The following is a 56,039-nucleotide window of genomic DNA, read 5'->3' on the forward strand; positions in this document are numbered from 1 at the left end:
CGGTGCGGGGGTTCGCCCCGCACCGGGCCGGTTCCAGTTCGAGGAGTACATGAGATGGGACTGACCGCGAAGATCCGTACGCGGGACGGGTGGGCCGTGTCGCACGCGGTCGTCACGGTGACCGACACGGCGGGCCGCCAGGTGCTGCGCGCCGAGGCGGACGGGGAAGGAGCCGTACGGGACGCGACCGAGCTCGCCCCGGGGGCGTACACGGTCATCGTCACGGCCGTCGGATACGCGCCCGCGGCCGCCAGCGCAATCGTGACGGCGAGCAGGCGTGCCGAGGTGGGGGCCGTGACCCTGGCCCGGCAGGGCGGCACGGAACTGCCCCCGCCCGGGCCCTGGACCGTCGACCCGGCGCACTCCGCCGTCGGCGCGGTCGCCCAGCATCTGGGCATCTCCAGCGTGCGCGGGCGGTTCACGGAGTTCTCGGCATCGATCGAGGTCGCGCCGGACGACGTCGCCGAGTCCCGGGTGGAGGCGGTGATCCGGGCGGCCTCCATCGACACCGGCAACGCCATGCGCGACACCCACCTGCGGTCGGCGGACTTCCTGGACGTCGGGACGTACCCGGAGATCACCTACCGCTCCACCGGCCTGTCCCCGGCGGGACCGGACCGCTGGACCGTCCACGGCGACCTGTCCCTGCACGGTGTCGCCCGTCCCGTCGACCTGGACCTCGCCTACCTGGGCACCGGCTCCGACCCCTGGGGCGGCACCCGGGCCGCCTTCCGGGCCACGGCCGAGCTGCACCGCGAGGACTTCGCGATGAACTACAACCAGGTCGTCCAGGCGGGCATCGCGGCCATCGGCACGACCTTGAAGGTGGAGCTGGACGTCCAGGCGGTGCAGGGGGGCTCGCTGCCACAGGCGTAGGCACGGTCAGCCGGAACGGGCGCCGGTGCGCCTAGGCTGACTCCATGGCACCGAACATCGCGACGAACACCAAGGTCTCCCTGGACGAGTTGCTGGACTTCGTACGGCCCCGGCACCGCGCGATCCTGCTGACCCGGCGCGCCGACGGCAGCTCCCAGGCCTCGCCGCTGACCTGCGGGGTCGACGACTCCGGGCGGATCGTCGTCTCCACCTACCCCGAGCGGGCCAAGACGCGCAACGCCAAGCGGGACGAGCGGGTCGGCGTCCTCGTGCTGAGCGACGACTGGAACGGGCCGTGGGTCCAGATCGACGGCACGGCCGAGGTGATCGACTCGCCGGACTCCGTCGAGGCGCTCGTGGAGTACTACCGCAACATCGCCGGCGAACACCCCGACTGGGACGAGTACCGGCGGGCCATGCTCAAGCAGGGCAAGTCGATCATCCGGGTCACGCCGGAGCGCTGGGGACCGGTGGCGACCGGAGGCTTCCCGGCCCGACTGGTCACCGACCAGGAGTCCTGAGACCGCGGACCAGGAGTCCTGAGGCCGCGGACCAGGAGTCCTGAGACCCCGGACCGGCAGTCCTGAGACCAGGGACCAGCAGTCCGGAGGCTCAGCCGCGTTCCGCCATCGCCTCGATGCCCGCGATCAGCAGGTCCAGGGCGAAGGCGAAGTCCCGGCCCAACATCTCCGCGACCGTGTCGCCGCCGCGGGCCGCCATGAGGTTCTTCGACTCCTCGATGATCTCGGCGGTCTGCGGGGCCTCGGCGGTCGCGGTCATGGCCTGCCGGAAGTACTCGTCCGGGGTCAGGCCGGTGTCGGCGACCCGCGCGAAGAAGTGCCCCTCGATCGTGCCGTAGCCGTACACGAACTGGAAGACGGCCGAGATCGCGCCCGTGATGCCGTGCGCGGGCAGGCCGGTGCGGCGGACGACCCGCTGGATCGAGCGGGAGAAGACCACCGAGTTCGGGCCGATGTTGAGGTACTGGCCGGCGAGCGGTGACAGCCAGGGGTGACGGACCAGCAGCCCGCGGTACGCCGTGGCCAGCGCGCGCAGCTGCTCGCGCCAGTCGGCGTCCTCGTCCTCCGGATCGGGCAGCAGCCCCGCCAACTCGCCGAAGGCCGTGTCCAGGGCGAGCTCGAGCAGGTCGTCCTTGGTGTCGACGTACCAGTACACGGACATCGCCGTCACGTTCAGCTCGGCCGCCAGCCGCCGCATGGAGAACTTGGCGAGCCCCTCCGCGTCCAGAAGCCGCACGGTGACCTCGGTGATCCGCTCCCGGTCGAGCCCGGAAGGCTGCCCCCCACCACGGCCACGCCGACGTGCCTTGCCTTCCAGCCACACACTGTGGTGTGCGGCGCCCCTGGCGGTCTCGGCCATGGCAGGGCACCTTCCTTCCGGTATCTGGGAAAGATGCTAGGCCGCGGTCTGCCGAACCGGAGCGGGGGACCGCCCTGACATGCGGCTCCGCCCGGCGAGCGGGCACCTCGGACTCAGCCGACGTTCGGACTCGGCCGACGGTCCGGGCGTGCGTGTCAGGGGGTGGCCAGGGCCGGTTGCCTCTCCTTGCGGTTCGCTCGGCCCAGCAGGGTCGCGGCGACCATCCCGCCCAGCAGCACGGCCGACGCCCCCAGCAACAGACTGGTCTCCAACCCGGAGGAGAACGAGTCGATCAGCCGTGCCTTCTCCGACGCGGAGTTCGCCGCCGCCAGCGCCGCCGGCAGGGACACCGCCGCGAACCGCGCGTTCAGCACGGCGCCCAGGACGGCCACCCCGAGCCCGTTGCCGAACTCCCCCAGCGTCCCGTTGATCCCCGCGCCCACCCCCGCCTTCGCCGGCGGGATCGAGCTCATGATCGCGTGCGCCATCGCCGGACCTGCGACCGCCGTCCCCGCCCCGATGAGCAGCAACCCGAGCAGCGTCCCGGCGTAACCGCCGGAGGCGAGCGTGGCGATGGACGCCAGGCCCGTCGCCACCAGCACCATCCCCACCAGCACCGACACCGGCCCACCGAGCCTGGCCAGCACCTTCGCCGACAGTCCGGTGAAGTTGAGGGCCACCACCGTCAGCGCCAGCGGCGCGGTCCGCAGGCCCGCCTCCAGGGGGCCGTAGCCGAGGACGAACTGGAGGTGCTGGGTGAGCAGGAACAGCGCGCCGCCCATCCCGAAGGTGACCAGCACCGCACCGGCGACCGCCCCCGTGAACCGTCGGTCGCGGAAGAACGCCAGGTCGAGCATGGGGTACGGGATCCTGCTCTCCCAGTAGGCGAACAGGGCGAGGAACAAGACCGCCAGCACCGCGCCGACCAGCACCCGTGACGACGTCCAGCCGTGCGAGGGGCCGGAGATGATCGCGAGGACCAGCGAGGTCATGCCGACGGTCGAGAGGAACGCGCCGAGCAGGTCGGGACGGTCGCCCTGCGGGTTCTTCGTCTCGGGGACCAGGGTGATCACGGCCACCAGGCCCAGCGCCGCCACCGGCAGATTGATCAGGAAGATCGCGCCCCACCAGAAGTGGTTGAGCACGAGGCCGCCGATGAGCGGGCCGGCCGCGAAGCCGAGCGAGTTCACCGCGGCCCAGATGCCTATCGCCCTCGGCTGCTCCTCGGGCTCGAAGACCTGCATCACCACGGCGAGGGTGGTGGTGAACAGCAGCGCCCCGCCCACCCCCATGCCGGCCCGCGCCGCGATCAGTTGGGCGGTGGTCTGGGAGAAACCGGCCGCCAGGGAGCCGGTGCCGAACAGCGCCAGGCCCGCGACCAGCATTTTCTTACGGCCGTATCGGTCGGCGGCGCTGCCGGCGGTGAGCAGCAGTCCGGACTGCACCAGCGAGTACGCGTTGATCATCCACTGGATGTCGGCGGTGGCCGCGTCCAGCTCGCGGGTGAGCGAGGGGATCGCGACGTTCAGGACGGTGTTGTCGATCAGCACGGTGAGCTGCGCGAGGCAGATGACGCCGAGGATCAGCCAGCGTCGGGAGTGGGCCTGGGTGTGTGCCGGGGAGGGGGCCGGGGAGCTGCCCGGGAGGGACGGGGACGTGGTCATGTTCTACACCGTAGAACTGTTCCCATACGCTGTACAACGCAATAGTTCCGGCCCTCGTCCCGGTACGCGTCAAGGCCCTCGTCCCGGCCCTCATTCCGGTCCTCATTCCGGCACGCGCGTTCCAGGACCCGTTCCGCGACATGTACCGGGACGACGCGTACCAGGACATGAGGAAGGGCGGTGACCGCGGTCACCGCCCTTCCTCATGCGCGGTACCTCACGTGCGGTACCACCCGTGCGCTACTCAGCTGCTCGCCTTCTGCGTCAGGTCGTAGAAGGTGGCCGAACCGACCGTCACCTTCTTGAAGTTGGCCTCGACCCAGGAGCTGATCTGCGTAGACGTGCCACTGCTGCTGCCGCCCATGCCACCGCCGGAGCCACTGCTGATGAAGTAGTGGATCTTGCCGTCGGTCACGTACTGCTTGAACTGCGCCAGCGTCGGGGACGGGTCGGTGCCGTTGAAGCCGCCGATCGCCATCACCGCGTCACCCGTGGCGAGCTGGTAGCTCGCGGCGTTCTGCGCGCCGATCGCGGCCGCCGCCCAGGTGTACTTGCCGGAGTCGGCCTCCAGCAGCTTCTTGGCCGCGTCGGTCACGGAGGCGCCGTTGAGCAGACCGCCGACGCCGCCACCGCCGCCCATGCCGCCGCCGTCACCGGTCTGGCCGCCGGGACCACCCTGCTGGTTCTGCCCCTGGCCCTGCGTGCCGCCGTTGCCGTTCTGCGTGTTGCCGTTGCCGTTCTGCTGGTTCTGGCCGGGCATGCCCCCGCCGGGGAAGCCTCCCGTGCCGCCGCCCTGCTGGTTCTGGCCCTGACCCTGACCCTGGTTCTGCGTGTTGCCGTTTCCGTTGCCGTTCTGGGTCTGGCCGCCGGGCCCGCCGCCGAAGCCGCCTCGGCCACCGCCGCCCCCCATGCCGCCGCCCATCATGCTCGCGCCGGCCGGACCGGCGGTCACGATGGAACCGGTGTGGCCCTCCTGCACCGTGCTGATGGTGTACGCCGTCGGTCCGGCCAGCGCGGCCACCAGGCCCACGGAGGCCGCCGCGAGGGCGAGCTGACGGTTGATCCGGCCCGCGAAGGTCAGTCCGAGCGCTGCCGCCAGACCGCCGATCAGGATCAGCCACTTCAGCCAGGGCAGATAGTCGGAGGTGCGGTTGAGCAGGACGTAGCTCCAGGCCGCCGCCGCCACGACCGAGGCCGCGAGGGTGATCGAGGCCCAGATCTCGGACCGCTTCTCCCACAGGATCCCGGCGCCCATGCCGATCACGGCCGCCAGGTAGGGGGCGAGGGCCACCGTGTAGTACTGGTGGAAGATGCCCGCCATGTAGCTGAAGACGACCGTGGTGATCAGCAGCGAGCCGCCCCACACCAGGAACAGACCGCGGGTCGTCGACGTCCTCTTGAGTTTCCGGGTGGCGACCAGGCCGCCGACCAGCAGGATCAGCGCGGCCGGCAGCAGCCAGGAGATCTGACCGCCGATCTCGGAGTTGAACATCCGGTCCCAGCCGGTCTCGCCCCACTGGCCGGTGTTGCCACCGCCACCGCCTCCGCCGACACTGCCGGTCTCCTCGCCGTTCAGGCGGCCGAGACCGTTGTAGCCGAAGGTCAGCTCCAGGAAGGAGTTGTTCTGCGAGCCACCGATGTACGGGCGGGAGGAGGCCGGCCACAGCTCGACGATCGCCACCCACCAGCCGCCGGACACGATCAGCGCGCCGGTGGCGACGGCCAGCTGGCCGAACCGCTTCTTCAGGCCCACCGGGGCGCACACCGCGTAGACGATCGCCAGCGGCGGCAGGATCAGGAAGGCCTGCAGGGTCTTGGCGAGGAACGCGAAGCCGATCGCGACCCCGGCCCACACCAGCCACTTGGTCCGGCCGTCCTCCAGCGCGCGGGCCACCATGTAGCAGGCCACGGCCATCAGCAGGGCCAGCATCGCGTCCGGGTTGTTGAACCGGAACATCAGCGCGGCGACCGGCGTCAGCGCCAGCGCGGCGCCCGCGATCAGACCGGCCCCGGCACTGAACCGGCGGCGCACGGAGGCGTACACGACGGCGACCGAGCCGACGCCCATCAGCACCTCGGGGACGAGGATCGCCCACGTGTTCAGGCCGAAGATCCTGACCGACAGAGCCATCGGCCACAGCGAGGCCGGGGGCTTGTCGACGGTGATGGCGTTGCCGGCGTCCAGCGAGCCGAAGAACAAGGCCTTCCAGCTCTGGCTGCCGGCCTGGACGGCCGCGGAGTAGAAGGAGTTGGCGTAGCCGGAGGCACTCAGGTTGTACAGGTAGAGGAGGAGCGTGGCGGCGAGCAGGCCGAGGAAGGCCGGGCGCGCCCAGCGCGGATCCTCGGGGCGGCCGCGCCACAGTCTGCGGGGCAGCGGCTGCTTCGGCTCACCCGAACCGGGGGCCGGGACGGCCGTCTCGCGGGGGTCGGGGTTCGTGCCGCCCGGCGCCGCGGTCGGCGGCGGATCCCAGGTCGTCGTCTGATCGAGTTCGGTGGTCATCGGGCGTCCCCCGGGTCGGTGTCGTGGGGGCGGCGCACCGGCTGCAACTGCATGGTGGCGTCCCTCCAGGTGCCGTCCGCGGCTTCGCCGGCGCGGAACTGAGTGGTCGTGTCGGGGTCGTGCGGGTGCACGATGTGCCGCTGCGGCAAGGGCTGCGGCTGCGGCTGCGGCTGCGGCTGCGGCGCGGACGAGCCGCCGGCCTGCGGAGCACCGGCCGGGTACGTCGGCGAGGAGGCGTGGGGGATGTGCGGGCTCTGGGGGGTGCGCGGGGCGTGGGGGGCGCGGTGAGCCTGGAGGACCTGGGGGGCGTCGGCGTAGTCCGGCGCGCCGGCCGTCGGCTCCCCGCCCTCACGCCGGTCGGAGAACACCCACACGCGGAAGAGCAGGAAGCGCAGCACGGTCGCCGCGAGGTTGGCGGCGATGAGCACCGCCAGCTCGGTGGAGTGCGCGGGGCTGGACGTCGCCGTGTTCAGGGCGAAGAGCGAGCCGCTGGTCAGCGCCAGGCCGATGCCGAAGACGACCAGGCCCTGGGCCTGGTGCTTGACGGCCCCGCCGCTGCCGCGCACCCCGAAGGTGAGCCGGCGGTTGGCGGCGGTGTTGGCGACGGCCGAGACCAGCAGTGCGAGCGCGTTGGCGAGCTGGGATCCGCCGAACTGACGGAACACGCTGTAGAGCAGCAGGTAGAAGAGGGTGGAGAGGCCACCCACCACACAGAAGCCGACGAGCTGGCGGGCCAGGCCCTTGGGTACGTCCATGATGTCGCGGTCGCGGGGGTCGTCGCCGAACGGCCTGGTCAGCCGGTCCAGGGAGAGCGAACCGGTGGCCAGCGCCCGGCCCACGCGCCATACCCCCTTCAGGTCGTCGGTCGCCGTCTTCACGATGTGCACCGTGGAGTCCGGGTCGTCGACCCAGTCGACCGGAACCTCGTGGATACGGAGGCCGGCACGTTCGGCGAGCACCAGCATCTCAGTGTCGAAGAACCAGCCGGTGTCTTCCACCAGGGGGAGCAGGATCTGTGCGACATCACGCCGGATCGCCTTGAACCCGCACTGCGCGTCCGAGAAGCGGGCCTGGAGCGATCCACGCAGGATGAGGTTGTAGGCGCGGCTGATGAACTCCCGCTTCGGTCCGCGCACCACACGGGAGCTACGGGCCAGCCGGGAGCCGATCGCCAGGTCCGAGTGGCCGGAGATCAGCGGTGCCACCAGCGGCAGCAGCGCGTTGAGGTCGGTGGACAGGTCCACGTCCATGTACGCGAGGATCGGGGCGTCCGAGGCCGACCAGACGGTCCGCAGCGCACGGCCGCGGCCCTTCTGCTCGAGGCGGAAGTTCTCCACCTCCGGGATCCGCGCCGCCAGCCGCTGCGCCACCAGGGGAGTGGTGTCCGTCGACGCGTTGTCCGCGATCGTGATGCGGAAGGAGTACGGGAACGTACGCGTCAGATGGTCGTGCAGTCTCTGCACGCACGGCTGGAGGTCCTTCTCCTCGTTGTAGACGGGGATCACTACGTCCAGGACAGGCGTACCGGCTGTGGCGGCCGGGAGGTGCTCCCGCGCCGGCAGGGTGCCGGGAGAAGAATCGGTTCGCATGGCATCGACTTTCGTCAAGCGCCCTGTTGCACCCATGTGGTGGCACTGTGCTCGACCTGTGAGTCGAGTTGCCAGTTCGTTTCGGGGGCGGGCTGGGGCACGGCGGGGGCGAGGGCCGGAAGGTGCACCGTGAAGACGGTCCGGCCGGGCACGCTGTCCACCGTCACGGCGCCGCCGTGCGCGGTGGCCACGGCCTGCACGATGGCGAGGCCGAGTCCGGTCGAACCGGTGGTACGGGAGCGTGCCGAGTCGCCGCGCGCGAAGCGTTCGAACACATGCGGCAGCAGATCGGCCGGGATGCCCTGCCCGTTGTCCTGGACGTCCACGCACAGCCACGGCCCGCGTCGCTGCACGCGCGCGGTGACCGTGGTACCGGGCGCGGTGTGTGTGCGGGCGTTGGCGAGGAGGTTGACGAGGACCTGCTGAAGCCGTGCCGCGTCGGCGGAGACGAGCGCGGGCTCGTCGGGGAGTTCGAGGCGCCAGACGTGGTCACGCCCGGCGGCGCGGGCGTCGCTGATGGTGTCGATGACCAGGGGGACCAGGTCGGTCTGCTCGAACTGCAACGGGCGGCCCGCGTCGAGCCGGGCGAGCAGGAGCAGGTCCTCGACGAGGAAGGTCATCCGGCCCGCCTCGGACTCGATACGCCCGAGGGCGTGCCGGGTGTCGGGCCCGACCTCCTCCCGTCCGCGCCGGGTCAGCTCGGCATAGCCCCTGATGGAGGCAAGGGGCGTACGGAGCTCGTGACTGGCGTCCGCGACGAACTGGCGGACCCGCATCTCGCTCTCCTGGCGGGCGTGCAGGGCGCCGTGGACATGGTTCAGCATCCGGTTGAGCGCGGCCCCGACCTGCCCGACCTCGGTGTGCGGATCGGTCTCGGCCTCCGCGACGCGCTCGCTGAGGTTGACCTCGCCGGTGTGCAGGGGGAGTTCGGAGACCCGGGTGGCGGTGGCGGCGACCCTGCGGAGGGGGCGGGTGGCGACATTGACCATGACGGTGCCCGCGAGGGTGGCGGCGATGAGGCCGGCGACGGTGAGGCTGATCTCGACGAGGATCAGGGTGTTGATGGTGTTGTCGACCTCCGCCGTGGGGATGGCCACGTAGTAGCCGGCGGTGTCGTTGCTGGCGTACTTGACGCGGTAGTCGCCCAGACCGGGGATCTCCACGGTGTGCATCTTTCCGTCCTGGGAGACGGAGTTGAGCACCTTGATCTGGGCCTCGGAGAGCCCCTTGTTGCTCATCGAGAAGTCGTCCTGCGACTTCACGCCACGCTCGGCCTCGGTGATGGTGCCGTTCACGACCTTGGCCGCGATGGTGCTGTCCGACTGGGGGCCCTGGACCAGCTGCGCGAGGCCGGTCGCCTGCGCCTTGCCCTGCTGCTGGCCGGGCGTGCCGGTGCTGCCCTTCTGCTGGTTGGGCGGTCCTCCGAAGCCGTCGCGCGGCGCCGCACGCGCCGCGACCTCACCCAGTCGCCCGTTGAGCTGGCCGTACAGGTGGTCCCGCAGCACCAGGGTGGTCACGGTGCCGATCACCGCGCAGACCACGGCGATCAGGGTCACGGACACGACGACGAGCCGCGTCCGCAGGGTGCGCGGCTGTCCCGCTCGTCTCTTCTGCGCACGCGGCCGTCGTCGCCCGCTCATGACACAGCGGGCTTGATCAGGTATCCGGCGCCGCGCCGGGTGTGGATCATCGGTTCGCGTCCCGCGTCGATCTTCCGTCGCAGGTAGGAGATGTACAGCTCGACGACATTGGCCTGGCCGCCGAAGTCGTACGACCAGACGCGGTCGAGTATCTGCGCCTTGCTGAGCACGCGCCGCGGGTTGCGCATCAGGAAGCGCAGCAGCTCGAACTCGGTGGCGGTCAGATGGATGTTGTCCCCGGCCCGCGACACCTCGTGGCTGTCCTCGTCGAGGGTGAGATCCCCGACGACGAGCACGGAGTCGGAGCGCCGGTCGGCGGCACCGGAGCGCCGGATGAGCCCACGCAGCCGCGCCACGACCTCTTCGAGGCTGAACGGCTTCGTGACATAGTCGTCGCCGCCCGCGGTGAGGCCGGCGATACGGTCCTCGACCGCGTCCTTGGCCGTCAGGAACAGCACCGGAACGTCCGGCAGCTCACGCCGCAGCCGCCCCAGGACGGTCAAACCGTCCATGTCGGGAAGCATCATGTCCAGGACGACGGCATCGGGGCGGAACTCCCGCGCGGTCTGGATGGCACCCGTGCCGTCCCCCGCGCTCCGGATCTGCCATCCCTCGTAGCGCAGGGCCATGGACAGCAGTTCGGTGATCGACAGCTCGTCGTCCACCACAAGCACTCGGACGGGGCTCCCGTCCGGCCTCAGCAGTTCGGTGCGCCCCTGGGGCGAGGTCGTGGTCATGGTGAACACCTTGGCCGGGTCCCCTGAGAGCACTCTTTCACTAATCTGTGATTTCCCTGAGAAACGCACAGGCACCTCTCAGGCAACACCTTGGAACCCTTTGCTCCGTGTCTACTTCGGAGGACTTTTTGCCCGGTACGACATGCTGTGGGGCCCTCAGGACGCGCTCTCCGTGCGAGGCGCACGGGGCGTCCGCTCGAACCCGTGGCTGTGTTCCACCTTGGCGATGTGCAGGCTGTAACGCTCGTACCAGTGCGCCCGCCCGTACTCCTTGGCCGCCCGGTGCTCGGCGTGCGCCCGCCACCGCTCGATCCCGTCGAGATCGTGGAAGTACGCGACGGTGATCGCCAACCCGCCGGGGGTGCGGGCCGAGTCCTCCCCCAGGAACCCCGGGATGTCCGCCACCAGTTCGCCCAGCCGCTCGGCGGTCTCGCCGTACCCGGCGTCCTCCTCGGTGCGCAAAGACGTGAAGACCACGGCGTAGTAAGGGGGTTGATGTGCGGCAACAGGTGTCATGCGCTGTTCGCTCATGGCACCCACCATCCGCCGGGGAGCCGGCTCCGGTCCAGCCTCCTTGCCAAAAGGGATCCCGCAGGGATCCGACTCTTTACCCGGCCCGGCTCCTCAGTCCTCGCGCCGCCCGTCACGCGGCTCCCTCAGAACAACTCGTCCTGACGGTGCTCCTGCGCAACTTCGAAGTCCCGTACGGGAAAAGGGGGTCGGGAATCTGGCTCACCGCCCTCCACCGGAACCAGCTGCCACCCCTTCATCAACCGCGTGTCGAGCACGATCACCCCGTCCCCGGTGGCCAGATGCAGATCGGGCCCGGCGGCCGCCACGAGCTCCCCGCTCACCGCGCCCCCGGGGATGAGCTCCCGCACCTCCCCGACGGCGGCCGGCGCCCCGGCGAGCCCGAACGCCCGCACGTGATCCACGGATCGGAACGGCGCACGCTCCAACGACTCTGGCCAGCCGCCCAGTTCCACGGCCCGCCCGTACACCTCACTTATCTCACCGGCCCGTTCCTCCTCCACTCCCGGCAGCGCGGCCCGCACCGCCCGCTTCTCGGCGTACGGAATCCGGTCCGGCACGCGCAGAGCGGCCCGCAGCAGCTCCTCGGTGCGCCGCGCGGCCATCAGCGGCCCGCTGCCGAGCCAGCTGAAGCAGACGGCGCCCTGTTCGAGCAGTCTCACCGAGCCCCGCTCGACCGCCGTGATCCCGACCTTGACCAGACCGGGCCCGAACCACGCGAGGTACACCCGGTACGGCCGTGGATCGTCGGCGACCCGGTCCGCGGCGACGGAGTGCGCCCGGTCCAGCCGCCCGCACTCCTCGCACCGCCCGCCCGCGCTCCTGCCCGGCACGACCACCCGCCGGGGACACGCATGCCCCCGAGCCCCGGCACACTCCCGCACACCCCCCTCCACCACCCCGAAGGAGACCCGCTGCCCCCAGGACAGCGGGCTACGACGCCCCCCGTCCCACATCAGCTCGGGCCCCTCCGCCGACCACCTCAGCCCCGCGCACTTCCATGCCTGTGCCATCACCCACAACGGTAGGCCCGGCCACTGACAGCACGGGCACGACCTCGGGCGCACGCCCCGCGAGCCGGCACCCGACACATCCCGGATGCCCGCCCCTCGCCCACGGGTCCCGGACCCGCATCCCCCACTCCGCCCGGGGCCGCACCCCCGGCGGCTTGCCCCACCCGGCGAGATGCAGCCCCCAGGTGACCAGCGCACCCACCCCCACGATGACGAGCCCCCCGACCAGGAACACCCCGGAAACGGCACACACCCCGACCCCCACCACGGCGGTCCCGACGGTCGCGATGCCGACGCCCGTCCAGCCGGCGACCGTATGTCCCTCGTCGTACAGATGACCGGCCACGCTTCCCTCTCCCTCTAAGAAGTTGCCTTACTTAACCTCTTACAAGGTAAGAGAAACAGAAGTCGGATAACAAGGACCCAGCAGAAACAAGCCGCCTGCCTCAATCCCGCAGATCCGAGAACCCGCCCATCCGCGGACCCGCAGACCCGCAGACCCGCAGACCTCTGAGCAAGGAACAAGAGCCCGAGATGCCAGCCGAGCCGTCACTGCCGCGCAGCGATCCGCACAGCGGCCGCCCCGCCGCCACCCCCGCTCAAGCGCTCGCGGCGATGGACGACCTCATCGCGGCCAGCATGGTCGGCCAACAGGAGATGGCCCAGCGCCTGGGTCTGAACGTCACCGACCTGACCTGTTTCGCCTACGTCATCCAGGCCGGCGAGAACCTGCTCACCGCCGGCGACCTCGCGGCCCGCGTCCACGTCACGACAGGCGCCGTGACCGGCATCCTCAACCGCCTGGAACGCGCCGGCTACGTGACCCGCCGGCCCGACCTCGAGGACCGCCGCCGGGTCCGCGTCGCCGCGATCCCCTCCGCGGTCGCCCGCGCCCACACCCTCTACGAGCCGTACTACGCCCGCCTCAACGCCCTCTTCGCGGACTACTCCCCCCCGGAGATCGCCGTCCTGACGGACTGGTTCACCCGCGCCACGACCCTGGCCCACACCTACCGAGAGGAACTCCGCCTCCACGACACCGACCCCACACCTCCGAAGACCTGACTGCACCCGACGACACCGCTGTACGCCTGGCCCCCGCGCGAAAGGGCCAGGAGTGGGCGGACGCCTGGAACTCACGACTGAAAGCAGCCCGGCTGAACGGTGTCAGCTTTCGGTGGAAGAGGAGTCAGACGGCGAGCAGGAGCCGGACACCAAGGGGTGATCCGAGTTTCTGACCGCGTTGATGTCAGCCGCAGATGTCAGCCGCAGATGTCAAAGGCCCCGCCGGATGAACCGGCGGGGCCTTTGACGTGTGTGCACTCGGCAGGATTCGAACCTGCAACCTTCTGATCCGTAGCTCTACAGAGATCGGGCATCGACGGTCATACAGGCTGCCTGACGGGTGCTGATGGGCCATGCCGGGTGTAGGCGGTTGCTGTGGTTGCTGTGCTTCGCTGCTGTACGCACCAGCCGCTCGCCGGCAGCAACGGAGCGACTACCCGATCAGCGTCCGCACGAAGAGTGCGCCAACCGCGCTCCCCACCCCCGTGAGAAATCCGATCACGGCATGGCGGGCAACGAACACTTGGATCTGCTCACCGGTGATGCTGCGGTAGCGAACCGGCACGAGGCCGGCGAGCCTACTGACGTTAGTTCGCTTACCCTTACCAGACATACGGGTTCCCTTCATCGCTGGATGGACTCGTTGACGAGGGCTCCCCTCGACCACTTGCTGTAGGAGGCTTTGGTCGAGTTGGGAGCCTTCGACATGTCCGAGTCTAGGCAGCAGGAAGCGCCTGAACTGGTCCTCCAAAAGCGGAGATTGACGCTCCGAAATCCAAACGCTTCTGAGTGCGCGCGCCCGCACGGGCGCGCGCGCATACCACGAGAACAAGAGTGATGCGCATCACATCAACGTCGGCGCTTCTTGCTCACCCACGGCGCTACTTGAGCCTTCCATCCCGGTTCTTGGGTTACCGCCCGAACTCGTCGCATGCGTGATCGCTGGCGAGCGGACGTCTGCCCACGGCGCGCAACTCTCTGAAGAAAGCGCGTCTCCTCAAGCGCCTTGTGCCGCTGGACCGCCGTCAGCGACTTCTTCCACTTCCCTACAACGCTGCTGCTGTACCCGCTGGCAGACGCGATCTCCTCCACAGGCAACCCGGCGATCAGGGCCCGAACAGCCAATACCCGGGCCCGCTTCGTGAGCTCGTATTCCGCCGCCCTGAGCTCCCGGCGCTGCTTCTTGATACGAGACAACTCGTGCTGGATCACTTCGAGTTCATCGCCATCGTCCATGAGCTCATGCTGGCGCAAGAGCTACGTGGCGGGGACCTGCCTGATCAACCCACCACTCTCCCCAGCTCCCATCCCGTCCGCCGTCGACCCACGCACCGTGGAGCGGGCGTGGTTCATGGCGTCCAGGTGGAGCGCGCCACTGTACGAACGACCTGGACGCCATGGGCCGCGTCTGCTCGGCTCTGCCTGGGTCGACGGTGGGCGGGATGGGAGCACCCCGCGCACGCCACTACGGACCGGTAGCCGGGAACGGAGCCCCCTTCATCCCGGTGCCGGCCGATCCCCCGCCGGAGGCATTGTTTTGACCGTGGCCATCCCATGCGGCAGTCCCCTCGTGGTTCGGCTCGTTGCTGTGCGCGCGGCACGGACACCGGCCGGGCTGGAGCGGGGCGGAGACAGGAGCGCAGGCCCGGCCGGGGGCCGGGCCGCGTGCGGGGAGCGGAGCGAGCCGCCTTGAACCAGTAGAGAAAGTTTGAATCATGATGTGCCCCTCTTGATCATCTAGACCTCCGGGCCCCGGTGCTGGCTGCGTCGTGGTGTACAACCCTGGGTATGGGGAGTGAGCGGCAGCAGCGCATGAAGGCGCTCGGGGCACGCCTTCGGGTACTTCGTGCGGAAGCCGGACTGACGGGTGCCGTGTTGGCTCAGAGGGCCGACGTAGGACAACCGACCGTGTCCAAGGTGGAGAACGGGCGCATGGTCCCCAGTGCTGACGTCCTGGGCCGCTTGTCCCGCGCTCTCGGCCTCGACGAGCCGACCACCCGCGAGGTACGTGACCTCCTGGTCGCCGTGGAAGCTGCTCCGGACACCGTCGAAGTATCCGGTGACGCGGGACCGGCGGGGGCAACTCTCAACGAAGCGGTTCGGTCCGCACGGTTGGTGCGCTCGTTTCAGTGCGTCGCCCTGCCGGCCATGCTCCAGAGCGCGGAGTATGCCCGTCACGTCTTCGAGAGCACGCCCAACTCGACCCCTGAGGCTGTCGGTCGGGCTGTCGCTGCTCGTGTGGAGCGGCAAAGCGTCTTGTACGAGCCGGGGCGGGAATCGGTGTTCGTGCTGACAGAAGCCGTGTTGAGGACGTGGCCGGGTAACCCCGCGCTGATGCTTGCCCAGTTCGACCGGCTGTTGGCCGTCGACAGTCTCAGCACCGTACGCATCGGGGTCATTCCGTGGCGGCGGCGGGTGCCGGTCATGCCTCGTCACGGGTTCACCTTGTGCGACGGGGCGGCGGTCGTGGTCGAGACCTTCCGTGGTGAGCGGGTCTTGGAGGATGCCACCGCGGTCGCAGCGTATGCGGAGACCTTCGGCCGCTTCGAGGAGGCTGCGATCTTCGGGGTTGAGGTTCGGGAGCTGCTGCTTCGCGTGATGCGGGAGTTCCAAGAGTTGGAGCCACCGACCACCCGATAGAGGAATAATTCCTCAAGATGCCTGGCTCAACTGTCGCGCCTGGGAATACTCTGCTCCTGTCGTCTAGCCCCCTAGACAAGGAGTAGGTGTTTCCCATGCTCAAGAGTTGGTGCCGCATGTTTCCCGGCTTGGCGTGGCAGGTGGCGGAGGCCCGTCACTTCGTTCGCGCCCTGCTTGAGGATGAGGGTTCGGACCTCGTCGACGATGCCGTGCTGGTCGTCGGCGAGCTCGCTGCCAATGCCGTACGGCACTCGCGGAGCGGCTGGTATCGCGGATGGTTCCTCGTGGTCGTCGGCTTCGGTGATGACCTGGTGCGCATTCAGGTGATCGACCAGGGCGGCGACGATGAGCCCCAGGTTCGCAGCGTGCGCAGTTCGGTCGAGGAGGGCGGCCGCGGGTTGATGCTGATCGCAGCCTGCGCCAAGGACTGGGGCGTGCAGGACCGGCCCGCCGGCGGGCGCTGTGTCTGGGCCGACCTGGCGCGGGTGGGTGTGTGATGGCGTCCCGCTCAGTGGTGGTCCGCAGTCGCCTCGTGGACAGTGGAGGGTGAGCCCCCGCGGTGTACCTCGGCGCAGGGCCAGGTTCTACGTGATCGGCGTTCGTTCCGGGCGGCGTCTCCCGCCCGTACCGTCTAGGGCCCTAGACTCCTGGGTACTTCTAGGAGGTGTGATCATGTCGGACGAGTTGAAGCGGATCACGGCGATCGATGATCCGTACCTGCTCCTGCGGGAGGTCACGACCCGGTTGGCCGACGCACAGCAGGAGGTCACGGAGCTGGCCAGGCTCCGTCGGCGCGTGGTCCAAGACCTCCATGCCCAAGGGCTCTCTTACGCACAGATCGCGACGAAAGCCGGACTGAGCCGCGGGCGGATCCATCAGATCCGCCACACCGGGCCGGCGCCGGAAGGGTCCTTCCTCGGGCGAGGTGCGGTCATCGTCGCTACTCCGCTGCGGCGGGACGACGAGCGCGGCCGTACGGTCGTCGCCGTGGACGACGTCAGTTCCGGGAAGAGCCTTGAAGACCTTGCCCGGTCCTACGGTCTCGACGTCACCTCGGAGCACGTGCCGGTGAGCGGTGACATCGACCTCAACCGTGACGGCCTGGTGGTCGTCTGCGGCCCGCGTATGTCTCAGCAGATGTGGGACACCTACGCGCAGGATCCCGTACTGCGCTGGGAACGCGCGGAAGCGGGGCCCTGGACGGTCGTGGACCGGCGAACTGGCACCGTCTACCAGTCAGGGCAGGACAGCGACCCTGCCCGCCCGTACGACGTGGGATACGTCGGCAGGCTGCCGCGCCCCGACGGCCAGGGCTCGCTCCTCGCCATCGCCGGTATCCACACGCAGGGCTCCCTGGGCGTCGTGCAGCTGCTCGCGTCCGACCTGAACGCGCTGTGGGGGCAGGTGGGCGATCATCGTTTCTCCGCGCTGGTGGGCGTCGATTACGACCCCGAGACCAGCGAGCCGCAGTCGGTCGAACTGCTCACTCCCCTCTACCGGCACGAAGAGGATCCTTCGGCGTGAGGGTCGCCCTCGACTCGCTGCCCGGCGAGGCGGGCCGGGACAACGAGGACTTCGCCGCTGCCACTCCTGGGGCGGCAGTGCTCCTCGATGGTGCCGGAGTGGCCGGCGCGGAGACCGGGTGTACGCATGGCGTCGCCTGGTTCTCCGCGACGTTGGGCGGGCTGCTGCTGAGCACCATCACGGCGCACCCCGCCCGGCCTCTCGCCGATTGCCTCGCCGACGCGATCCGCGCCGTCCGGTCCCTGCACGAGGACACCTGTGACCTGACCTTTCGCGCCAGCCCGACGAGTACGGTCGTCGCCGTCCGGATGGACGCGGGAGCTCTGGAGTACCTCGTACTCGGGGACTCGTCCCTTCTCCTCGCCGACCGGGACGGCGTTACGACCGTGGTCACCGACCGCCGCCTAGACGAAGTCGGCAGGAGGTTGCGGGGGCCGGTCGACGCGCTGCCTACCGGCTCGCCGGAACACGCCGCCGCCCTGGCCGAGTACCGGAACGTCTTGACGGAATTCCGCAACGAGCCGGGCGGTTTCTGGATCGCTGGGCCTGAACCACGCGCGGCCGAACATGCGCTCACTGGGGCGGCGCCGCTGCAGTCGCTGACGTCCGTGACGCTGATGAGCGACGGCGCAACGCGTCTCGTCGACCGCTTCCAAGTCGCCACCTGGCAAGAGACGTTGGCCGTACTCACCTCGTCCGGCCCCCGTGAGCTTCTTCGTCGCGTTCGAGAGGTCGAGGCCGGCGACCCTGAGGGACGGCGTTGGCCGCGGGGCAAGTCGGGGGATGACGCGACCGCCCTGCACCTGGTGCTGCCGTAGCGCGAGCGAGCGCATCGAGACTCGCACGTATACCCCCCTAGACAGTTGACGGCCCGTCGGGCTATCGTCTTCGTCAATCCCCCTAGACAGTTAGGGCGGGTCGCTCCCTGTGCTGTCTAGGGGGGTATCCAGTTCGGTGCGGCGCTGACAAGGCGTCGCCGACCAAACGAGGTTCACGAAATGCGCGTTATCCCCGTTGACTCCTCGGCTGCGACGCTGCTGGTCACGAAGCTGCCCGAGGTCAAGGTCAGGGACCGTCAAACCGGTGAGATCGCCATCGACCCGGTGACCAACGACCGGCTCATGGTGCTGGAGCTGGTGTTCATCGCGGCGGGCGGTTCGGACATGATCAAGGTCACCGTTCCCGAGAAGGGCATCGGTGAGGGCCTGGTGATGGGAGCTCCGGTCATCCTGCCGGGCCTCATCGCCCGGCCGTGGGAGAGCGAGTTCGGCGGGCGGATGCGTCACGGCATCGCCTACCGGGCGGACGCCGTCATGGTCAACGCTCCGGCTCCGGTGCAGGGCTGAACGCCATGACCGACACAGTCTGGACGCTGACGCTGTGCCTGCTGGCACTCGCCGCCCTGCTGCTCCTGCGCCGGCGCGCACCGGTCGCGTTCTGGTGGCTGGTCGGCTATCCGTTCGTGGCGCTGCGTGTGCTCACCACCTACCGGGCCACGATGGACGCCTGCGGTCTGACGGTCCCGGCCTCGGCCGTACGTCGGGCCACGGCCCGGATGATCGGGCGGGAAGCCGCCCCCGTCCCGCCGCGGCGGTCGCTGCCGTGGCCGACCGGGTCCGGGCTCGTGATGCGGCTGCGCATGGCGACCGGGCAGGCTCCCGAGGACTTCATGGCCTCGGCCGACCGGCTGCGCCACGCCTGGGCCGCGCACGCCGTGCACATCCGTCCGACCAAGCCGGGCTGGCTCGAACTGCGGCTGATCGGCTGGGACGTGCTCTCCGACGTGCAGCCCGCACGGCGCTGGAAGCAGCGCGGGCCGCTCACCCTTCCGCTGGCGCTTCGGGATGACGGACGGTGGCACGTACGGGACTTCCGTGCCGTGCCGCATGAACTCATCCTCGGAGCGACGCAGTCCGGCAAGTCTGTCTACCTGCGGAACCTGGTGTGCGGCCTGGCCCGGCAACGGGTCGTGCTCGTCGGGGTCGACTGCAAATGGGGTGTCGAACTCGCGCCGTTCGCACCCCGGTTGTCCGCGCTCGCCGACACCCCGGACCGGGCGAACGAACTCCTTGACGTCCTGCTGGAAGAGATGGAGGCACGGTTCCGCCTCATCGGGCTCTCGTCCGCTGCGGGCCCGGACGCCGTGCTCACTTCGGACGTGTGGGGGCTGCCGGACGCGGTGCGGCCGGTGCCGGTCGTGGTCGTCGTCGACGAGGTCGCGGAACTGTTCCTCGCCGCGAGCCGGGACGACGAGAAGCGACGCGATGCCATGGTCACCAAGCTGATCCGTATCGCCCAGCTCGGCCGGGCGGCCGGCATCTATCTCGAGGTGTGCGGGCAGCGCTTCGGCTCTGAACTCGGCAAGGGCGCGACCATGCTCCGCGCCCAGCTCACCGGCCGCATCTGCCACCGGGTCAATGACGAGTCCTCGGCGAACATGGCGCTCGCCGACATCGCCCCGGAAGCGGCCCTCGCGGCCACCTCCATCCCGGCCGAACGGCCCGGCGTCGCGATCGTCGGCGACTCCTCCGGCGGCTGGTCCCGCGCCCGCTCGCCGCACCTCACCCTCGACGAAGCGGCGGCCGTCTGCCGCGACACCGCCGCCCTGGTACCGGAACTGCCCCGCCTCGACGCCTTCCGGCCCGCCGCCGTCGCCGTCGAGTCCCCGGGACGGTCTCTCCCGCCGCCGCTCCGGCCGTGCCCACCGCCCGCCCGGTGACCGAGTAACCGCACCCCTCCCCACGGTCGGCGTGACCGCCTCGCGCCACGTCCCTACCCCTCCCATGCCTCGAACCGGAAGGAAGCCCATGTCACGCCCCTCCATCGCCGAGGTCAGCGCACTCATCGCCGACCTGGCCGCACTCAGTCAGAGCCCGAACCGCACTTCCGCCGAGTACGCGGCGCTCATGATCCGCAAGGCGGACGTCTTGGAGCGCATCGCGGCTCGCACGCCTGGCGACACCGAAGCCGCCGAGGTGGCCCGCCTGGCCCGTGAGCGTGCCGATTCCCTCGAATCCGCCAACTGACCGCACGGAAGGGAACGCGAGCCGATGCGTGCCCAGCTCTCCCGCGTAGACGCGGTGATCGTCCAAGCCGTCATCGCCGGTGCCCTGTCCTTCTCCCACCTGCACGACCTCGCAGACGCGGCCGGACAGGGCGGGTGGAAGGCGTGGGCCTACCCGGTCAGCGTCGACCTGCTGTTGGTCGCCGCCTGGCGTCGGATGCGGGAACAGCAGCGCGCCGGGCATCCGGCCGGGGGACCGCGGCTGTGGTTCCTGGTCGCCCTCGCTGCGTCCCTCGGCGCGAACGTCGCCACTGCCGGGCTCCTCGACCTGGACCACGTGCCCGCGTCGCTCCGCGTCGTGGTGGCCGGCTGGCCCGCCGTCGCCTTCTTCGGCGGAACCCTCCTCGCCCACACCCCCCGCACCCCGGTAGCACCCACGGAAACGGAGACGCCCCCGCCACCGACCGCCGCAGAGGAACCCCACCGTGACGCGCTCCCGGCACCGTCCAACGAGCCGGAACCGACCCCGGAACCCGCTGCCGAGCCGATCACAGCCGCTCCTGCCCCCGCCCCGACTCCCTCCCCTCCGGCCGTCTCCCTGCCGCCCGCCCTCGTCGACCGCGTCCGGGTCCTGGCCGAGGAACACCACGCCACTACCGGCCGCCCTGCCGACCCCGACGCCCTACGTGCCCGGCTCGGCCTTCCCCCGTCCATGACCCAATCCGTCGCCGCCCACCTCTGAGAAGGGACGACACCGTGAACCCGCGCTTCCGCAACGTCCGCCGCATCGGCCCCGTGCAGGTCGCCTCGTACATCGCCCGCGGCCGCAACCGCCACCTCGCCGCCTGCACCGCACCCCGCTGCGACTTCTCCACCGAGTACGACAGCCGCGCCGCCGCCGAACTCGCCGCCCGCACCCACCGCTGCAAGGCCTGACAGGAGACCGCTGCCATGACTGTCCCGCTCTGGTTCGCCGTGCTCGTCGTCGCCGTCCTCGGCATCCAGCTCGCCCGCCCGCCGTGGTGGCTGGTCGCCCTGCTCCTCCTCGGCGGCTACCTCGTCGCCAACAGCGTTCTCGCCCCCGCCGTCGCCACCCTCCTCGACTGATCCGCAGAAGGGACCGCCCCGTGTTCACCCCCAAGTACCCCCGCCCGGACACCGCCCCGATGCCCGCCAGCACGCCCCCGGTGACCTACAGCCCGTCGGTCTACCACCCCACCGCCTACGTCCCGGTACCGGTACCGGCGGCCCCCGCCACCAACCGGCCGGCGGTCCAACTCACCCCAGGCAGCATGCTCACCCTCGCCGCCGGTGGGGGAGCCCTGGTCATGGTCGTCGGCGCCGTCCTGGTCTCCATGCTCCTGGCGGTCGCCGTCACTGCCGCTTCCGTGGCCGTCTGCGCGGCCGTCGTCCGCTCGATCCTCAAGAGCGACCACCGCTGACCTCATCTGCGCAGCATCTCGGCTTGCCCACGCTGTCTAGCCCCCTATGCAGGCCGGGGTGTACGTCCCGAACTTCCGTCCCTCCAAGGAGGAACCCGCACATGCGCCCCCAGGCTCCCACCGGAGCCATCCGCCAACTGGCGGCCCTCGCCCAGCACAGCGACCTCAGCACCTACGCACACCAGGTTCAGCGCCTCGGCGGCTGCGAGCGGCCCGTACGGATGGAGGGTCACCGCCTCGACGTCCACGCCGCGACCGGCGAGATCGTCCGCGAGATCTTCGACCGCGACCTTCCCGCCGGACAGCTCCTCATCCGCTGCAACAACCGCCGCGCGACCCGCTGCGCCGCCTGCGCCGAGGTCTACCGCAAGGACACGTTCCACCTCGTCACGGCAGGCCTGAGCGGCGGCAAGGGAATCGGCCCGGACGTCGCCCAACACCCCCGCGTCTTCGCCACCTTCACCGCTCCCTCCTTCGGCCCCGTCCACAACCGGCCCGGCGGCGGTCGCTGCCGCTGCGGACGCCTCCACCCGGACGACGACCCCGCCCTCGGCACCCCGCTGAACCCGGAGCGATACGACTACCGCGACGCCGTCCTCTGGAACGCGCACGCCGGTGCCCTGTGGGCCAGGTTCACCACCTACCTACGCCAACAGATCGCCTCCCGCGCGGGCATCACCCGCTCCGAACTGCGCCACTGCCTCAAGCTCTCGTACGCCAAGGTCGCTGAGTACCAGCGGCGCGGAGCCGTGCACTTCCATGCCGTGATCCGCCTCGACGGCCCCGAAGGCGCCGAGGACTCCCCGCCGGTCTGGGCCACGACAGAACTCCTCACCGACGCGATCCGCTCGGCCGCCCGGCTCGCCGAGACCCCCGGCCCGACCCTCGACGGCCGTGCCCACACCTTCCGCTTCGGCGAACAGCTCGATATCCGCCCCATCCGCTCTGCCGACTTCGCCGGAACCACCGACCTGAGCAGCCGGGCGGTCGCCGCCTACATCGCCAAGTACGCCACCAAGGGCGCGGAGAGCGCGACGGGCACCATCGACCGCCCGATCCGCAACCCCATCACCGACCTGATCGGCACCGACGTCACCGACCACGCCCGCCGCGTGATCCTCACCTGCTGGCACCTCGGAGGACTGCCCGAACTCGAAGAACTCCGGCTGCGCAAGTGGGCCCACATGCTCGGCTTCCGCGGCCACTTCTCGACGAAATCCCGCGCGTACTCCGTCACCCTCGGCGCCCTCCGCCAAGAACGCGCCGACCACAACGAGGCACTCACCCGCGAACGCGCGGCCCTGGCCGGCCACCCCCTCCCGGACCCGGACACCGTCCTCGTCCTCTCGCACTGGCGCTTCGCCGGCACCGGCCTGACCGCCGCAGAAGCCTTGTTCGCCGCCTCACGCCCAACCCCCTCCCCCGAACCCGAAGGAGAAGCCACCAAGTGACCACGGTGACGATTCAGCGGAAGTGGCACACGACGGCCGAGGTCGCCGAAATGCTCGGCTTCGGCCTCTCCAAGACAAAGGCGCTCATCCTGAGCGGCGAGATCCGCTCCGTGAAGATCGGCCGCAACCGGCGCGTCCTCCCGGCCTGGGTCGACGAGTACGTGAACCGCTGCGCGACCGACGCCGAGGGGTGGGCGGCATGAGCGGGAAGCGCGCCAACGGCGAAGGATCGATCTACGTCTACAAAAACGGCTTCGCCGCGTACGTCTGGGTGACCACGCCGGACGGCGACCGCAAGCGGAAGTACGTCTATGGCAAGACCCGTGAGGAGGTTCACGAGAAGTGGATCAAGCTGCACGGTGAGGCGACCAAGGGCCCTGTCCAGACCCGTCACCGCACGGTCGCGGCGTTTCTCTCCTACTGGCTGGAGTCGATCGTCAAGCCGAACCTCGCGCCGCTCTCCTACGTCTCGTACGAGGGTTCCGTGCGGCTCTACATCGCCCCGCACCTGGGCTCGAAGCGGCTCGACAAGCTGACCGTCCGGGACGTGCGCGAGTGGCTGACCAAGCTGGCTGGCATCTGCCAGTGCTGCGCCCAGGGTAAGGACGCCAAGCGACCCGAGCCACGGCAGCGCTGCTGTGCCGTCGGTGAGTGCTGCGAGGCGTTTCCGTCCCGGCGGGTCGTCCAGGCCGCCCGTGACGCCCTGCGGGCCGCGCTCACCCACGCCGTGACCGAGGAGGAGATCAGCAAGAACGTGGCCTCTCTGGTCAAGGTCCCCAAGCCTCGCCGTAAGCGCGTCAAGCCGTGGTCCGTGGTCGAGGCGGGGCGCTTCCTCGCTGACGCACTCACACGGGAAGATCCTCTGTTCGCCGCCTGGGTCCTGGTGCTCTCGCTCGGCCTGCGTCGGGGTGAAGTACTGGGGCTCACCTGGAAGTCGATCGACTTCGACGCGGGCGAGCTGTACGTGGATCACCAGATTCAGCGGGCGGGCCGTCAGATCCTCCACCGCGAGACGAAGACGGAGGAGTCGGACGACTTCCTTCCGCTCCCAGCGTTCTGCCTCAAGGCACTCCGCATGCGGCACGCCCAGCAGACGGGAGACCGGAAGGCGGCCGGGGAGCTCTGGCAGGACACCCGCGGCCTGGTCTTCACCACGAAGTACGGGACGCCCATCGAGCCGGGGAACCTCACGCGCATGTTCGCACTGCGGGCCCGACGGGCCGGCCTCCGTGTGATCCCCCTGAGGAACACCCGGCACACGTGTAGCTCGCTCCTCGTCGCGCTCAAGGTCCACCCGAAAGTGGCACAGCGCATCCTTCGGCACTCACAGATCGCCATGACGATGGAGGTCTACGCGGAGGCGAGCGAGGAGGAGGTGCGCGCCGCGCTCGGCAAGCTGTCCGAAGCCATGGGCGGCGGCCCGACGGGCTGACATCAACGTCTGACATCAACCGTTGCTGTACTTCGCTGCTGTACGGCACGGAAACGCCAAAGGCCCCGGATCTCTCCGGGGCCTTTGACCTGTGTGCACTCGGCAGGATTCGAACCTGCAACCTTCTGATCCGTAGTCAGATGCTCTATCCGTTAAGCTACGAGTGCTTGTTTATTCGGTTTTTCTGTCTTCGCTCTCGGCCCTTCCGGCCCGCTCGCGGCGACAGGAAGAACATTACATGACTGCCGCCGACATGTGAAATCCGTTTGCCATACCGCTTGTGAGCTGCGAAAACGCCTCTCTGAGGGCCTGTGAGGGGCCTGGTCGCGGGGCGGGGGAACGACGAAGCCCCGGTCGGGTGGACCGGGGCTTCGGTGATCACGCGGAGGCGGAGGGATTTGAACCCTCGATGGGATTGAAGTCCCAAACCGCATTAGCAGTGCGGCGCCATAGACCGGACTAGGCGACGCCTCCAGCACAACCGCTCGCGTGTGTGCGAGTGGTGCGTGCAGATGATGACACAGTCGAGCGGCGTGTCACCAATCGCCGTCCACGGTACTAGGCAGGTGGGTCGCAGGGCAAAGCGCTTGTCGGGGCGCAACGTCGTCCGGGGTGTGGCGTTAGTCCTGTCATGTTTCAGGTCATCCCGCTCCGACGGCTCGCCGTCGCCGCCTCCGCCACCTGCGTCGTCGTGATCGCCTCGGGGGCCACCGGGCCCGTCGTCGCGTACGCAGGGGCGGCCGTCACCGGCAGTGCCGACGGTGACAGCGGTGACGGCAGTGCCCGTACTGCCGTCACCGCCGGCGCCGTCCTCACCCCGCTGGGTGAAAGTGTCCCGCTGGCGCCTCCGCCGGTCCGGGAGGAGGACCAGGTCTCCACTGATCACCTCACGGTCACCGTCCGGCACGCCGGTGGGCGGGCCGACGGGACGTTCGAGGTGTACTGCCACCCTGGCCGAGGCAGTCACCCGGACGTGGGAGGCGCCTGTCGTGCGGTGGACCGCAACACCCGGTGGGGCACGGACACCTTCGCGCCCGCGCCCAGCGGCGGCGTCTGCACCATGCGGTACGGCGGACCGGCCACCGCCCACGTCACGGGCCGTTGGGCCGGGCACCCGGTCGACGCGACGTACGACCGCAGCAACGGCTGCGAGATCGAGCGGTGGGACCGGCTCGTGCCGCTGCTGCCCGATCTGCGTCCGGCGGCAACCGCCCGCTGACCCGCGACCCCGCGACCCCGCGGCTCCGCGATCCCGCGCCCGCTTCCCCGGCAGGCCCCGTCCACATCCCCGTTCCCGTCCCCCGTCCGCCGTCCCTCGTCCCCGCCCCCGCCCCCGTCGGGCGCGTACAGAGGGATCGTGGCGGAAGCACCGGTTCCGTAAAGGTCGCGCGAAGGTCCCGCGAAGTCGGGGCAGGTCGCGGGAGGGGCGCGGGAGCCGGTCGTCCCGCGCAGGGACAGGCCACGACAGGTGAGGACATACGTTCTGTGTCACTTCGTCGTGCGAGCTCCCTCTCATCCGGCGCCGCCGACGGGATCCCAGCCCTTAGACTCCCTCGCGTGACACGGTGCGGGCCGGTTGGCAAGATGGCCCGAACGGTCGGCAAGGTGCGGTAACAGGGAGGAAGCGACTCGTGAGCAGCAGGCCATCCCGAGGCGCTGCTCGCCTCGCAGCCATACTCGACGCGCTTCCCGATGCGTTGGTGCTGGTCAACGCCAACGGGACCGTCGTCAACGCGAACACCATCGCGCTCGAGGCCTTCGAGACGCCGGGTACCGCTCTGGTGGGGCGGGGGCTGCTCGATCTGCTGCCGCAGTTCGACTCCAAGCTCATCCCGGGGTCCATGCGGCGGCCCGATCACATGGACCCGCGCGGCCGGACCAAGCCCACCCGGATGGTCGCGCGCCGCACCGACGGCAGCGAGTTCCCGGTCGAGGTCACCAGCGCCAACCTCGAGAACGGCCAGCAGGCCTACGACGGCTACGGCTATTCCTCCGCCTCCGACGAACTGCTGATGCTCGTCGTACGCGACCTGTCCGGCACCGTCGACACCGAGGCCGAGCTGGCGCGGTCGCAGCGGCAGACCGAGATGATCCTCAGGGCCGCGTCCGAGGGCGTCGTGGGCACCGACACCGACGGGCGGATCGTCCTCGTCAATCCGGCCGCCGCCCAGATACTGGGATATCGGGCCAGTGATCTCGGCGCCAAGGAACTGCACACCCTCGTGCTGCACTCGCGCGCCGACGGCTCGCCCTTCCCGTACGACGAGTCGCCGCTCGCCGACACCCTGCGCTCCGGGCGCAAGCACCGGGTGCGCGGGCAGGTGCTGTGGTCCAAGAGCGGGGACAGGGTCGCCGTCGATCTGACGACCGCACCCGTGCGCGACGGCGATCAGCTCGTCGGCGCCGTCATGACCTTCACCGACCGGCGGCCCTTCGACGCCCTCGCCGAGGAGAAGGACGGCGTCGAGAAGCGGCACACGGAGGAGTTGGAGAAACTCTCCGAGGAGCACGCCTCCGACCTCACCGCGCTGCGCCAGCAGCACGTCACCGAGCTCGAGGGGCTGCGCGAGCGGCACGAGGAGGAACTCGCGGCCCGCGAGGAGCGCTACGCCGCGCTCGCGGAACGGGAGAAGGACCGCTTCGAGGCGCTCGCCGGGCGGCACGAGCAGCTGCTCACCCTGCTCGGGGGCTCCCTGCGCGGCCCTCTGGACGAACTGCGCCGCGAACTGGCCACGCTCGCCGCGGACGACGCCGGTCAGCTCTGGCCCGAGGCCAACCAGGTGCTCCATCACCTGTCGGCCGGCTACTCGCGGATCACCACGCTCATCGACAACGTCCTCGGCTACCAGCGGCTCGACACCGGTTCGGAGGTCATCACCCGGACCAAGGTGATGCTCGACGCCGTCGTCGCCGCCGGGGTCGACGGTGCCGTCGAGCTCATCGGGCCGGGGCGGGTGCAGTTCGCCGTGCACGCGCCGCCCATCGAGGCCGAGGTCGACGCACGACTCCTCGCGACCGCGCTCGCGCACCTCGTCGCCGACGTCGCGGGCGTCGACGCCACCGGCAACGCACCCGTCTCGGCGGGCGGTTACATGGACAACACGGTCGTCGTGGCGGCCGCCCAGCGCGGCGAGGTCGTACGCATCGAGGTGCGCGGGCCGTACGCGGGCGGCGACCCCGTGCACGAACCGATCGTGCGGGGGATCGTGCGGGCGCACGGCGGTGTGCTGCAGACGCACGAGGTGCCGGGCATGAGCGGCAGCGCGTACGTGCTCGAAGTGCCGCTGGGCGGCGGCGCGGGGGCCGTGGCTGCTCCGGCTGCCTCCGCTCTGCCCGCCCTCTCGGCCGGTACGGACGCGGCTTCGGCGGCTTCGGCGGTTCCGACGGCGGAAGAAGTCCCGGGCGAGTACGGCGCCGGTGGGCGTCGGCGGGCCCGGCGGTCCTCCGTGGACGCCTTCCTGGAGAGCGACGGCCCGGGCGCCGAGGGCGGCACCGACGCGGAGGCCGCGGTTCCGACCGGACGGCGGCGCAGGCGGGCCGCGGGCGCGGCGGCGGACGAGATGCCGGGTGAGGTGTCGCCCGCCGCGGGCGAGGCGGAGAGTTACGAGGGCTACGAGAGTTCCGAGGGTGCGGAGGGCTCCGGCGGTACCGGGCGGCGCCGTGGGCGGTCGGCCGAGGTCGCCGTCTTCGGGGCCGACGCGGGGACGGCCACCGGAGCCGACGCGGGAGTGAGCGAGGGTGCCGTCGTCACCGCCGCCGAGCACGCGGCGGGGACCGCGGCCTCCGGTACGGGACTTGGCGGCACCGTTCCGCCGCAGGGCGTACCGGCACCGGACGGACGGCGGGCTGCCGCCCTGCATGCTCCGGCCGGCCAGCAGCCCCAGAACGCGTTGTCTCCCGCCCTGCCGGCGCTCCCGGGCGCACCGGCCGCGGCCCCGGCGACGGGAACAGGGAACGCTGCGGGAGCGAATCCGGGTTCGGGGACAGAGTCCGGGGCTGAGGACGGGCAGCCGACGGGGCGCCGACGGCGTGCCCTGGCCGCCGCGAACGAGCGCGCCGCCGCGCAGGAGGCGGGCCCCCGTGCGGTGTTCGCCCTGCCGCCCGCGGAGGCGGACCGGGTGACGGACGGTCCCGTCGGCACGAGTGCTGCCGAGCAGGCCCGGGCAGTGGGACCGATTCCGCTTCCCGGTTCGGTTCCGGGGTCGCTTCCCGGTGCGGTTCCGGGGGCGGTTCCGGCTCCGGCTCCGGCTTCGATGCAGGCTCCGGGTCCGATTCCGGCTCCAGGATCGATTCCGGCTCCGGCTCCGGGAGCGGTTCAGATGCCTGCGCAGGCTCCGATTCCCGCGCGGGCCCAGGTGCCCGCGCAAGGTCAGCCGCCCGTTCAGGCGCAGGTTCAGGCCCAGCCGCCCGTTCAGGCGCAGGCGCAAGTTCAGGCTCAGGCTCAGGCTCAGGGTTTCGCCGAGGATTCCGCGATCGACCACGGACGACACGACGCCGTCCCGCACGACCAGGCCGACGACCACACTCCGCCCCAGCCGCACCCCACGACCGCGCCCACGGGTCGCCGTCGACGGGCTGTCGCTCAGCCCGCGGAGGCCGCCGTACCGGCCCAGGTCCAGCACCAGCCCCAGCTCCAGTCGCAAGCACAGCCGCAAGGCAGTGGTGGCCAGCCGGTACCCATGCAGGGCGGCGCACCCGCCCCCGTGCCCGTCCCGGGGCAGCCGGTGCCCGGGCAGCCCATCGCGGGGCAGCCCATCCCCGCGCAGGTGGCCCCCGGCCAAGCGGCCCCCGGTCTGCCGGCGCAGCCCGCGGCGGCCTCCGGGGCCCACCCGGGCAGTGCCGCCGTACCGAACGCGTCCGGGCAGGGTCAGCCGCTCCCGGCCGAAGCGGCTCCGGCCCAGGCGCCCCCGCAGCCCGCACCGGCGGCGACAACGCCCGGCGGAGGCACGCCGCTTCCGCCCGAGGCCGCCGTCGGGCAGCCGCGGGTGGCGCAGCCGTTGCCCGCCGAGTCCGTGGCGGGTCAGCCCATGGATCCCAACTCGACGCAGGGCCGGGCGATCAGTGTCCGCACCCTGGGCCAGGGCGTGCCCTTCACCCGGCAGGCCGCGCAGGTGCAGCAAGCACAGCAGGCCCCGCAAGCCCAGCAAGCACTACAACTCCAGCAGGCACAGCTGGCACAGCAGGCTCAGTTGGCTCAGCAGGCTCAGCTGGCTCAGCAGGCTCAGCTGGCTCAGCACGCTCAAGGTGCGCGTCAGTCGCAGCCGGGGCTGCCGTTGGCGCAGTCCTCGGCCACTCCCGCCCCACACGCCCCCGGTGGTTCCGGGCGGCGTCGCAAGCTGGGTACTCCGCCCGACCCGACGACGCGCCCGGAGCAGACGTCACGCCCGCACCCGTCGGCCGAGCAGCCCGTCGTACCGCAGGCCCCGCCGGCGGCACAGCCCGTCGCGGCACCGGCACCGCCGCCCGGTACGGCACCCGCGCCAGTGCCCGCACCTGCGCCGACGCCCGTACCGCATCCCTCCCTCGCGGGTCAGTCACGGCTCGTGCCCGGTGGGCCGGGGACCGAGGGGGCCGGACGGTCGTACGCCATAGGGGCCCCGGACGAGAACGCCGCCGAGGGGCCGGAGCCGCTGGACGGTCCCGGTGGGGCCGTCGAGGTCGCGGATCCCCCGCGGCCGCAGCCGCTGGACGACGAACTGCCGCCGGAGCCGCTGGACAACCCACGCCGTCTGCTGGTGTGGCCGGCGCCGGACGTCCATACGCAGCAGGCGCTCAGTGACCGCGGCTACCGGCCGGTGATCGTGCACTCGCGCGAGGAGGTCGACGCGCAGATCGCCGCCTTCCCGGCCGCGCTGTTCGTGGACCCGCTGACCGGGCCGATCACCCGTACCGCGTTGCAGTCGCTGCGGACGGCCGCGGTGGCCGCCGAGGTCCCGGTGCTGGTCACTGCCGGACTCGGGCAGGCGACGCGCGAGGCGGCGTACGGCGCCGACCCCGCCGTCCTGCTGAAGGCGCTCGCGCCGCGCGACAGCGAGCAGCATCCGCCGCGGGTGCTGCTCATCGAGGAGCACGCCGAGATCGCCCTCGCCCTGACCTCGACGCTGGAGCGGCGCGGGATGCAGGTGGCGCGGGCGGCGAGCGACGCGGACGCCGTCACGCTCGCCGGGCAGCTGCGGCCGAACCTGGTCGTGATGGACCTGATGCAGGTGCACCGCCACCAGTCCGGCATCCTGGACTGGCTGCGGGCGAACGGCCAGCTCAACCGCACCCCCCTGGTCGTCTACACGGCCGCCGTGGATCAGGCGGATTTGCCGCGGCTGGCGTCGGGGGAGACGGTCCTCTTCCTCGCCGAGCGGTCGACGAGCGCGGAGGTGCAGAGCCGGATCGTGGATCTGCTCGCCCGGATCGGCACCAACTAGGGGTCGGCCCAACCAGATCTGGGGACCCGCCACGGCCTATCCGTAGGCCGGCGTTCCGGCCGATCGCCACGGCCGATCCCTGGAGCGCCGCCACGGCGGATTCGTGCGCCGCCGCTACGGGGCGACCAGCCGCCGTGCCGCCTCCTTGATGGAGGTGCGCAGGCGGTCGCGGTCGGTGTCCTCGGAGCCCGCCAGGATGCGGCTCATCTGGGGAACGAAGGCGGCCCAGTTGGCCATCGCGATCAGCAGGAAGAAGAGGTCGCGGGCCGGGATCGCGTCGGAGATCACTCCCCGGTCCTGGCCGTCCTGCATGGCGGCGACCTTGAGCGCGTAGTGCTCCTGGCGTTCCGCCTCGTCGGGCAGTTCACCGCGGCCGTACTCGATGCCCTCCCAGTGCAGGAGGCGCAGCAGCTCGGGGTGGGCGGCGTGGTAGTCCATCAGGCGGTCGAGCCAGCCCTCGATGTCGTCCGGGTCGACGGGGACGGCGGCGGCGAGGTCCACCATGCGGCGGCCGAGGACCTGGGAGAACAGCTCGGCCTTGTTGCCGAAGTAGGCGTAGATGAGCTGTTTGTTCGCCTTGGCCTCGGCGGCGATGCGGTCGATACGGGCGCCCGCGATGCCGTAGCGCGCGAACTCCGTGACGGCGGCGTCGAAGATCCGGGCGCGGGTGGCCTCGGGATCCCTGGTGGTTGCCATGGGGACATCGTAGCGAGAGACGTAACCAACCAGTTGGTTGACAGGGAATTCGCGTTCACCCCAGACTGTTCTCCCTCCGTTCCAACCAACTGGTTAGTTGCCGGATAGCCAGATGTCAGAGCCGGTCGAAGGAGCACCGCCGCCATGCCGTCCGAAGTCACAGAACCGCACAAAGCCCACGAAACCCACGAAGCACGCAGAGCCTCCGAAGCACGGGATGACCGGGACGCCCGGGACGCCCGGGACGCCAGGGACGCCAGGGATGCCAGGGATGCCCGCGATGTGCGTGTCCCCTCGGCGGCCGCGTCGGTCCGCCGCAACGACCTTCTCCTCGTCCTCATCGCTCTCTGCACCGCCGTCACGGCCGCCAACATCTACCTCGCGGCCCCGCTGCTCCCCCTCATCGCCCACGACTTCGGCTCGACGCCCTCGGCCGTGGCCTGGATCGCCTCGGTCGCGCAGTTCGGCTACGCGGCCGGCCTGCTCTTCTTCGCTCCGCTCGGCGACCGCGTGAACCGGCGACGGCTGGTCGCCGTCCTCTCCCTGGTCACCGCGGCGGCCCTGCTCGCCGGCGCCACGGCCGCCGGGACCGCCGCCCTCGCGGCCGCGGTGCTCGTCTCCTCGGCCGCGACCGTCGTCCCGCAGCTCCTGGTGCCGCTGGTCGCCGAGCGCGCCCCCGCCGACCGGCGCGCCCGGCAGGTGGCCGCCGTCATCGCCGGGCTGTTCACCGGCATCGTCGCGGCCCGCGTCCTCGGCGGACTGGCCGGGCAGGCCTTCGGCTGGCGTGCGGTGTTCGTGGGCGCGGCCGTCCTCACCACGGTCCTGGGCCTGCTGACGGCAGCGGCCCTCCCCGTCGAACGCCACCGCCCCCGCGAGGGCCACCTGTTCGCCGGTCTCACCGCGATGCCGGACCTGGTGCGGCGCTCACCCGACCTGTGGCGGGCCTGCGTGCGGCAGGCCGGGATGTACGGCGCCTGGAGCGCCCTGTGGACCTCTTTGGCCCTGCTGCTGACGGGCGAGGAGCCCTTCGGCCTGTCGACCGCGACCGCCGGCCTCTTCGGCCTCTTCGGACTGGCCGCCAGCGTGGTCGCACCGCTGGCGGGCGGCCTGGTCGACCGCTTCGGCGCCGCGAAGGTCGTACGCAACGCGTACCTTCTCGCCGCTGTCTCGGTCCCGCTGTTCTGGCTGGGCGGGCAGGTGCTCGTGGCGCTCTTCGTGGCCGCGACCGTGATCCACGCGGCTCTGGTCGCCTCCCACGTCGCCAACCAGACCCTCGCCCTGACGACCACCTCCGCCCCGGCCACCGCCAACAGCGCCTACGTCGTCGCGGGCTTCGCCGGCGGCGCCACCGCCTCGGCCCTGGCCGGCCTCGCCTTCACCCACTTCGGCTGGGGAGGCGTCGTCGCGGTGGCGGGCACGTGGCTGGCCCTCGGATGGACGACTACGGCCGTACGACGCTGACGACGACGTACGGCGGGGTTACGACGGTGCCGACGACGTACGCCGGGTTACGACGCTGACGACGACGTACGGCGGGTCACGACGGTGACGACGACGTACGGCGGCGGCCTACGACCGTGACGACCGCGTACGGCGGGGCGGCCCACAACCCGGGATGACGGCGTACGACGGCGGCTACGACCAGGCCTATGGCCCGGGAAGACGAGGCGTACGACGGGCAGGGGCCGCGAGGTGCCCTGCCCGTCGTACGCACGTGAACGGTCGCGCCGTCCGCCGGCCCCGGCGGTAGCTGTAGCGGGAGCGGGAGCGGCAGCGTTCCTCAGAGCCGGGTGACGTCCAGCTCCCCTTCCGCGTACTGCCTGCGCAGCACCTTTTTATCGAACTTGCCCACGCTCGTCTTCGGCACCGACTCGATGACCGTCCAGCGCTCCGGGAGCTGCCACTTGGCGATCTGGCCCTCGGCGGCGAGGAAGGCGCGCAGCGACTCGAAGTCGGTGGTGGCACCCTCCTTGAGGACTACCGTGGCCAGCGGACGCTCCCCCCACTTGTCGTCCGGGACGGCGACGACGGCGGCCTCGGCGACATCGGGGTGGGACATCAGCGCGTTCTCCAGGTCCACCGACGAGATCCACTCGCCGCCGGACTTGATGACGTCCTTGGCCCGGTCGGTGAGCGTGAGGAAGCCGTCGGGGGAGATGGTGCCGACGTCGCCCGTCTTCAGCCAGCCGTCCGCGCTGAACTTGTCGGCGGGGCGCAGGGGTTCGGCGTCCGGGCCGTTGTAGTAGGCGCCGGCGATCCACCCGCCGCGCACCTCCAGCTCGCCGGCGGACTCGCCGTCCCAGGGGAGGCGTTCGCCGCCGGGACCGGTGAGGCGGCCCTCGACGCCGGCCGGGAAGCGGCCCTGGGTGAGGCGGTAGCCGAGTTCCTCGTCGGTACCGATCGCGTGGGCCGGCGGCCGGGCGATGGTCCCGAGCGGGGAGGTCTCCGTCATGCCCCAGGCGTGGCAGACCCGCATGCCCAGCTCGTCGAACGCGGTCATGAGGGAGGGCGGACAGGCCGATCCGCCGATGGTGACCTGGGTGAGCGAGGAGACGTCACGCGGCTTGGCGGTGAGCTCGGCCAGCAGGCCCTGCCAGATGGTGGGGACGGCGGCCGCGTGCGTCGGCTTCTCGCTCTCGATCATCTCGGCGAGGGGCGCGGGTTGCAGGAAGCGGTCCGGCATCAGCATGTTGATGCCGGTCATGAACGTGGCGTGCGGCAGGCCCCAGGCGTTGACGTGGAACTGCGGGACGACGACGAGCGAGGTGTCCCGGTCGGTCAGGCCCATCGACTCGGCCATGTTGACCTGCATGGAGTGCAGGTAGATCGAACGGTGGCTGTAGACCACGCCCTTGGGGTCGCCCGTCGTCCCGGAGGTGTAACACATGGCGGCGGCCTGGCGTTCGTCCAGCTCGGGCCAGTCGAAGGTCGTCGGCTTGTCCCCGATCAGCTCCTCGTACTCGTGCACGCGCGCGTGGGCGCCGTCGAGGAGCGAGCGGTCGCCCGGACCCGAGACCACGACGTGCTCGACCGTGGGCAGCTTCGGCAGCAGGGGCGCGAGCAGCGGGAGCAGCGATCCGTTGACTATGACGACCTTGTCGGCGGCGTGGTTGACGATCCACACCAGCTGCTCGGCCGGAAGGCGCAGGTTGAGGGTGTGCAGCACCGCGCCCATGGAGGGAATCGCGAAGTACGCCTCGACATGCTCGGCGTTGTTCCACATCAGCGTGGCCACCCGGTCGTCGCCGCGGACGCCGAGCTCGTCGCGCAGGGCGTTCGCCAGCTGCACGGCCCGGGTGCCCGCCTCGGCGAAGCTGCGCCGCTGCGGCTCGCCCTCGCCCGTCCAGGTGGTGATCCGGGACCGCCCGTGCACCAGCACGCCGTGCTCGAGGATGCGGGTGACGGTCAGCGGTACGTCCTGCATGGTGCTCAGCACGGCGTCCTCCTGGGCGGCGACATTGCCTACGCGGTGGTAACGGATGAGCTGATTCTGCGCACATACCGCGCGGTATGTCACTAGGGGGCGGCGATCGATCAGGTCACGTCCCACCCCGGACCGCCCTCCAGCCCGGACCGCCCTCCAGCCCGGACCGCCCTCCAGCCCCGATCGCCTTCCAGCCCGAACACGTCCCAGCCCACATCGCATCCCGGCCCGGATCGCATCCCAGCCGGGGTACGCCCCAGCCCGGGTCAGTGCTCATCGCGCTCCCGGTCACGCCCTGGCCCGGATCAGGACTCACGGTCCCGGTCACGGTCACGTCGCTGCGCGGATCGGGGCATCGTGCCGCGTCAGCGGACCAGCACCAGCTCAGGGTCCTCGCGCAGTTTGCCGAGGGCCCGCGACACCGCCGACTTCACCGTACCCACCGAGACACCGAGCACCTCGGCCGTCTGGACCTCACTGAGGTCCTCGTAATACCTGAGGACGACCATCGCCCGCTGCCGGACAGGCAGCTTCATGATCGCCCGCCACATGGCGTCGTGCAGCGCCTGCCGCTCCGCCGGGTCGTCCGCGGCGGCGGCAGGCTCCGGCAGCTCGTCGCACACGAACTCGTCGACCTTGCGCTTGCGCCACTGCGACGTACGGGTGTTCAGCAGGGCCCGGCGGACATAACCGTCGAGCGCCCGGCGGTCCTCGATCCGCTCCCACGCGACGTAGGTCTTGGTGAGCGCGGTCTGCAGCAGGTCCTCCGCGTCGCTGGGGTTCGCCGTCAGCGACCGTGCGGTGCGCAGCAGCGCCGGCTGACGGGCACTGACGTACGACGCGAAGGACGGGTACGTCGGGTGCGTCGAGCACGTCGGGTGCGTCGAGTACCGAGAAGGCCGCGTCATTCCGTTCGAGGCACTGGTGCAGACGGGTGTGGTCATGGCTCCACGCTAGGTTCGCGGCCCGCTCGGGCGGATCGGCCGCAGGTCCCGAAGCCGAGTCCCTCTCAGGTTGTAGGGATGGTGCCCGCCCCACCTCCTGAAGGTGGACGAGGAGACGGCGACTACTACGGGATGACCCCTGGGCAGTCATCCCGGGCGCTCATCCGTCCGAGGTGAGGACCAGGCCCGACGTCGGCACCCCCGTACCCGCCGTCACCAGCACGCGGGCGGCCCCCCGGACCTGGTTCACGGACGTGCCGCGCAGCTGCCGTACGGCTTCGGCCACCCCGTTCATCCCATGGAGGTAGGCCTCCCCGAGCTGGCCACCGTGGGTGTTCAGCGGCAGCCGGTCCGCCGCGACGAAGGCCGCGGCCTCGCCGGGGGCGCAGAAGCCGAACTCCTCCAGCTGCATCAGCACGAACGGCGTGAAGTGGTCGTACAGGATCCCCACGTCGATGTCGGCCGGCGCCAGCCCGGAGCTGCGCCACAGCTGGCGGGCGACCACGGACATCTCCGGCAGGCCCGTCAGGTCGTCGCGGTAGAAGCTGGTCATCTGCTCCTGGGCCCGGCCCGCGCCCTGGGCGGCCGCGGTGACCACGGCGGGCGGATGCGGCAGATCCCGGGCCCGCTCCACCGAGGTGACGACCAGCGCCTGGCCGCCGTCCGTCTCCTGGCAGCAGTCCAGCAGCCTGAGCGGCTCGGCGATCCAGCGGGAGGCCGCGTGGTCGGCGAGGGTGATCGGGCGGTTGTGGAAGTACGCCGCCGGGTTCGTCGCCGCGTGCCGACGAGCCGTGACGGCGACCGGCCCGAAGGCCTCCTCCGGGGTCAGCCCGTACACATACAGGTACCGCTGCGCCGCCATCGCCACCCAGGAGGCCGGGGTGAGCAGCCCGAACGGCAACGTCCAGCCGAGCGCCGTGCCCTCCGCCGACGGCTCGCGGTGCCGCACACCCGAGCCGAAGCGGCGCCCGGACCGCTCGTTGAAGGCGCGGTAGCAGACGACGACCTCGGCCACACCGGCCGCGACGGCGAGCGCCGCCTGCTGCACGGTCGCACAGGCCGCCCCGCCGCCGTAGTGGACCCGGGAGAAGAAGGACAGCTCACCCATGCCGCAGGCCTGCGCCACGGTGATCTCCGGACTGGTGTCCATCGTGAACGTCACCAGCCCGTCCACGTCGGCGGCCGTGAGCCCCGCGTCGGCGAGGGCCGCCCGCACCGACTCCGCCGCCAGCCGCAGTTCGCTGCGCCCAGAGTCCTTGGAGAACTCCGTGGCCCCGACACCGACGATCGCGGCCCGGCCGCCGAGAGAGTCCCGCGTCCGTACGCTCACCCGGCGCCTCCCGGCGGGACGGTGGGCGGGGCGCCCTCCGGCGGGACGGTGAGCGTCGCCGTCCCGGAGACATGCCTGCCGACTCCGTTGTCCCCGGTGACCCGCACCACGGCCGTGTCTCCGTCCACCTCCTCGACCCTGCCCCTCAACACCAACGTGTCCCCTGGGTAGTTGGGTGCCCCGAGCCGGATGGCGACCTTGCGGAGCACGGCCGTCGGGCCGAAGTGGTCGGTGAGGTAGCGCCCGACCAGACCGTTGGTGGTGAGGATGTTCATGAAGATGTCGGGGGACCCCTTGCGCCGGGCCAGTTCGGGGTCGTGGTGGACGTCCTGGTAGTCACGTGAGGCGAGGGCGCCGGCGACGATCAGGGTCCGGGTGATCCCGATCTCCAGCGGCGGCAGCTCGTCACCGGGCTTCACACGGCCACCTCCGTCGAACGGAGCCGGAAAACAGGCAGCACCAACTCATCGCCCCCTTCATCCACTTCGTCCCCGTCGCCGTAGGCCCGGAACTCCAGCTCCACCGGCATGCCGATCCGCACCTTGTCGTAGGGCACGTCGACCACGTTGCTGACGATGCGGACGCCCTCGGCGAGTTCGATCAGCCCGATCGCGTAGGGCGGGGAGAAGGCCGGGAAGGACGGGTGGTGCATCACGACGTACGAGAACACCGTGCCCTCCCCGGCCGCCTCGACGGTGTCCCACTCCGCCGATCCGCAGGCGTTGCAGCCGGGGAGCCAGGGGAAGCGGAGGGTGTCGCAGGCGGTGCAGCGCTGGATGAGCAGGCGATGCAGCCGCACCCCGTCCCAGAACCCGGCGTTGTCCCGGTTGACGACAGGTCGCGGCCGCCGCTCCGACGCCTTCTCTTCCTGGGGCTGCTTGCGCTGCGCGGACTGCTTGGGCCGCGCGGACCGCTCGGGCTGCTCGGACGGCTCGGACGGCTCAGGCCGCCTGGGCTGCTCGGGCGGCCGCTCGGACTGCGTGGGCTGCTCGGGCGGCCGCTCGGACTGCGTCGGGTCCTTCGCCTCTTGGGATCGTGGTTGTTGCTGCGGCGCCTTCCGTCCCCGTCCGCTCGGCGCGTACTTGAGGATGCGGAACCGGTGGGTGCCGACCAGCGCCTCACCCACGCGTATGTCCGTCCGGGTCGTGACGAAGTACCCGGTGCCCAGCTTCGTCCTCTTCCGCTGCGAGACCGACTCGATCACCGTGTCGAAGGCGACCTCGTCACCCGGCCGCAGCGGACGCACGTACTCCTGCTCGCAGTCGGTGGCCACGACCGAGGTGCAGCCGGCCCCGTCGAGGAGGGATAGCAGCTCGTCATAGGCCTGCGCGCGCCCCTCATGGCCACCGAGGCCTCCCATGATCCACGCCTGGAGCATGGTGGGCGGGGCGATGGCGCCGGGGCCGGTGTACGCGGGGTTCCGGTCGCCCATCGCCTCGCACCAGTGCCGGATCATGGGCGCGTTGACAGGGTCCCGGCCGACGCCGGAGACCGCCGCGGGACGGCCCTCGTAGGCCTTGAGCCGCGCGTGGAGCTCGTCGTCCACGGCCGTACTCCTTCCAGGACCGGTACGGGAGCCGAGCGCCGGGCACAGGAGAAGCCGACCCGCCCGAATGGTTTCTGACTGTCCGTCAGATAAAGACTCGTGTCAAGGTCGGGAGGGGCAGCAAGGGCAGCAGGAACGCGCCCTCCAGCCAACCGTCACGCACGAAAACGTCTGTGCGGCGATACCGAAGTACCGTCGCACAGACGCTCATCCGCCCCACAGACCACACCCCGGCGCGCAGTTCCCCTGGGACAGTCGCCGGACGGGGTCCCCCTCAGACCCCACCCGCCCACCCCAGACCCCCGCCCCCTCGGGCCGACCCCCACAACCCCCCAGGCCCCCCACAACCTCCAGGCCCCAGGCCCCCAGGACCCCAGGACCCCTCTCAGGTCACCGCCACAGCGGGGCGAAGGCGACCGCCACGTTGCTGTTGCCCTGATTGACCGCTGTGAACGCGGACCCGTTGACCTGCGCGCTATTGCTCTGGTTCGACGCCCCCGATCCGACCGCGTTCTGCTGCGTGGTGGACGAGTTGCCCCTGTTGTCGTGGCCGACCCCGCTGCCGACGATGCTCGCGACACCCGCGTTCGATCCGTTGTCCGCCACCGCGACGCCGGCGAAGAGGGCGGCCGCCAGCGGAAGGGCGGAGACGGCGGCGATGACGCGGACGGTACGGATGCTTGCCATGTTGTTCCTCCAGAACGGAAGTACGTAAGTACACGAAGTGCGTGTGATGCACGAACTACATCTCACACGTGGGCAGTTGGCCGACCACCCTGGTGCCCTTGTGACGACGTCGCGAGATCAGAATTGCCCACCGGATCCCCGGTGAACCAGCCCGGAAGCCATGATTAGCACTCAAGCGTGATGACATGTCGATAAACCCCTAGCACCACTTTTCCCATCCGGGAGCCCACAATCCCCGGCAAGTCGGGCATCCGTCCCCCAGGCCCCACAAGCGGTGAAGCGTTACGGCAGTTTTTCCGGCCGACCGACCGCTCTTCGGCGCGTCGTCACGCACCCCTCTTCCCTTTTTCGAACATACGTACGATCATTGACCCATGGCCACCACCGACCGGTATCCCCGGCAGGCCACCACGCTGGCCCTCGCCCACGCCCTGTCGGCCGCCGAACGCGGCCTGGCCGTCATCCCCCTGTCCCGGACGAAACTCCCGGCCCTGCGTTCCCCCCACCGGGACGCCCCCGAACCGACGGGCCCGCCCTGCCACGGCGAATGCGGTCGCCCCGGCCACGGCGTGTACGACGCCTCCACCGACCCGGCCCGAGTCCGTGAGCTGTTCGCCGCCGCGCCCTGGGCCACCGGCTACGGCATCGCCTGCGGCCTGCCCCCGCACCACCTCATAGGCGTCGACCTGGACACGAAGTCCGGCACCGACTCCACGACCGCCCTGCGCGAACTGGCCCTGCGCCATCTCTTCACCATCCCGCCCACGGTCGTCGTCCTGACGCCGTCCGGCGGCCGGCACCTCTGGCTCACCGGCCCGCCGGAGGTCGTGGTCCCCAACTCGGCCGGCCGCCTCGCCGCCGGCATCGACATCAGGGGCGCCGGCGGCTACCTGGTGGGCCCCGGTTCCCGCACGGACCACGGCGTCTACGCCACCACCCCCGGCACCGCCCACCTCACCCCCGCGCCCTGCCCACGCTCCCTCCTGCGCTTGCTGCTGCCGCCGCCGCGCTCCCGCCGCCCCGGCCCCGGCTCCACGGCGGGCGGCGCACACGGCCAGGGCCTGGTCCAGTTCGTCCTGGCCGCCCACGAGGGCCGGCGCAACACCCGCCTGTTCTGGGCAGCGTGCCGGGCCTACGAGGACGACATCGGCGACCAGCTCGCCGACGCCCTCACCGACGCCGCCGTCCGCACCGGCCTACCAGAACGCGAGGCCCGCTCAACCATCACATCAGCGGCCCGCATGACCCGCCGCACAGCATGAGCCAGCAACACGGAGACAACCCCCTCCAGGGAGGGGCACCCCTTCTGATCCGCCCGCTTCGCTCAGCTCCGCGGACCCCGAATCACCGTGCAGCCAGGGCCCTCCTACCGCGCGCCGTACGGGGCGGTCCAGTCCGATCACAGGAGTACGGCGCGGTGTGGGAAGGAGGTGTGGGAAGGAGGCTCGCCGCAAGGTACTCACTGCCGCGCACGTGGCCTCTCCCCCCGCCGCCATCCCGTACGACCTGCGGCACGCGTGCGTGCCCTTCTGGCTCCGCTCCGGGGTGAGCCTCGCCGAGACTGCCCGCCGTGCGGGGCAGAGCGTCGCCGTGCTTCAGCGCTACTACGCCAAGGTTCTGGACGGCGAGGAAGTGAGGATGAATGCGCTGATCGAGCAGGGGCTGGTGGAACACGAGGCCTAGGAGCCTCGTGGGTCACGGAAGATCCAAAGGCGGGCTCCCGGCCCTCCTTCCTCCGATAATCTCTCCGCGCCAAGGCCACCACGCCCTATGCCGGGTGCGGGCCGACTATGCGACGCGACCGTGTGACTTCGCGGCTCACGCTGCCTCACGGACTGGAGAACACCATGCCCCGCTGGGCAATCGTGGTAGCTCACGGAGACGCGGAATCCTCTCGGTACTACATCCACAGCGAACCCGAAGGGACCGAGAGCGAAGCCCTGGCCGCGTTACTGAACACTGTCGACGCCTTCCAGAAGGCTTCCAGACCAAAGTCGATCAAGCGCCAGAGACGACAAGTCTTCCGCGTCTCTGAGCGCAGCTACTTCGTCCGCGTCATGCACCGGGGCTACTCGGGCCAAGCCCACTTCACCCTTGCCGAACTCGTAGCCGACACCCACGACGACGACCTTCCCGACACCGTCGCCGACCTGACGGCGGAGCCGTGAATCCTGGCCGCAGGTCGGCCGCACGCGCTGGTCAGAGGTGGGATACCGGCGAGTCAGGGTGAGACAGGATCACGCCGAAGGGGTGCCTCTCCGGAGAGTGGCACCCCTTCTGACCTGCAACGCTTCTGACCTGCGCGGTGGGTGTGGGATTTGAACCCACGGTGACATCGCTGCCACGACGGTTTTCAAGACCGTTCCCTTAGGCCGCTCGGGCAACCCACCTGCGCCCCGGCCCACCTGGGGTGGAGCGGGTACAGACTACCGGGCGCGGACGATGCTCGGGGGGCGTGGCCCACACGGGGTCCACTGGCTCCGTTCCACTACCCAGAGCCACCGCTCTGGTCAGCACCGCGTCTGAGAACCACCCTGCCACCTGGAAGCCTGAGGGCTTGCAGGGAATCAAGGTGTTGCTTCCCGTTCTGAGGCTCGTTGGTGTGGTGTGCGCATCCCGGATGAGACTCGTGACCAACTCGTCGTGAAGTTCGCGGTGTTGCTCCCGCATCTGGACGAGCGGCAGCGACGGCTGTTGATGGCTGCGGAGGCCCGGGGCCTGGGGCACGGCGGTGTCCGAGCCGTGGCACAGGCCGCTGCGGTCAGCGAGACGACGGTCCGCAAGGGCGTGTTCGAACTCGAGGCCGGTGAGGAGCCGCTGGGGCGGGTGCGGCGTCCGGGCGGGGGCCGCAAGGGGGTCGCGGATCTTGATCCGGGGCTGCGGCCGGCACTGTTGGCGCTGGTTGAGCCGGATGTGCGGGGTGATCCGATGTCGCCGCTGCGGTGGACGGTGAAGTCCACCCGCACGCTTGCGCGCGAGCTGACCCGGGCCGGGCACCGTGTCAGCGCCGACACCGTCGCTGGCCTGCTGCGGGAGGAAGGGTTCAGCCTGCAGGCCAATGCCAAGACCATCGAGGGCAGCCAGCACCCGGACCGGGACGCTCAGTTCCGCTATCTCAACGAGCGGGCCCGCGAGCACCGGGACGCTGGCCAGCCGGTCATCAGCGTGGACACCAAGAAGAAGGAACTCGTCGGCGAGTTCAAGAACAACGGCCGGCAGTGGCGGCCGACGGGTGAGCCGGTGCCGGTGAACGTCCATGACTTCGCCGACTCGCAGCTGGGCAAGGCCGTCCCCTACGGCATCTACGATCTGGCGGCGGACACCGGCTAACGGACCGCGCTAGGAGCTGCCCATTGGGTCAGGCCGTGGGGCGGCGGCGAGTGCGGAGCCAGTGAACCCCCTTCACGGCGTAAACGGGGGTCATGAGCGCGAAGCCAGTGAGGGCAAGCCAGTACCAGAATCCCGTCACAACGGGACGCAGCAGCAGGCCGCTGAATGTCAGCAGGGAACCGACGATTTCTAGCAGGTCAAGGCGCGCGTTGAGACGCGTCGCGGATTCGGATCCGCGCAGTCGACGGATGGCTGGAACGAGGGCGACGACCTGCATGAAGGCCGCCAGACCGAGAGCGGTCCGGACTAACCAACCGAGTATGTTCACGGCGCGCACTGTATCGCTCTCCCTGACGCCTTCGGGACGAAGATCCGAAAGGAATACCTAAGGTCGCTGACCAGCAGGTTCCTGGCTCTCGTCCGTTCCACTACCCAGAGCCACCGCTCTGGTCAGCACCGCGTCTGACTTGTCCACGAGAACGGACGGCAGATGTTCAGCACTTCGGGAGGCGCCCCTGACCGCCTCTGTTCGATTGCGGCAGTTCCGAAGAGTGAGTACAGGCGCCCCCTGCCAGTCGGCTAGAAGAGGCCGGCGCGCATGTGGTGCGTGAGGTTCTCCAGGATCTCGCGCAGCCACGGGCTGCGGACGGCCGGCAACCGAACCAACGTGTGCTGGAAGGTTCCCGGGTCGGCCCGAAACAGGTGGTGGGGACGCGGCGCGGGCGGGTCGTCGCGGAGAACGCCGTCGGGCATGGTTCCTGAGACGGGGAGGTGGAGGTGTGGCTCGGGGAAGGCCATCCACATCCACACCCCGAACGGCAGCGGCACCGGGTATGCCGATGCGGCCGGGCCGGCCGGGCTCCAGACTTCCCCCGTCTGTGGGTGGGTCGGCACGATGACTATGTCGGCGTCCGTGTCGCGGGCGGGCAGTCCGGGTCCGGCCAGGACGGCGCGCCGCGTCGGCTGGACCGCGGGCAGCAGGACGTCGAGGGCGCGTTGGAACACTTCCGCGATCAGGCCGTGCGGGACAGCCACCGGCCGGCCATCCGAGGCGGCCAGCAGGTGGGCCAGCGCCCGGCCGGCTGCCGCCTCCCATTGCGGGCTCCATGACCACCAGTGGTCCAGCCCGAGCAGTGAGCCCCATCTCGTGATCGGCACGCTCGGGGGCGTGACCCTTCCCTCCACCAAAAGTTCCGCCCAGGAGAGGGTTGCGATGTCGGCGTTGTCGACGGGCAGGCGGTGCACGGTGTACGGCGCGAGCCAGACCGCCTGCCAGAGTGAGCAGTCGTCGATGCGGTTCGCCACGGGCAGGCCGCACGCCTCGCAAGCCATGTTGAGACCGTCACCCCAGTCGAGGCCGCAGCAGTAGCCGCCGGCCTGCTCCGGAACGAGCACGGTGCCGCGGGTATCCCCGGGTGCGATGACGATGGTGCCGGGTGGGCCGCCGGACAAGGCGTAGACCGGAGCGTGGATGCCGCGGGATGCCGCCTCGTCTGGATCGATCTCCTCCCACCTCCGCCACGGGTGCCCCCAGGGCTCCGGTTCCACGGCAAACGTGCCCGACTCCATGAGGACCGGGAGCTGAATCCCGTTCCCGTACTTCTGATGGGCGTGGGCCGGCAGCTCTACCTGAGACAGCGGGTTGGTCAGCCTGGCGCCACACCCAGCACACACGAAAACGAACAAATGCCCTCCGCTAGAGAAACGGGGGGCATCGTCGCAGCTCTGCGGCGGACCGGCCAACGTGTTTTCATCCGCCGCGCGGGACCGTGCACCGCCACGATGGGAAGCGTCACCGTTCGAATCATCGATGTGGCGAGTGCCTCCCGAAGTGGTGAACATCTGCTGCCCGTTCTCGTTCTCGTAGACAAAGCCACCGCGTCCGAGAACCACCCTGCCACCTGGAAGCCTGAGGGCTGTCCGGTAATCGATCTTCAAGTCGATGCAGACGTGGGTCGGCCGCGAAGTGATTGCAGTTCATGTGCCAGTAGGTCGCGCCGAGCAGGAGACGGTCCTCCAAGGGGAGTCCCGGACGGCTGCCCGTCGCACCACCGCGGCATCCTCGTGTCGGAGCACGGTCAGCAGCCAGGATGGTCCGGACACCGTGATCACACCAGTCACAGCCAGACCTTCTCACCCACGATCAGCAGTCACAGGGCAGCCTTAGGGTGAGCGGATGGTCGGACGGGATGTAGGGAAGATTCGGGCGGCGCTGCCTGCTCACGCGATCGAGGTCGGGTCCGATCCGCTGGAGCGACCCACGCGGAACTCCGTTGGCGGCTGGCCCTTCCTCGGCAACGCACAGGAGTGGCCCTCGTGTTTCTGCGGGGAGCGGATGGCCCTGTTCTTCCAGCTCGACGTGCCTCTGGACCTGGGGCCTTTCGGTGGAGACCATCTACTGGTCTTCCACTGCCGTGCGCACAACGACGCGTCCGAACCCGAGTTTGCCGATGGCCGGCTGGTACCCGAGTACTGGGACGCTCCGCAACTGCCCTACCCTCGTCCGTTCTGGCGCATACTCCTCCAGCAACACGCGGTGTTTCCGACTGTGGAGCCCGAGCCGTCCGTATGCGCACTGCCGCTGAGGCTTCGGCCCTTCGTGGAGACCCCCAACCCGCGCGGGCTCGGAGCCCAGTCGTTCAAGGTGGGCGGCACACCGTCCTGGGCGCAGGATCCCGAGTACTACGAGTGCGTGTGCGGCGCCGATCTGGAGTACCTCTGTCAGGTCCCGGAAGGCATGGAATTCGCCGTCCATCCTGGCCAACCAGAGCAGCCCTACAGCGTTGGGGCCGACACCTACGGGCTGTTTCTCGGCAACGAGGTCTACTTGCTGGCGTGCCCGGCACACTGCAATCCGGCGGCAGTCTGGCCCGTGAACCAGAACTGAGTCCTCGGCATCACCGGCCTGCACAGTCCCGTCCGTGCCCTCACGGCGAGCAGGTCAGCGCACGTTCCTGAGATCGAGTACGGGACAGCCCTTCGTGCTCACGTGTCGGCCGGAAGACGAGGCGATTCCAAAGCTCGGAGACGTCAAGGTGAACAGCCCCACGCCGAAGGGGTGCCCCTCGCGAGGGGCACCCCTTCTGAACAGCACGTCTATGACCTGTGGAGTGGGCGGGATCCTGCCCGCGGGGACGCTTACGCGTCCTGGCACCCCTTCTGGGCACGCGCGCGTGTGGGTCGGTCGGTGCTGAACCGGGGAGGTACGCGCGCGTGGGTCGGACGGGTGGTGGCTCGGCCCGCCGTCGGTGTCAGCTGTCGCCCTTGCGGGAGCCGAGGGTGAGGTCGACGGTGTGGGTCTTGCCGTCGCGTTCGTAGGTGATCGCGACCTTGTCGCCGGGCTGGTGGGTCCAGATCTCGCCGATGAGCGTCGGGCCGCTGTCGATCACCATGTCGTCGAGCTTGGTGATGACGTCGCCGGGCTTGAGGCCCGCCTGGGCCGCCGGGCCGCCCGACTCGACCGCGGAGGAGCCGCCCTCGGCCGTGTCGGTGATCTTCGCGCCGTTCGTGGAGTCCGCCAGGGAGACGGACGCGCCGATCTTGGCGTACACCGGCTCGCCGGTCTTGATCAGCTGCTGGGCGACATACCTGGCCTGGTTGATCGGGATGGCGAAGCCGAGGCCGATCGAGCCGGACTGGGTGGTGCCGCCCAGGCCGCCGCTGCCGGTGGACTGGATCGCGGAGTTGATGCCGATGACATTGCCCGAGGCGTCCAGCAGCGGACCGCCGGAGTTGCCCGGGTTGATCGAGGCGTCCGTCTGGAGGGCGCTCATGTAGGAGGCGGCACTGCTGGTGCCGTCGCTGGAGGCCACCGGGCGGTTCTTCGCGCTGATGATGCCCGTCGTGACCGTGTTGGACAGGCCGAAGGGGGCGCCGATCGCGATCGTCGAGTCGCCGACCGCCACCTTGTCGGAGTCGCCGAGGGTGAGCGGCTTCAGGTCCGAGGGGGCGTTCTTGAGCTTGATGACGGCGACGTCGTAACCCTGGGCGTGCCCGACGACCTCGGCGTTGTACTTCTTGCCGTTCGGGAAGGTGGCCGTCACCTTGCCACCGCCGACCGCGTCCGCGACGACGTGGTTGTTGGTGACGATGTGACCCTGGGTGTCGAAGACGAAGCCCGTGCCGGTGCCGCCCTCGCCGCTACTGGACTCGGCCTCGATGGTGACCGTGCTGGGCAGCGCCTTGGCGGCGACCCCGGCGACCGTGCCCGGCTCGCGCTTGACGTCGCCCCCGTTGGTGGAGGCGGAGACGGTGGTCGAGCCGGTGTTGTCGTCGTTCTTGGCCAGTGTGTAGCCGAGCCCGCCACCCAGGCCGCCCGCGACCAGCGCGGCGACCAGGATCGCGGCGATGAGCCCACCGCGGCCACGGCCCGACTTGGGCGCGGGCTGCTGATAGGAGGCACCCCAGGCGGTCGCCTCGGGACCACCCGGGCCACCGAAGCCGCCGGCTCCTCCCGTGCCACCGGCTCCACCGGTGTCTGCGGCGGCCGGGGCGCCGGAGCCGTACGCGTGCGTGCCCGCGCCTGAGTCGGCGTACAGGGGTGTGGCGGGAACGGGGGTCGGCCAGTCGTCCCCGGCGGCCGCCGGGGTTCCCTGAGGCGCCTGAGGCGCCTGGGGAGCGGTTGGCGGCGGCCAGTGGCCGTCGGCCGGGGCCGGTGCTCCCTGCGGCGCGGTGGGCGGCGGCCAGTGGCCCTCGGGTGCACCCGCTGCGGCGGGCGCACCGCCGGCATCCGGTGCCTGCGCGGGCGCCGTCGGCAGCGGGGCCATGGGCGCGCCGGCGTCGGGCACGGCCGCCTGCGGGGAGGCCGAGGGAGATTCCACCGGCACGGGGGGTGCGGACGGGGCCGGGGGTACCTGAGTGCCCTCGCTCTTGCCCTCGTTCTCGGTGCTCACAGCTCTTCTCCTCGGTCCACGGCTGTTGTCGTCGGTCGCACTGGGTAACACTGGGTCATACTCGTCCGTGCTCGTCCGCGTTTTTCACGCTTTGTCGCACGCTCTGCAGTCGACCCCGCGCGCTGAAGCTGTGCGTGCGCTTTTGTACGTCTCAGCTTTTCCCACGGGCCGTCAGAGCACCATAAGCGGTGGCTGTGGGTCCATGGCCATTCCTTATATGGGTCATTACGAACAATAAGTGCGCATCGTCGAAACATCTCAGAGGGTTCTCAGACGACCGGGCGCCGGTGGCACCATGACGCGGTGACCCACGCACGGCAGCACCACATCCAAGTCGTCGCTCACCGCGGGGCTTCCGAGGACGCCCCCGAGCACACCCTGGCCGCGTACAAGAAGGCGATCGAGGACGGTGCGGACGCCCTCGAGTGCGATGTACGGCTGACCGCGGACGGCCATCTCGTCTGCGTCCACGACCGTCGCGTCAACCGTACGTCCAACGGCCGCGGGGCGGTCTCCGCCCTGGAACTGGCCGACCTCGCGGCGCTGGACTTCGGCTCCTGGAAGACGCGGGAGGCCCGCGAGGCCTGGCACGCGCGCAAGGAGGATCCCGACTGGGAGGTCCGGCCCGAGGACCGCGCGGAGACCTCCGTCCTGACCCTGGAGCGCCTGCTGGAGCTCGTCTCCGACGCGGGGCGACGGGTGGAGCTGGCCATCGAGACCAAGCATCCGACGCGCTGGGCCGGACAGGTCGAGGAGCGGCTGCTGGTGCTGTTGAAGCGGTTCGGCCTGGACGCGCCGGCCTCGGCGGCCGAGTCCCCGGTGCGGATCATGAGTTTCTCGGCCCGTTCCCTCCACCGCGTGCGTGCCGCCGCACCCACCGTGCCGACGGTGTACCTGATGCAGTTCGTCTCGCCCCGGCTGCGTGACGGGCGACTGCCCGCGGGGGTCGGGATCGCCGGCCCCTCCATCCGGATCGTGCGCAACCACCCGGCGTACATCGAGCGCCTCAAGGCGGCCGGCCACCGGGTGCATGTCTGGACCGTCAACGAATCCGAGGACGTCGATCTCTGCGTCGACCTGGGCATCGACGCCATCATCACCAACCGGCCGGGCGAGGTGCTGCGACGGCTCGGCCGCTGAGCCCGCGCCTGGAGGAAGTCACAGAAGTCCCAGAAGCCCCATCCACACCTCTTGACCTCACAGCGCGTCTACAGCATCCTCCGTTCTCAGCCATACCGTCCAAATTCAGCCACTCACTGACAGGCCCCTCACAGGGAGTGCTCCGGCGCGTTCGGTCCGTGTTCGATCATGACGAATGCGTCGCCGGGGCCGCATTGGCCGGTTTCCGGTACAGGCCAATGGGGCATTCACACCGTGGCGTGGGGCGAAGGAGGTCTCGGGGGTGGCGTTGGTGGTGGCACGGGAGGTGCCCGCGTCGTCGAGCATGGCCGTACCCCATGGCCCTGCGGGCGTGGGGAACGCGAGACATTGCATGCGCGATCAGCTGCGCAGTGGTGGGGTTTCGGAATCGGTCATCGACGACGCCGTACTGATCCTTTCCGAACTCCTGAGCAATGCGTGCAAGCACGGCAGGCCGCTGGGCGATGCCCTGGCCGGGGACGGAGACGTCCGGGCCGCGTGGCGTGTCGACCAGGGTGGCCGGCTGATGGTCGAGGTGACCGACGGCGGCGGCCCGACCCGCCCGGCCCCGGCCACTCCCTCCGTCACCGCGCACGGCGGCCGCGGGCTCAACATCATCACGGCACTGGCCGACGACTGGGGCGTACGGAACGACGCCCGCGGTGAGGTCACGGTGTGGGTCGTCGTCCACACGGACGTCCACGACCCCGACGCCGGTTGTCGGCGCGACGACTTCGCGTCCCGGGTCGGGGCCCCGTCGGTGGCGTCGATACCCGGCTTGGACTTCGCGGACGCGTTCGACGACCTGGACTAGAGCGACGAGGACCGACGAGGCCCGGACGGTGCGCCCCGCTTTCCCTTACTGGCGGGGCGCCCCCGGCCGTCGCCGGGCCTCACCCCGCTTTCCCCGGCCCTCGCCGGTCCTCACCCGCTTTCCCCGGCCCTCGCCGGTCCTCGCCGGTCCTCGCTGTCCCGTACCGGCCGTCCCGGTCCTCGCCGGTCCTCGCTGTCCCGTACCGGCCGTCCCTGGTCCGTGCCGTCCCCCGCCGCCGGTCGCTGTCCCCCCGTCGCCGGTCGTTGTCCGTCGCCGCTCGCTCGTCCACGACCCCCGCGTTGTCCACAGGTTCCCGTGACGGAGCGTACGAACGGCTAGGCTCCCGCCGTACCAGACGAGCCGTACCCGGGAGACACCCAGTGGCCAAGAAGCGACCCCAGACGAAGGCCAAGCGGCCGCAGCTCACCGACGCGGAGATCCCGGCCGTCGGCGCGCGGGAGCCCTGCCCGTGCGGCAGCGGCCGCCGCTACAAGGCCTGTCACGGCAGGGCCGCCGCGCATGCCGTGACCGAGCTGGTGCAGCGGCCCTTCGAGGGCCTGCCGGGCGAGGGCCACTGGGTCGCGCTGCGTGAGCTGGTGCCGGCCGCCACGGTCGAGCTGACGCTGAGGGGCGGCCTGCCCGAGGGCGTCCCCTCGGTCACGCTCGCCACGGTGCTGCCGATGGCCTGGCCCGCCCTGCGCCGCGACGACGGCTCGGTGCTCCTCGGCCTGCAGAACGACACGCCGTCGGGCGACATCAGCCGCGACCTGGCCGACACCCTGCGACGGGCCCTGGAGGCGGATCCCGGCACTCCGGTGCAGGCGCGCCGCGCCCCGGCCGACGGTCCGCGGATGCAGGATCTGCTCGACGCCGAAGGCGCGTTCGAGCCAGTTGTGCACAGCGGCTTCGAGTTCTGGGTGCCTGACCCGGAGAACGCCGCGCCCGAGGTGGCCGCCTCCCTGGAGCGGGCCAACGCCGCGGCGATCCCGACCGTGAGGCTGACCGGCGTGGATGCCGCGTACTGGTGCGAGACGCCGGACAAGAACCACCTGCGCTGGGTCATGCTGCACCCGGAGGAGCAGCTCCTGGACGCCCTCGCGCGGCTGCACGCGGCGGGCCGTTCGAACCTCGGGGAGGGCACGCGTCTGGTGGGCTCCTTCCGGGCGCACGGCCTGACGGTGCCGGTCTGGGACCTGCCGAGCGCGGTCACCGCGGACGATGTGGAGAAGCCGGCCGCCGAGTTCGCCGAGCGGCTCGTCGCCGCCCTGGAGTCGGACGCACCGCTCACGGCCGACGAGCGTCGCGCGCGTGGCGGCCTGACCAACCGACAGGTGACACTCAGCTGACGCACAGGGCCGCAGTCCGGCCGGACCGACCGACCGGTCAGCCCTCCGGGTCTCGACGGACGGCGTGACTCCGCTCACAACTGCCGTCCGCGCAAGGTGAGTCGGCGCCAGAAGCGCCGATTCCGCGGTGTCCGGAATACCGACCAAAACAAGAGATCGAATTTGCGTGGAGCGGATCTCTTGTTACCGTTCGAGTTGCCCGGTTGCTGGTGCATCCCCCGTCGCCAGCAACCGGGTTTTTACGTGTCCGGCCGCGTTCAGACGCTGCGGTCGTACGTCAACTGCCCGTTCCGGTCCGAGAGTTGCTCCCGGAGCGAAGCAGCAGCGGTCCGTCGCCGGCCGATCGGGCGAATTCCGCGACCGCCGTGTACGACCCCAGTTCACCCCGGGTCCGCTCACGGGGTGTCTCGCAGGATCCCGGCTCGTCCTCGGCGCCCACCGAGCAGCGCGTCCGTACGGTGTGACCCTCGGGCCCCATGAGGCTCAGGAAGGCTTCCAGGGCACGTCCGGTGGCGTTGCGGTAGTAGGCGCGCGCCCAGGTGTCCTCACCCTGGGACAGCACGCAGGTCTGCGCCTCCACACCGTCGGGCGAGGTGAGCTCGGGACCGCAGCGGGCGGCGGTGGCCAGCCCCACGCCGAGCAGCAGCGGGGAGCGGGAGGGTTCTACGGGGGGCGCCTTGGGATCCGTACCGTCGGCGGCACGCGTACCGGCGGCCCCGGCGGCGGCACGCGAGCCGGCCGCTTCGGCGGCGACATGTGTTTCGGCCAGGTCGGCCGCACGTCCTTCGTCGCCGACCGGCCCCGCGGACGCCATGGCCAGAGGCAGCGCGATCGCGCCTGCCACGGCGCCCCCGAGGGCGAGGAGACGAAGGTTCATGTAGCGGAAGATAGAGGGCGAACGCCGGTGTGCTTTCCGGTGCGCGCCCGACACCCCTACAACTCGGGCGCGCTCACACCCGTACGAGTGAGGGCGTCGACGACGGCGTCCACCACGGCCTCGACGTCGGGCACCCACGGGGAGGCCGAACCGGGCAGCGGCGCGCGCTCCCACCGGATGTCGCCCCGGCCCGTCTCGGACGGGGGCAGCGCGATGTAGCCGCCCTCGCCGTGGAAGCGCAGGGAGCCGGGCACGAAGTCCTTGGCGTAGAGCAGCTCACCCAGCTGCTCCATCGTGTACGGCCGGACGAGCACCGACCAGCGGGTGGGCGAGGCGACGACCGGGCCGAGGCGGATGCCCTGCCGGTCGAGGGCCACGAGTGCCCGCGAGGCGGCGAGGGCGGGAAGGCTGACCGCGCAGGGGGCCGTGCCCCCGGTGGCCAGGATGATCGGTGCGGTCGGCCGGTTGGTCCACCACCAGCGCACCATGCGCGCTTCGGTGGTGGCCGCGAGGAGGCCGGGGTCGAAGGGGTGAGCACCGGGGACCGTGCACTCCGGGTCGGGACAGCCGCAGCGGGAACGCCCCTGCGGGTCGGCCGTCACGCCCGGGAGGACGGGCCACTGCCAGTCCGTAGCGAAGGTCAGGGCCGAGTCGATCAACTCAGGTCCTCTGTCGCTGGACTGGGACAGGAGCCTGCGTCGCTTTCCGAGGATCTCGCGCATGAGCGCTCGTTCCTTTCCGTTGCACCGCTGGCAACACCGTGGGCCACATCACATCATGTGTCGATCACTTCACTGTGCGTACCTGTTGGCGCATCACACCCCTGCATGAGACAAGGGGGGCCCCTCAGGGTCGAGCGGTGGCTGCTTCCGCGGCCACTCCGTCCGACTTGCGTCCATCTAATGCCTGGGCATGGCGTGGGGTGGCGAAGTCTGGCGTTTGACGTCGCGCGTATTTCTCTTCGCCTCCGCCACGGGAGGATGGGGCACGGTCGTCGATGATTATGACGCCCGGGCCGGTCACCAGGTTCCGGGAGGCTCCCTACGAGCTCCCAACGACCCCTGGCCCTTACCGAGTACGTACCCATCACGACCGCTGTGACGCTCCGTGGAGCAAGCCCAGTCGACCGCAATCACCCGTTACCCGAGGCAGTTTTAAGCCAAGTTTACAATTCCGCAAGGGAGCCGGAAGAACTGTGCCCGATTCTCCCAAAGACCCCACGGACACCAGCAATCCCAGCAGGACAATGCTGGACATCCCCTCACGAGTGCGTGTACATGTGGAGACACCGCTAGCGGCGCAGAATGACATGGGGGTTTGCGATGCTTTTGAGCAATACGCTCCGGTCCGAGAGCCGGACGCCATGAACGCCCCTCACCCTCCGAAAGTGGCCGGAATCGATTCAACGGTTCCCTCGCCCGCACACACTGTCGCGCCCGCGCCCGTAACCGCGGGCACTCCGACGGTCCCTGCGGCCTCCTCCGGTTCCTCAGGCCCCGGAGTTCTGCTGACCGACCGGCTCGCCGGCTGGGTCTCCGATCTCACCACCCTCCACGAACTCACCGAACGCCTGACCCGCACGGACACACTGCCGGACGCACTCCAGGAGCTGCTGCGCGCCGGAGCCGCCCTCGTGGGCGCCCGGCGCGGTCTCGTCGTCCTGGAGCCCGCCGACCGGCTCGGACCGGACACCATGATCGGACTGGGCCTCGGCCGCGCCGACCTCGGCCATATCGAGACGGTGCCGCGCAGCGCCCTGTCCTACGGCCGCATCCTCGAAGGGCTGCCCGGCGGCGAGGGGGAGATCGCCGAGCCCGACCTGTTCGCCGAGGACGGCCTGGACCCTCGCCACCGGGAGGTGGCCGCCCGCCTCGGTTACGCCGCCAGCTACGCGATGCCCCTGGAGGCGGACGGCGCTTCCGGCCGCCTGGGCGCCGCCGTATGGCTCTACGACGAGCCCGCCGAGCCGGGTGAGCGCCGGCGCCACCTGATCGGCCTGTACGTCCGGTACGCCGGCGAGCACCTGGCGCGGCTGCTGGAGGTCGAGCGCACACGCGCGTGCATGAAGACGATGGCCGAGGAGCTGCTGCCCTCCCGCCTGCCACGCGTGCCCGGCGTCCAGCTCGCCGCCCGGCACCGCACCGGCCCGCGCGGGGGCGGCGACTGGTACGACGCGCTGCCGCTGCCGGACGCCGCGCTGGGTCTGGCCGTCGGGTCCGTCACCGGGTCCGGGCCGAGCGCGGTCGCCGCGATGGGCCGGCTGCGCGCCTCCCTGCGGGCGTACGCGGTGATGGAGGGCGAGGACCCCGTCGCGGTCCTGTCCGACCTGGAGCTGCTGCTGCGGCTGACCGAGCCCGCGCGGTCCGCCACCGCCCTGTTCGCCTACTGCGAACCGGCCCTGCGCAAGATCACCTTGGCGGGCGCCGGGCACTGCCCGCCGCTGGTGCTCGGCGAGCGGCGTACGGAGTTCGTCGAGACCTCCGTCTCCGCCCCGCTGGGCATGCTGGCCTGCTGGGAGGCGCCGAGCGTGGAGCTGGAGGCCGAGCCGGGCGAGACGGTTCTGCTCTACACCGACGGCCTGCTGCACCGCACCGGCGACCCCGTCGACCGCGCCTTCGCCCGGCTGCACGCGGCCGCCGCCGGGGTCCCGAAGCCCCTGCGGCACGACCCGGGCGCGATCGCCGACCACGTGCTGCGCACACTTCTGCCGGACGGAGCGGCCGAGCGGGACAGTGACGAGGACGTGGTGCTGCTGGCGGCCCGCTTCGAGTAGGGCGGCGGTGACATCGGGTGACCGGCCCGGCGACAGGTCCTTCGGCCCTGGCCCCCCTTACGTACGACCGTACGATGGAGGGGGTCCAGTGCCGTATCTAGGAGGATGACCGTGGCCGACGAGCTCACCCCGGCTGTACCGGAAGACGCTGCTACCGCAGCGGGCCCGGAAGCCGAGTCCGAGGAGCCCATCAAGCAGCGGAAGAACGGCCTGTACCCGGGCGTCTCCGACGAGCTGGCCGAGAGCATGAAGTCGGGCTGGGCCGACACGGAGCTGCGGGACCTGGAGCCGATCGCCCAGGCCGCCGAGACCGCCGCCCGCCGCGCCGCGCTGTCCGCGCGCTTCCCCGGCGAGCGCCTGGTGGTTCCCGCGGGCAACCTGAAGACCCGCTCGAACGACACGGAGTACGCCTTCCGCGCCTCCGTCGAATACGCGTACCTCACGGGCAACCAGACGGAGGACGGCGTCCTCGTGCTGGAGCCCGTCGCCGACGGCCACAAGGCCACGATCTACCTGCTGCCGCGCTCCGACCGTGAGAACGGCGAGTTCTGGCTGTCGGGGCAGGGTGAGCTGTGGGTCGGCCGCCGGCACTCGCTCACCGAGGCGGAGAAGCTGTACGGCATCCCGGCCGCCGACGTGCGCGAGCTGCCGGACAAGCTGCGCGAGGCCACCGGCCCGGTGCGGGTCGTGCGCGGCCATGACGCGGCCATCGAGGCCGCCCTGACCGACAAGGTCACCGCCGAACGCGACGCCGAGCTGCGCGTCTTCCTCTCCGAGGCCCGTCTGGTCAAGGACGACTTCGAGATCGGCGAGCTGCAGAAGGCCGTCGACTCGACGGTCCGCGGCTTCGAGGACGTCGTGAAGGTCCTCGACAGGGCCGAGGCGACGAGCGAACGCTACATCGAGGGCACGTTCTTCCTCCGCGCGCGCGTGGAGGGCAACGACATCGGCTACGGCACCATCGCCGCCGCCGGCCCGCACGCCTGCACGCTGCACTGGGTGCGCAACGACGGCCCGGTCCGCTCCGGTGACCTGCTGCTGCTCGACGCGGGCGTCGAGACGCACACGTACTACACCGCCGACATCACGCGCACGCTGCCCATCAGCGGCCGCTTCAGCGAGATCCAGAAGAAGATCTACGACGCCGTGTACGAGGCCCAGGAGGCCGGTATCGAGGCCGTCGGGCCGGGCGGCAAGTACCGCGACTTCCACGACGCCGCACAACGCGTGCTGGCCGCGCGGCTCGTCGAGTGGGGCCTGGTCGAGGGCCCCGTCGAGCGGGTTCTGGAGCTCGGCCTCCAGCGCCGCTGGACGCTGCACGGCACCGGTCACA

The 56,039-nt window shown here is 70.7% G+C and carries 51 protein-coding genes, 3 tRNA genes and 1 pseudogene (1 of these 55 running past the window's edge); 30 read left to right on the plus strand and 25 right to left on the minus strand.

The annotated features are described in order from the left end of the window. Positions 1 to 54: 54 nt before the first annotated feature. Both ACFWBB_RS02825 and ACFWBB_RS02830 read left to right on the plus strand, forming a co-directional pair. Positions 55 to 876, plus strand: coding sequence for a YceI family protein (locus ACFWBB_RS02825; RefSeq protein WP_385266053.1), 822 nt, complete (start codon positions 55 to 57; stop codon positions 874 to 876). Between the two features lie 44 nt (positions 877 to 920). Continuing rightward, entirely contained in the window at positions 921 to 1,397 is a 477-nt protein-coding gene (locus ACFWBB_RS02830; RefSeq protein WP_385266056.1) for a PPOX class F420-dependent oxidoreductase, read from the plus strand. 91 nt (positions 1,398 to 1,488) lie between these two features. Here ACFWBB_RS02830 and ACFWBB_RS02835 read toward each other — a convergent pair whose 3' ends face one another. The 9 genes from ACFWBB_RS02835 to ACFWBB_RS02875 all read right to left on the minus strand — a co-directional run bounded on the left by ACFWBB_RS02835 (position 1,489) and on the right by ACFWBB_RS02875 (position 12,276). Continuing rightward, the gene (locus ACFWBB_RS02835) at positions 1,489 to 2,256 is read right to left on the minus strand and encodes a TetR/AcrR family transcriptional regulator (RefSeq protein WP_385266059.1); all 768 of its coding nucleotides are present in this window, start codon (positions 2,254 to 2,256) and stop codon (positions 1,489 to 1,491) included. Positions 2,257 to 2,411: 155 nt separating this feature from the next. Continuing rightward, complete coding sequence (locus tag ACFWBB_RS02840; RefSeq protein ID WP_385266062.1) at positions 2,412 to 3,920, minus strand: MFS transporter; 1,509 nt, start codon at positions 3,918 to 3,920, stop codon at positions 2,412 to 2,414. Between the two features lie 244 nt (positions 3,921 to 4,164). Next, entirely contained in the window at positions 4,165 to 6,420 is a 2,256-nt protein-coding gene (locus ACFWBB_RS02845) for a glycosyltransferase family 39 protein (RefSeq protein WP_385266065.1), read from the minus strand. After that, complete coding sequence (locus tag ACFWBB_RS02850; protein ID WP_385266068.1) at positions 6,417 to 8,009, minus strand: glycosyltransferase; 1,593 nt, start codon at positions 8,007 to 8,009, stop codon at positions 6,417 to 6,419. Before ACFWBB_RS02850 ends, ACFWBB_RS02845 begins: the two co-directional genes overlap by 4 nt. 14 nt (positions 8,010 to 8,023) lie before the next feature. Next, complete coding sequence (locus ACFWBB_RS02855; protein ID WP_385266071.1) at positions 8,024 to 9,649, minus strand: sensor histidine kinase; 1,626 nt, start codon at positions 9,647 to 9,649, stop codon at positions 8,024 to 8,026. Then, complete coding sequence (locus tag ACFWBB_RS02860) at positions 9,646 to 10,386, minus strand: response regulator transcription factor (protein WP_062645116.1); 741 nt, start codon at positions 10,384 to 10,386, stop codon at positions 9,646 to 9,648. The genes ACFWBB_RS02855 and ACFWBB_RS02860 overlap by 4 nt, the downstream gene beginning before the upstream one ends. 156 nt (positions 10,387 to 10,542) lie before the next feature. Continuing rightward, a complete protein-coding gene (locus ACFWBB_RS02865) occupies positions 10,543 to 10,917 on the minus strand; it encodes an antibiotic biosynthesis monooxygenase family protein (protein ID WP_385266074.1) in 375 nt (124 codons plus the stop codon). Positions 10,918 to 11,042: 125 nt separating this feature from the next. Next, positions 11,043 to 11,930 carry a DUF2797 domain-containing protein gene (locus ACFWBB_RS02870; RefSeq protein ID WP_385266077.1) on the minus strand — a complete coding sequence of 296 codons (888 nt, stop codon included), beginning with the start codon at positions 11,928 to 11,930 and terminating at the stop codon, positions 11,043 to 11,045. Further along, entirely contained in the window at positions 11,851 to 12,276 is a 426-nt protein-coding gene (locus ACFWBB_RS02875; protein ID WP_385266080.1) for an HGxxPAAW family protein, read from the minus strand. The genes ACFWBB_RS02870 and ACFWBB_RS02875 overlap by 80 nt, the downstream gene beginning before the upstream one ends. 188 nt (positions 12,277 to 12,464) lie before the next feature. Between ACFWBB_RS02875 and ACFWBB_RS02880 the strand changes: the two genes are divergently transcribed. After that, complete coding sequence (locus ACFWBB_RS02880; protein ID WP_385266082.1) at positions 12,465 to 12,995, plus strand: MarR family winged helix-turn-helix transcriptional regulator; 531 nt, start codon at positions 12,465 to 12,467, stop codon at positions 12,993 to 12,995. A gap of 849 nt (positions 12,996 to 13,844) precedes the next feature. Here the strand turns inward: ACFWBB_RS02880 and ACFWBB_RS02885 are convergent. Next, the gene (locus ACFWBB_RS02885) at positions 13,845 to 14,231 is read right to left on the minus strand and encodes a hypothetical protein (protein WP_385266085.1); all 387 of its coding nucleotides are present in this window, start codon (positions 14,229 to 14,231) and stop codon (positions 13,845 to 13,847) included. A gap of 552 nt (positions 14,232 to 14,783) precedes the next feature. Here ACFWBB_RS02885 and ACFWBB_RS02890 point away from each other — a divergent pair. The 14 genes from ACFWBB_RS02890 to xerC all read left to right on the plus strand — a co-directional run bounded on the left by ACFWBB_RS02890 (position 14,784) and on the right by xerC (position 24,488). Next, positions 14,784 to 15,635 (plus strand): helix-turn-helix domain-containing protein, encoded by an 852-nt coding sequence (locus ACFWBB_RS02890; RefSeq protein ID WP_385266088.1) that lies wholly within the window; start codon positions 14,784 to 14,786, stop codon positions 15,633 to 15,635. Between the two features lie 95 nt (positions 15,636 to 15,730). Next, complete coding sequence (locus ACFWBB_RS02895; protein ID WP_385266090.1) at positions 15,731 to 16,132, plus strand: ATP-binding protein; 402 nt, start codon at positions 15,731 to 15,733, stop codon at positions 16,130 to 16,132. A gap of 175 nt (positions 16,133 to 16,307) precedes the next feature. After that, the gene (locus ACFWBB_RS02900; protein WP_385266092.1) at positions 16,308 to 17,159 is read left to right on the plus strand and encodes a sigma-70 family RNA polymerase sigma factor; all 852 of its coding nucleotides are present in this window, start codon (positions 16,308 to 16,310) and stop codon (positions 17,157 to 17,159) included. After that, complete coding sequence (locus ACFWBB_RS02905; RefSeq protein ID WP_385266095.1) at positions 17,156 to 17,977, plus strand: protein phosphatase 2C domain-containing protein; 822 nt, start codon at positions 17,156 to 17,158, stop codon at positions 17,975 to 17,977. Before ACFWBB_RS02900 ends, ACFWBB_RS02905 begins: the two co-directional genes overlap by 4 nt. A gap of 180 nt (positions 17,978 to 18,157) precedes the next feature. Beyond that, entirely contained in the window at positions 18,158 to 18,505 is a 348-nt protein-coding gene (locus ACFWBB_RS02910; protein WP_385266097.1) for a hypothetical protein, read from the plus strand. Between the two features lie 5 nt (positions 18,506 to 18,510). Next, entirely contained in the window at positions 18,511 to 19,878 is a 1,368-nt protein-coding gene (locus ACFWBB_RS02915) for an FtsK/SpoIIIE domain-containing protein (RefSeq protein ID WP_385266099.1), read from the plus strand. 88 nt (positions 19,879 to 19,966) lie between these two features. Further along, complete coding sequence (locus tag ACFWBB_RS02920) at positions 19,967 to 20,185, plus strand: hypothetical protein (RefSeq protein ID WP_385266101.1); 219 nt, start codon at positions 19,967 to 19,969, stop codon at positions 20,183 to 20,185. Positions 20,186 to 20,209: 24 nt separating this feature from the next. Beyond that, entirely contained in the window at positions 20,210 to 20,905 is a 696-nt protein-coding gene (locus ACFWBB_RS02925) for a DUF2637 domain-containing protein (RefSeq protein WP_385266104.1), read from the plus strand. A gap of 14 nt (positions 20,906 to 20,919) precedes the next feature. Continuing rightward, positions 20,920 to 21,099 (plus strand): mobile element transfer protein, encoded by a 180-nt coding sequence (locus tag ACFWBB_RS02930; RefSeq protein WP_030795965.1) that lies wholly within the window; start codon positions 20,920 to 20,922, stop codon positions 21,097 to 21,099. Between the two features lie 15 nt (positions 21,100 to 21,114). Continuing rightward, on the plus strand, positions 21,115 to 21,270 hold the full coding sequence (locus ACFWBB_RS02935; protein WP_167467581.1) for a hypothetical protein: 156 nt from the start codon (positions 21,115 to 21,117) through the stop codon (positions 21,268 to 21,270). A 20-nt stretch (positions 21,271 to 21,290) separates the two neighbouring features. Continuing rightward, positions 21,291 to 21,605, plus strand: coding sequence for a SpdD protein (locus ACFWBB_RS02940; RefSeq protein ID WP_385266107.1), 315 nt, complete (start codon positions 21,291 to 21,293; stop codon positions 21,603 to 21,605). 101 nt (positions 21,606 to 21,706) lie between these two features. Further along, positions 21,707 to 23,056, plus strand: a complete 1,350-nt coding sequence (locus tag ACFWBB_RS02945) for a replication initiator (RefSeq protein ID WP_385266110.1) — start codon at positions 21,707 to 21,709, stop codon at positions 23,054 to 23,056. After that, complete coding sequence (locus ACFWBB_RS02950; protein ID WP_385266112.1) at positions 23,053 to 23,259, plus strand: helix-turn-helix domain-containing protein; 207 nt, start codon at positions 23,053 to 23,055, stop codon at positions 23,257 to 23,259. The genes ACFWBB_RS02945 and ACFWBB_RS02950 overlap by 4 nt, the downstream gene beginning before the upstream one ends. Further along, positions 23,247 to 24,488: a tyrosine recombinase XerC gene (gene xerC / locus ACFWBB_RS02955; RefSeq protein ID WP_385266115.1), complete on the plus strand. Its 1,242-nt coding sequence runs from the start codon at positions 23,247 to 23,249 to the stop codon at positions 24,486 to 24,488. Before ACFWBB_RS02950 ends, xerC begins: the two co-directional genes overlap by 13 nt. Positions 24,489 to 24,582: 94 nt before the next feature. Here the strand turns inward: xerC and ACFWBB_RS02960 are convergent. Both ACFWBB_RS02960 and ACFWBB_RS02965 read right to left on the minus strand, forming a co-directional pair. Further along, positions 24,583 to 24,655 (minus strand) — tRNA-Arg (locus ACFWBB_RS02960). A 216-nt stretch (positions 24,656 to 24,871) separates the two neighbouring features. Then, a tRNA-Ser gene (locus ACFWBB_RS02965) sits at positions 24,872 to 24,962 on the minus strand. 157 nt (positions 24,963 to 25,119) lie between these two features. On the opposite strand from ACFWBB_RS02965, the gene ACFWBB_RS02970 reads away from it, so the two are divergent. Further along, positions 25,120 to 25,707, plus strand: coding sequence for an SSI family serine proteinase inhibitor (locus ACFWBB_RS02970; RefSeq protein ID WP_385266118.1), 588 nt, complete (start codon positions 25,120 to 25,122; stop codon positions 25,705 to 25,707). Between the two features lie 412 nt (positions 25,708 to 26,119). Then, positions 26,120 to 30,907 carry a PAS domain-containing protein gene (locus tag ACFWBB_RS02975; RefSeq protein WP_385266120.1) on the plus strand — a complete coding sequence of 1,596 codons (4,788 nt, stop codon included), beginning with the start codon at positions 26,120 to 26,122 and terminating at the stop codon, positions 30,905 to 30,907. Between the two features lie 114 nt (positions 30,908 to 31,021). Here ACFWBB_RS02975 and ACFWBB_RS02980 read toward each other — a convergent pair whose 3' ends face one another. After that, complete coding sequence (locus ACFWBB_RS02980) at positions 31,022 to 31,603, minus strand: TetR family transcriptional regulator (RefSeq protein ID WP_385266123.1); 582 nt, start codon at positions 31,601 to 31,603, stop codon at positions 31,022 to 31,024. A gap of 144 nt (positions 31,604 to 31,747) precedes the next feature. On the opposite strand from ACFWBB_RS02980, the gene ACFWBB_RS02985 reads away from it, so the two are divergent. After that, complete coding sequence (locus ACFWBB_RS02985; RefSeq protein ID WP_385266125.1) at positions 31,748 to 33,064, plus strand: MFS transporter; 1,317 nt, start codon at positions 31,748 to 31,750, stop codon at positions 33,062 to 33,064. A 319-nt stretch (positions 33,065 to 33,383) separates the two neighbouring features. Here ACFWBB_RS02985 and ACFWBB_RS02990 read toward each other — a convergent pair whose 3' ends face one another. From ACFWBB_RS02990 to ACFWBB_RS03015, 6 genes are all read right to left on the minus strand, one after another. Next, the gene (locus ACFWBB_RS02990; protein ID WP_385266127.1) at positions 33,384 to 35,039 is read right to left on the minus strand and encodes a long-chain fatty acid--CoA ligase; all 1,656 of its coding nucleotides are present in this window, start codon (positions 35,037 to 35,039) and stop codon (positions 33,384 to 33,386) included. Positions 35,040 to 35,392: 353 nt separating this feature from the next. Further along, on the minus strand, positions 35,393 to 35,971 hold the full coding sequence (locus ACFWBB_RS02995; protein ID WP_385266130.1) for a SigE family RNA polymerase sigma factor: 579 nt from the start codon (positions 35,969 to 35,971) through the stop codon (positions 35,393 to 35,395). Positions 35,972 to 36,131: 160 nt separating this feature from the next. Further along, a complete protein-coding gene (locus ACFWBB_RS03000) occupies positions 36,132 to 37,301 on the minus strand; it encodes a lipid-transfer protein (RefSeq protein ID WP_385266132.1) in 1,170 nt (389 codons plus the stop codon). After that, the gene (locus ACFWBB_RS03005) at positions 37,298 to 37,720 is read right to left on the minus strand and encodes a MaoC family dehydratase (RefSeq protein ID WP_385266135.1); all 423 of its coding nucleotides are present in this window, start codon (positions 37,718 to 37,720) and stop codon (positions 37,298 to 37,300) included. Before ACFWBB_RS03005 ends, ACFWBB_RS03000 begins: the two co-directional genes overlap by 4 nt. After that, positions 37,717 to 38,847 (minus strand): OB-fold domain-containing protein, encoded by a 1,131-nt coding sequence (locus ACFWBB_RS03010; protein WP_385266138.1) that lies wholly within the window; start codon positions 38,845 to 38,847, stop codon positions 37,717 to 37,719. Before ACFWBB_RS03010 ends, ACFWBB_RS03005 begins: the two co-directional genes overlap by 4 nt. A gap of 390 nt (positions 38,848 to 39,237) precedes the next feature. Beyond that, entirely contained in the window at positions 39,238 to 39,534 is a 297-nt protein-coding gene (locus ACFWBB_RS03015; RefSeq protein ID WP_385266140.1) for a hypothetical protein, read from the minus strand. A 374-nt stretch (positions 39,535 to 39,908) separates the two neighbouring features. Here ACFWBB_RS03015 and ACFWBB_RS03020 point away from each other — a divergent pair, with 374 nt between their 5' ends. The 3 genes from ACFWBB_RS03020 (at position 39,909) to ACFWBB_RS03030 (ending at position 41,702) form a co-directional block, all read left to right on the plus strand. Further along, the gene (locus ACFWBB_RS03020; protein ID WP_385266143.1) at positions 39,909 to 40,796 is read left to right on the plus strand and encodes a bifunctional DNA primase/polymerase; all 888 of its coding nucleotides are present in this window, start codon (positions 39,909 to 39,911) and stop codon (positions 40,794 to 40,796) included. Positions 40,797 to 41,007: 211 nt separating this feature from the next. Further along, positions 41,008 to 41,217, plus strand: a complete 210-nt coding sequence (locus ACFWBB_RS03025; RefSeq protein WP_385266146.1) for a hypothetical protein — start codon at positions 41,008 to 41,010, stop codon at positions 41,215 to 41,217. Between the two features lie 164 nt (positions 41,218 to 41,381). Next, positions 41,382 to 41,702: a hypothetical protein gene (locus ACFWBB_RS03030; RefSeq protein WP_385266149.1), complete on the plus strand. Its 321-nt coding sequence runs from the start codon at positions 41,382 to 41,384 to the stop codon at positions 41,700 to 41,702. A gap of 135 nt (positions 41,703 to 41,837) precedes the next feature. On the opposite strand, the gene ACFWBB_RS03035 is transcribed toward ACFWBB_RS03030, so the two are convergent. After that, positions 41,838 to 41,924, minus strand: a tRNA-Ser gene (locus ACFWBB_RS03035). Between the two features lie 217 nt (positions 41,925 to 42,141). Between ACFWBB_RS03035 and ACFWBB_RS03040 the strand changes: the two are divergent. After that, positions 42,142 to 42,861: pseudogene (locus ACFWBB_RS03040) on the plus strand (ISAzo13 family transposase); the annotation flags it as partial. 31 nt (positions 42,862 to 42,892) lie between these two features. Here ACFWBB_RS03040 and ACFWBB_RS03045 read toward each other — a convergent pair. Together ACFWBB_RS03045 and ACFWBB_RS03050 are read right to left on the minus strand one after the other, a co-directional pair. Further along, a complete protein-coding gene (locus ACFWBB_RS03045) occupies positions 42,893 to 43,192 on the minus strand; it encodes a hypothetical protein (protein WP_385266152.1) in 300 nt (99 codons plus the stop codon). A 251-nt stretch (positions 43,193 to 43,443) separates the two neighbouring features. Continuing rightward, positions 43,444 to 44,550, minus strand: a complete 1,107-nt coding sequence (locus ACFWBB_RS03050) for a hypothetical protein (RefSeq protein ID WP_385266432.1) — start codon at positions 44,548 to 44,550, stop codon at positions 43,444 to 43,446. A 649-nt stretch (positions 44,551 to 45,199) separates the two neighbouring features. Here ACFWBB_RS03050 and ACFWBB_RS03055 point away from each other — a divergent pair. Then, on the plus strand, positions 45,200 to 45,751 hold the full coding sequence (locus ACFWBB_RS03055) for a hypothetical protein (protein ID WP_385266155.1): 552 nt from the start codon (positions 45,200 to 45,202) through the stop codon (positions 45,749 to 45,751). 364 nt (positions 45,752 to 46,115) lie between these two features. Here the strand turns inward: ACFWBB_RS03055 and ACFWBB_RS03060 are convergent, their stop codons facing one another. Further along, positions 46,116 to 47,756, minus strand: a complete 1,641-nt coding sequence (locus tag ACFWBB_RS03060; RefSeq protein ID WP_385266158.1) for a S1C family serine protease — start codon at positions 47,754 to 47,756, stop codon at positions 46,116 to 46,118. Positions 47,757 to 48,059: 303 nt separating this feature from the next. Here ACFWBB_RS03060 and ACFWBB_RS03065 point away from each other — a divergent pair, with 303 nt between their 5' ends. The 3 genes from ACFWBB_RS03065 to ACFWBB_RS03075 all read left to right on the plus strand — a co-directional run bounded on the left by ACFWBB_RS03065 (position 48,060) and on the right by ACFWBB_RS03075 (position 51,056). Beyond that, positions 48,060 to 48,896, plus strand: coding sequence for a glycerophosphodiester phosphodiesterase (locus ACFWBB_RS03065; protein ID WP_385266161.1), 837 nt, complete (start codon positions 48,060 to 48,062; stop codon positions 48,894 to 48,896). A gap of 175 nt (positions 48,897 to 49,071) precedes the next feature. Then, positions 49,072 to 49,710: an ATP-binding protein gene (locus ACFWBB_RS03070; protein ID WP_385266164.1), complete on the plus strand. Its 639-nt coding sequence runs from the start codon at positions 49,072 to 49,074 to the stop codon at positions 49,708 to 49,710. A 380-nt stretch (positions 49,711 to 50,090) separates the two neighbouring features. Next, entirely contained in the window at positions 50,091 to 51,056 is a 966-nt protein-coding gene (locus tag ACFWBB_RS03075; RefSeq protein WP_385266167.1) for a DUF5926 family protein, read from the plus strand. Between the two features lie 277 nt (positions 51,057 to 51,333). Here the strand turns inward: ACFWBB_RS03075 and ACFWBB_RS03080 are convergent, their stop codons facing one another. Next, a complete protein-coding gene (locus ACFWBB_RS03080) occupies positions 51,334 to 51,933 on the minus strand; it encodes a hypothetical protein (RefSeq protein ID WP_385266170.1) in 600 nt (199 codons plus the stop codon). Positions 51,934 to 51,989: 56 nt separating this feature from the next. After that, the gene (locus ACFWBB_RS03085) at positions 51,990 to 52,655 is read right to left on the minus strand and encodes a bifunctional DNA primase/polymerase (protein ID WP_385266173.1); all 666 of its coding nucleotides are present in this window, start codon (positions 52,653 to 52,655) and stop codon (positions 51,990 to 51,992) included. 524 nt (positions 52,656 to 53,179) lie between these two features. Between ACFWBB_RS03085 and ACFWBB_RS03090 the strand changes: the two genes are divergently transcribed. Together ACFWBB_RS03090 and ACFWBB_RS03095 are read left to right on the plus strand one after the other, a co-directional pair. Continuing rightward, positions 53,180 to 54,706, plus strand: a complete 1,527-nt coding sequence (locus ACFWBB_RS03090) for a PP2C family protein-serine/threonine phosphatase (protein WP_385266435.1) — start codon at positions 53,180 to 53,182, stop codon at positions 54,704 to 54,706. A 105-nt stretch (positions 54,707 to 54,811) separates the two neighbouring features. Further along, positions 54,812 to 56,039, plus strand: the 5' portion of a protein-coding gene (locus tag ACFWBB_RS03095) for an aminopeptidase P family protein (RefSeq protein WP_385266176.1). Its footprint extends 266 nt past the window's final position; the window shows 1,228 of its 1,494 coding nt (coding positions 1-1,228); the start codon lies at positions 54,812 to 54,814; its stop codon lies beyond the right edge, outside the window.

The sequence above is a fragment of the Streptomyces sp. NPDC060000 genome, assembly GCF_042737375.1.
Lineage (GTDB): Bacteria > Actinomycetota > Actinomycetes > Streptomycetales > Streptomycetaceae > Streptomyces.

What these genes read in the sequence shown, in the direction of transcription:
- ACFWBB_RS02880 (WP_385266082.1), top strand. Translation starts at nt 12,465, where the DNA reads ATGCCAGCCGAGCCGTCACTGCCGCGCAGCGATCCGCACAGCGGCCGC.
- ACFWBB_RS02925 (WP_385266104.1), top strand. Translation starts at nt 20,210, where the DNA reads ATGCGTGCCCAGCTCTCCCGCGTAGACGCGGTGATCGTCCAAGCCGTC.
- ACFWBB_RS02835 (WP_385266059.1), bottom strand. Translation starts at nt 2,256, where the DNA reads ATGGCCGAGACCGCCAGGGGCGCCGCACACCACAGTGTGTGGCTGGAA.
- ACFWBB_RS02995 (WP_385266130.1), bottom strand. Translation starts at nt 35,971, where the DNA reads ATGACCACACCCGTCTGCACCAGTGCCTCGAACGGAATGACGCGGCCT.
- ACFWBB_RS03055 (WP_385266155.1), top strand. Translation starts at nt 45,200, where the DNA reads ATGGCCCTGTTCTTCCAGCTCGACGTGCCTCTGGACCTGGGGCCTTTC.
- ACFWBB_RS02985 (WP_385266125.1), top strand. Translation starts at nt 31,748, where the DNA reads ATGCCGTCCGAAGTCACAGAACCGCACAAAGCCCACGAAACCCACGAA.
- ACFWBB_RS02840 (WP_385266062.1), bottom strand. Translation starts at nt 3,920, where the DNA reads ATGACCACGTCCCCGTCCCTCCCGGGCAGCTCCCCGGCCCCCTCCCCG.
- ACFWBB_RS03020 (WP_385266143.1), top strand. Translation starts at nt 39,909, where the DNA reads ATGGCCACCACCGACCGGTATCCCCGGCAGGCCACCACGCTGGCCCTC.
- ACFWBB_RS02860 (WP_062645116.1), bottom strand. Translation starts at nt 10,386, where the DNA reads ATGACCACGACCTCGCCCCAGGGGCGCACCGAACTGCTGAGGCCGGAC.
- ACFWBB_RS02895 (WP_385266090.1), top strand. Translation starts at nt 15,731, where the DNA reads ATGCTCAAGAGTTGGTGCCGCATGTTTCCCGGCTTGGCGTGGCAGGTG.
- ACFWBB_RS02825 (WP_385266053.1), top strand. Translation starts at nt 55, where the DNA reads ATGGGACTGACCGCGAAGATCCGTACGCGGGACGGGTGGGCCGTGTCG.
- ACFWBB_RS03070 (WP_385266164.1), top strand. Translation starts at nt 49,072, where the DNA reads ATGCGTCGCCGGGGCCGCATTGGCCGGTTTCCGGTACAGGCCAATGGG.
- ACFWBB_RS02900 (WP_385266092.1), top strand. Translation starts at nt 16,308, where the DNA reads ATGTCGGACGAGTTGAAGCGGATCACGGCGATCGATGATCCGTACCTG.
- ACFWBB_RS03080 (WP_385266170.1), bottom strand. Translation starts at nt 51,933, where the DNA reads ATGAACCTTCGTCTCCTCGCCCTCGGGGGCGCCGTGGCAGGCGCGATC.
- ACFWBB_RS02945 (WP_385266110.1), top strand. Translation starts at nt 21,707, where the DNA reads ATGCGCCCCCAGGCTCCCACCGGAGCCATCCGCCAACTGGCGGCCCTC.
- ACFWBB_RS03085 (WP_385266173.1), bottom strand. Translation starts at nt 52,655, where the DNA reads ATGCGCGAGATCCTCGGAAAGCGACGCAGGCTCCTGTCCCAGTCCAGC.
- ACFWBB_RS02980 (WP_385266123.1), bottom strand. Translation starts at nt 31,603, where the DNA reads ATGGCAACCACCAGGGATCCCGAGGCCACCCGCGCCCGGATCTTCGAC.
- ACFWBB_RS02920 (WP_385266101.1), top strand. Translation starts at nt 19,967, where the DNA reads ATGTCACGCCCCTCCATCGCCGAGGTCAGCGCACTCATCGCCGACCTG.
- ACFWBB_RS02865 (WP_385266074.1), bottom strand. Translation starts at nt 10,917, where the DNA reads ATGAGCGAACAGCGCATGACACCTGTTGCCGCACATCAACCCCCTTAC.
- ACFWBB_RS02885 (WP_385266085.1), bottom strand. Translation starts at nt 14,231, where the DNA reads ATGGACGATGGCGATGAACTCGAAGTGATCCAGCACGAGTTGTCTCGT.
- ACFWBB_RS02910 (WP_385266097.1), top strand. Translation starts at nt 18,158, where the DNA reads ATGCGCGTTATCCCCGTTGACTCCTCGGCTGCGACGCTGCTGGTCACG.
- ACFWBB_RS02970 (WP_385266118.1), top strand. Translation starts at nt 25,120, where the DNA reads ATGTTTCAGGTCATCCCGCTCCGACGGCTCGCCGTCGCCGCCTCCGCC.
- ACFWBB_RS03030 (WP_385266149.1), top strand. Translation starts at nt 41,382, where the DNA reads ATGCCCCGCTGGGCAATCGTGGTAGCTCACGGAGACGCGGAATCCTCT.
- ACFWBB_RS03090 (WP_385266435.1), top strand. Translation starts at nt 53,180, where the DNA reads ATGCTGGACATCCCCTCACGAGTGCGTGTACATGTGGAGACACCGCTA.
- ACFWBB_RS02845 (WP_385266065.1), bottom strand. Translation starts at nt 6,420, where the DNA reads ATGACCACCGAACTCGATCAGACGACGACCTGGGATCCGCCGCCGACC.
- ACFWBB_RS02890 (WP_385266088.1), top strand. Translation starts at nt 14,784, where the DNA reads ATGGGGAGTGAGCGGCAGCAGCGCATGAAGGCGCTCGGGGCACGCCTT.
- ACFWBB_RS02850 (WP_385266068.1), bottom strand. Translation starts at nt 8,009, where the DNA reads ATGCGAACCGATTCTTCTCCCGGCACCCTGCCGGCGCGGGAGCACCTC.
- ACFWBB_RS02935 (WP_167467581.1), top strand. Translation starts at nt 21,115, where the DNA reads ATGACTGTCCCGCTCTGGTTCGCCGTGCTCGTCGTCGCCGTCCTCGGC.
- ACFWBB_RS02830 (WP_385266056.1), top strand. Translation starts at nt 921, where the DNA reads ATGGCACCGAACATCGCGACGAACACCAAGGTCTCCCTGGACGAGTTG.
- ACFWBB_RS02870 (WP_385266077.1), bottom strand. Translation starts at nt 11,930, where the DNA reads ATGGCACAGGCATGGAAGTGCGCGGGGCTGAGGTGGTCGGCGGAGGGG.
- ACFWBB_RS02855 (WP_385266071.1), bottom strand. Translation starts at nt 9,649, where the DNA reads ATGAGCGGGCGACGACGGCCGCGTGCGCAGAAGAGACGAGCGGGACAG.
- ACFWBB_RS03015 (WP_385266140.1), bottom strand. Translation starts at nt 39,534, where the DNA reads ATGGCAAGCATCCGTACCGTCCGCGTCATCGCCGCCGTCTCCGCCCTT.
- ACFWBB_RS02915 (WP_385266099.1), top strand. Translation starts at nt 18,511, where the DNA reads ATGACCGACACAGTCTGGACGCTGACGCTGTGCCTGCTGGCACTCGCC.